The sequence below is a fragment of the Herbidospora mongoliensis genome (genome assembly GCF_001570545.1).
Lineage (GTDB): Bacteria > Actinomycetota > Actinomycetes > Streptosporangiales > Streptosporangiaceae > Herbidospora > Herbidospora mongoliensis.
In genome coordinates this window covers 302,222-359,892 of sequence record NZ_BBXD01000018.1, presented here as the reverse complement: position 1 = coordinate 359,892, position 57,671 = coordinate 302,222, and the positions used below count along the sequence as shown (strand labels likewise).

The following is a 57,671-nucleotide window of genomic DNA, read 5'->3' as shown; positions in this document are numbered from 1 at the left end:
TCAACCCGGCAGCTGCTGCGCGATGAACTGGCCACCGCCGCCCTGCGGGGCGGCCCGCGCCGGACCCGGCTGCTCCTGGCGCACGGCGCGGAGGTCGACGGCCTGGGCGCGCACCCGGCCTACGGCGGCCGCACCCCCTACGAGCTGGCCCTGCTCAACGGACACATCGAGGTCGCCGACCTGCTGGCCGCCGCCGGCGCCTCGGCGAACCTGAAGGACCTGGACGCCTTCACCGCCGCCTGCATGCGCGCCGACGCCGAAGCGGTCGCCGACCTCGGCCCGGCCCCGCTGGCGCGCGCTCTCGCCCACCATCCGGAGCTGATCAACCGCGCGGCCGGACAGGGCAAGACCGCGGCGGTGCGTCTCCTCGCCGGCCTGGGCTTCGACGTCGACCACCTGCACGGTTCCACCCCGCTCCACGACGCGGCCTGGAACGACGACGTGGAGACGGTCACCGCGCTGATCGATCTGGGCGCCGACCCGGCGGTCAGGGACACCCGCTTCGACGCGACCCCGCTCGGCTGGGCCGAACACGGTGGCAAACACCGCGTGGCGGTCTTCCTACGCGACCTGGGGACGCCTGGCTGAGGTGTCGCCGTCACGGCTCCGCCCGCCGGGCCTGGTTCCAGTCACGCTGGTGGCGGGTGATCTGCTGGAGGGTGTCCTTGAAGGCGGTGTAGCGGTCGGGGCCGAGGGCCTGTTCGTAGCGGTCTTCGATCGCGGCGAGGATGGCGCGGGCCTTGGCGACCTCGTCCAGGGCGCGGTCGGTGGGGACGATGAGCTTGGCGCGACGGTCGGCGGGGTCGGGCTGTCGGGTGACGTAGCCGAGGCGGACGAGCTCGTCGGTGATCGTGCCGACGATCTGCTTGTGCTGGCCGGACCGGGCCGACAGATCGGTCGCGCGGGTGCCGCCGGGTTCGAGGAAGGCCAGGACCGTTCCGTGCCGCGGGCTCACGTCGGGGTGCCCCTGCTCGGCCAGGGCGCGGAACAGCTCCTCCTGGATGGCCCGCATGAGCTGACCTGTGAGCATGCCCAGGTCTGGGCCTTTGCCGGTGATGCCCATGGACGTCCTCTCCGAATTTTTAATCACGATCATTGACGATCATTGATCGTGACTATATCGTATGTCTTAGTCGATCCCACCCCCTGACCCCAAGAGGCAGACCATGCGTAAGATCATCGCTTCGACGTACACGACGGTCGATGGTTTCATCGACAACCCGCACGAGTGGTCGATGAGTTACAACAGCGAGGACGCCATGGCCTACGCCTTCGCGTTGACCACCGGCTGTGACGCGTTACTGCTGGGCCGGGTCACGTATGAGGGCATGGCGCAGGCGTGGCCGCACATGGGCGGCAATCCCTACTCCGATCACGTCAACGCCATGACCAAGTACGTGGTGGCCTCCCAGCCGGTCGACACCACCGCGTGGAACCCCACGGTCGTCATCCCGGGCGACGACCTCACCGCTGAGATCACCAAGCTCAAGGAGCAGGACGGCGACGACATCCTCATCTGGGGCAACGGCCGCCTCACCGACCACCTGGCCACGACCGGCCTGCTGGACGAGTACAAGATCTGGATCTACCCCGTCCTCAAGGGCCGGGGCGAGCCGCTGTTCCGCCCCGAAAGCGTCACCGGCCTGAACCTCGCCGACACCACCACGTTCACCTCCGGCGTCACGGTCCTCACCTACCGCCCCGACCCCTCCGCCTAGGTCACCGGCGAACACCCCAAGGGAGCGGTCATCATGACCCCCGCACGCCGTCTGCTGCCCGGCTTCGCCGGCGCTGTGCACCTTCCCGGCGACGCCGGATACGAAGAACACCGGCGCCCGCTGTTCACCCCCATCGACCAGCGACCCGCCCTGGTGGCCGAGGCGACCAGCGCCCAAGACGTCCGGGCGGCGGTCGTGGCCGCCCGGGACGCCGGCCTGACCCTGGCCGTGCAGGCGACCGGGCACGGCACCCACGCGCCCTGCGACGGCGGCCTGCTGCTGAGGACCTCCCATATGGGCGGAGTACTCCTCGATCCGCGCCGGCGCGTCGCCCGCGTCGGCCCCGGCGCCCGATGGGGCCAGGTCATCACGGCCGCCGAACCGTTCGGGCTGGCCCCCGTGTCGGGCTCACACGCCGGCGTCGGCGTGACCGGGTACACCCTCGGCGGCGGCCTGGGCTGGCTCTCCCGCGCCTACGGCTTCGCCGCCGACAGCGTGCTGCGCGCCCAGGTCGTCACGGCCGACGGGCGGCTGGTGACCGCCGATCCCGGCAGCCATCCCGATCTGTACTGGGCGCTGCGCGGCGGAGGCGGCAACTTCGGCGTGGTCACCTCGCTGGAGTTCCGGCTGCACCCCGTCGCCCGGGTCTTCACCGGCGCCGCCTGTTTCCCGGTCGAACGCGCCGACGAGATGCTGGCCTTCTACCGGGACTGGATCACCGGCCTGCCCGACGAGCTCAGCACCGCACTGTCACTGACCTCGATGCCTGAGGATCCACAGGTGCCGCCACCCGTGCGCGGCCGCCGCGTCGTGCAGCTCAAAGTGCTGTACGCGGGGAGCGCCGACCAGGGCCGGCGGCTGCTGCGGCCGCTGTGGCGAGCCGCGGGCCCGGCGCTCACCGAGGACTTCCACACCCTGCCCTACGCCGGGGCCTCGATGGGCGGCATCGCCCCCGGCCAGGTCGAACTCCTGAGGGAACTGCCGGACTCGGCGATCGCGGCGATCACCGGCGTCGCCGGGCCGGACGACGGGCCGGCTGTGGAGATCCGGCACTGGGGCGGCGCCATGGGCCGCCCCAGCCCCGACGCCGGCCCGGCCGGCCACCGCACCACCCGCCTGTCGGTGATCGCCGACGCCGGCTCCGCGGTCCTGGCCGATGCCCTGCGCGCGCACACCAGCGGTGGGGCGTTCCTGAACTTCCTGCACGACCCGACCCGGACCGCACAGGCCTACACGGCCGCCGACCACCGGCGGCTGAGCGCCGTCAAGCGCCGCTACGACCCTGACAACACCTTCGGCGTCACGCACAACATCCCGCCGTCGTCGCGGGGCGAGGTGGCGCGGCCGGTTGGCGCCGGATACGGCGCGGCCGCGGGGCGGCGGGCGGCGCCGGGGCAGGCGCAGCCGTAACGGAAGAAGAGAAAGGACCTCAGCGCAGTGCGGCGCCGAGTGGAGTGTCCTCCGCCGGGTCCAGGCGCGGGTCCAGGACGACCGGGAGCTGGGACATGAACCTCGGCCGGGTGCCCTGGTGGGTCTGGGCGGCGTGCACGAGCAGCGGGTGGCAGATGTAGACGTCGCCCGGCTCGCCCGTCGCGTAGGCGACCTCCCGGTCGGCGCTGACCTCGGCGAGGCGCGCCCCATAAGCCATCAGGTCGACCTCCTCGTCGCCCAGCAGGCCCAGGACGTCACGCTGGGAGCCCACGCGGATGCGCGTGGGGGCGTCGTCGGGGCCGACCTCGGAGAACAGCGTCAGCAGCAGCAGACTCCGCGACCGGACGGCGATCTTCGACCATTCCTCGCCCGCGTTGAGGTCGATGTGCCAGCCGGTGTCCCCGGCGTCGGGCAGCTTGGGGAAGCGCACCGGGATGTTGCCCAGCGTCGTGCGCTTGTTCCACCGGCCGGCCCCGGCGATCTGGTCGAGACCGGCGGCCAGGCGGGGCGAGCCCATCATCTGCCCGAACGGCCCGAACCCGCCGGGATCGGCGGTCCACACGACCGTCTGGGTCCACCCGGCGGGGTCGTCGGGGGACAGGCCGATCATCTTCCACAGGATGCCCCGGGCGGCGTCGGCGACCTCGCGGGGGACGATGGCGGGCAGTTTCACGAACCCGTCGCGGGCGAACGCGTCGAGATCGGCGGCGGAGAAGGGCGCGGACATGGCCGCGACGGTATCCATGCCGAGGGGGAGCGGGCCATCGATTTATCCACGCCGTGTGTCACAGGGGTGCGGGCCGCCTCGTCTTAGGGGGTGACCGTCAACTCAGGGAGCCCATCATGGACGCGCGACTGAACTACCTCGGCAACCCCGCCGCCGTCAAAGTCCTGTCTCACTTCATGTCGGCGGGCAAGGCCGTCAAGGACCTGCCGCTGCCGGCCGCGACGCAGGAACTGGTGGCGCTGCGCGTCAGCCAGATCAACGGCTGCGCCGTCTGCCTCGACATGCACACCAAGGAGGCCGCGGCCGCCGGGGAGACGCCGGTGCGGCTGCACCTGATCGCGGCCTGGCGGGAGGCCACGGTCTTCACCGAGGCCGAGCGGGCCGCGCTGGAGCTGGCGGAGGAGGGCACCCGGGTCGCCGACGCAGGGCCGGGAGTCAGCGACGAGGTGTGGGCGCGGGCGGCCAAGCACTACGACGAGCAGCAACTGACCGCGCTGGTGATCCTGGTGTCCTTCATGAACACGGTGAACCGGCTGAACATCATCACCCGCCAGCCGGCCGGCGACTACGTGCCCGGCCAGTTCCACTGACCCGGGTCGGCCTCACGGGGGCGTCGTCCGGGGTCATGAGGCCGGCTCCGGTGGATTCAGGCCGTCTTCGGGGAGAGGATGCGGTGTGAGCAGGGTCGAGGAGTTCGAACAGCTGCGGCCGCTGCTGTTCTCGATCGCCTACCGCGTGCTGGGCAGCGTGGGGGAGGCCGAGGACGCGGTGCAGGAGACCTGGCTGCGCTTCGCCGCCCTGGGGCCCGCGCCCGACTCGGCCAAGGCCTTCCTGTCCACCACGGTCACCCGGATCTCCATCGACGTGCTGCGCTCGGCGCGGGTGCGGCGGGAGACCTACGCCGGGGCGTGGCTGCCCGAGCCGCTGCTGGAGGACCCGTATCAGGATCCGGCTCGGTCGGCGGAGCTGGCCGACTCGGTGTCGATGGCGGCGTTGCTGCTGCTGGAGCGGCTCAGCCCGCTGGAGCGGGCGGTGTTCGTCCTGCGGGAGGTGTTCGGCTTCGGGTTCGACGACATCGCCGAGGCCGTCGGCCGGTCGCAGGGGGCGTGCCGGCAGCTGGTCGTAAGAGCCCGGCGGCACATGGAGGCGGGCCGCCCCCGGTTCGCGGCCCTGCGTGAGGAGCGCGAGCACCTGGCGTCCCGGTTCTTCGCCGCCCTGCGCGAAGGCGACGTCGCCGCCCTGCGGGAACTGCTGGCCGCCGACGTCTCGATGGTCGGCGACGGCGGCGGCAAGGCCCCCCAGCTGGCCAGGACCCTCGTCGGCGCCGGGAACGTGGCCCGCCTGCTGGCCGCGGTCTTCCCGCCGATGACCCGGGCCGAGGTGACCTTCGAACCGCGCGAGGTGAACGGCCAGCCGGGCGCGATCTTCCACGACCGGGACGGCCGGATCCTCCACGTGCTGACCCTCGACATCTCGGAGGGACGGATCCAGACGATCCGCTCGGTCATCAACCCCGACAAGCTCGGGCACATGGGCCCGGTGGCCGACGCCTGGGCCATCGACCGCGAAGTGCGAGCAGCCCGCCAATTCAGACCAGGGTGAGTTGCCGGTCGGGGGAGCGGCGGCGTTTCCACTGCTTGGACGCCCGCCCGATCCCGTAGGTCGCCGCCAGCGACTCGACCTGGGACGCTATGCGGGCCCGGTAGTCGGCCGGGGTCAGCGGCCCCGTGCCGTACAGCTCCTCATAGCGCGGCACCAGACCCGGATGATCACGCGCCAGCCACGCCATGAACGCCTCGCGCGCCCCCGACGGCAGCCGCAGCACCCCCGGGGTCAGCGTGACGGCGCCCGCTTCGGCCGCGCGGCGGACGGTCGCCTGCAGGTGGTCGGCAGAGTCGGTGATCAGCGGCAGGATCGGCGCCATCAGCACCCCGCACGGCACCCCCGCCTCGTTGAGCGCCGCGCAGATCTCCAGCCGCCGCTGCGGCGAGACCGCGCCGGGCTCCAGGCCGCGCCGCAGCCGGTCGTCGACGAAACCGACCGACACCGCGACCGACACCCGGGTCACCTTGGCCGCCTCCCGTAACAGCGGCAGGTCGCGCAGGATGAGCGGGCTCTTGGTCAGGACCGTGAACGGGTTCGCCGCGTCGGCCAGCGCCTTGATGATCTTCGGCATGAGCTGGTAGACCTCTTCGGCCCCCTGGTAGCAGTCGCCGTTGAGGCCCACCGCGACCGCATCGCCCCGCCACTTGGCCGCGCCCAGTTCACGCCGCAGCCGGTCGGCCAGATCGGTCTTCACCACGATCTTCGTGTCGAAGTCGTCGCCGGTGTCGAGCCCGAGATAACGGTGGCCCTTGCGCGCGGCGCAGTAACGGCACCCCGTCTGGCAGCCCCGGTAGGGGCTGACCGCCCACGCGTAGGGCAGTTCGGCCGCGGCCGGGACGGCCTCGATCGCGGTGCGGGCGCTCACCTCGTAGCAGGTGATGTCACCGAACTCGCGGGTGATCGCCTGCCGTTCGACCCGGGGGCGCGCGGGCCCAGAGTCGTGCAGGGTGGGTGCGTCCCAACGCATGACAGCCAGTAGAACACGCATTCGACCCTCCTCGCCACCCGGACACGCGCCCCGATACCGTGTCACAAACCAGCAAGAATGTCGGAGGGAACGACCGTGGCGTGGATTTTCCTGGCGGGAGCCATCGTGTCCGAGGTGCTCGCCACGACCGCGCTGAAACTGAGCAACGGCTTCGCCCACAAGCTCTGGTCGGTCGTCGTGGTGGTCGGTTATGTCGCCTCCTTCGCCCTGCTGTCGCGGGCGCTGAAACTCCAGATGCCCGTCGGGGTCGCCTACGCCGTCTGGGCGGGCGTCGGCACGGCGGTGATCGCGACCATCGGCGCGCTGTTCCTGGGGGAGACGATGACGATGGTCAAGGCCGGCGGCATCGCGCTGATCATCGGCGGGGTCGTGCTGCTGAACCTGTCCGGAGGCCACTGACGTAGGGTCGAGGTGTGATCTTTCATCTCGCGCTGGCCTCAGACTGGGCGCACGCCCAGAAGGACGAGGAGTACCGGATCTCCACCCGGGGACGCACCCTGGACCAGGAGGGCTTCATCCACGCCGCCCGCGACCTGGCGCAGGCCCGCACGGTCGCGGCCCGCTTCTACGCCGACGTGACCGAACCGCTGCTGCTCCTGCACATCGACGAGACCCGCCTGGAGGTCCCGGTCGTCCTGGAGACCCCGCCCGACTCGGCGGAGCAGTTCCCGCACATCTACGGCCCGCTCCCGGTCCAGGCGGTCGCCGCGGTGACCCCGTTCAGCCTCCAAACCTGACTACTTCTTCTCCGTTACGGCTCCGCCCACCCGGCCCCGACCACCGCCCCGGGCCCGCGCCGCATCCGGCGCCCACCGGCCGCGCGTCACCCGCGGCCCGACGACTCATGCGTGGCCGTCGAACGCCCATGGTCAACCGGCCTCGCCGCCGAAGGTGACCGCCCCCGCCTCGTAGGCGACGATCGCCGCCTGCACCCGGTTGGCCACCCCCAACCGGGTCAGAATCGCGCTGACGTAGGTCTTCACGGTCCCCTCCGTCAGCCGCAACGACCGCGCGATCGCCTGATTGGACAGTCCCGCCCCCACCAGCTCCAGCACCTCACGCTCACGCGGCGTCAGCCCCGCCACCCGCCCGCGCGCCGCCGCCGCCCGCCCCGAATCCCGGTTGTTGAGCTCGGCGATGACCCGAGCGGCGACCTTCGGCGACAGATACGCCGCCCCGCCCGCCACCGCGTGGATCCCCGCCAGCAGCTCACGCGGATCGCCGGACTTCAGCAGGAACCCGCCCGCCCCGACCTTCAACGCCCGCGCGATGTACTCGTCCTCCCCGAACGTCGTCAGCATCACCACCCCGGCCGCCGGCGCGACCCGGCGGATCTCGGCGGCGGCCGCCAGCCCGTCCAGGACAGGCATGCGGATGTCCATCAGCACCACGTCGGGCCGGTGCGACAGCGTCCGCTCCACCGCCTCACGCCCGTTGGACGCCTCCGCCACCACGTCGATCCCGGGGTCGGCGTCCAGAATGGCCTTCACCCCGGCCCGGATCAGCATCTCGTCGTCGGCGAGCAGCACCCTGATCATGCCCGGGATCATGCCGGCGCCTCATCGGGGATCCCCGCGGTGATCTCGAACATGCCGCCCTCGGCGCGGGCCTGAAACGTGCCCCCGGCCAGGCGCACCCGCTCCGACAGCCCGACCAGCCCCGTCCCCGGCCGCGCCACCTCGCCCCCCGCCCCGACGTCGTTACGGACCGTCACCGTCATCCGTCCCTCCCGCCGGTCCAGCCGGACCACGACCGGCGCCCCCGGCGCGTGCTTGGCCGCGTTCGTCAACCCCTCCTGCACCACCCGGTAAGCCGCCCCCAGCGGATCGCCGCCGTCGGCGTCACCGTCCAACGCCACCGTCATGCCCGAGGCGCGGGCCCGCGCGACCAGGTCGGCGATCCCACCTGCCCGCGCGTGGGGGAGCAGGCTGGCCGGTTCGTCCTCGGTCCGCAGCATCCCGATCACCCGCCGCAACCGCTCGGTGGCATCCCCGGCGGCCTCGCGCAGTCCGGCGGCCGCCTCACGATGGCGGGACGGCAGGTCGGCGGCCACCTCCATCGCCCCGGCCCGCAACGCGATCAACGCCAGCTCATGCCCGAGGGAGTCGTGGACGTCCTGGGCGATCCGGGACCGCTCCCGCAACCTCGCCTGCTCCTCGACCATCTGCCGCTCCCGGACCCGCCCAAGCCGGCGATGCCGGACGCTTCGCCCCGCCGCCCACGGCAGCAGACTGCAGATCAGCACCCCCGACAGCCCCGACACCCACACGTTCGGCTCCAGCGACGGCGCCGGCCCCAGCGTCGACACCAGGACACAGACCCCGCCCACCACCACGATCAGCCCATACAGCCACATCGCGGGCCGGGTCCGCTCCATCCGCAATCCCGCCAGATAACTCAGCGTGATCACAGCGGGGGTGAAGCCGTTCAGCGGCCCGATCTTCGCCGAATGGTTCATCGGCCACAACTGCACCGTCGCCAGCGCCTCGCTGGACGCCCACGGCCCCATCACCAGCGCGACCATCAGCGCCACCAGCGGATGGGCCCGCGCGACCGCCACCGCACCCGCCAAGATCAGGCATCCGGCCGTGACGGCCACCACCAGCGTGTTCCCCGACTGCGGCTGCCAGTCGTAGGGGTTGACCGGCGCGAACACCACCGGCACACACAACACCAGCCACAACGACAGGTCCTTCAGACGGGGCACCCCAGCACGCTACCGCCGCCCGCACCACCCCGGCCTCATCCCCAGGTCGCACCCCACCCCTGCCGAAAGTCAGGCCCCCGGGGCGACCATCGCCGGGGGCGCCCCCACCGAGATCTTCCCTAGGGTCGGCTGCCATGACCGATGCCATCATGACCTTCCTGCACGATGTGATGACATCCCCATGGGTCTACGCCGCCCTGCTGGCCATCTCGGTGATCGACGCCTTCTTCCCCGTGGTGCCCAGCGAGACGGCCGTGATCACCGCCGGGGTGTTCGCCGCAGCCGAAGGCACACCCCACCTGGGCCTGGTGATCGCGGCCGCCGCGACGGGAGCGTTCATCGGGGACAACATCAGCTACCAGATCGGCCGCGCCGGCGGCGCCCGCATCCGGCACCGCACCGCCATCCGCTGGGCCCACGCCGCCTTCGAGGAACGCGGCGGCCTGCTCCTGGTCGTCGCCCGCTACATCCCCGGCGGCCGCACCGCCGTCACCCTGACCACCGGCGTCGTCCGCTACCCCCTGCACCGTTTCGCCTTCTTCGACGGCATCGCGGTCATCTCCTGGGCGGCCTACTCGGCCCTGATCGGCTACATCGGCGGCGCCGCCTTCGAGGACAACCCGTTCAAGGGCCTCCTGCTCGGCCTGGGCATCGCGCTGACCGTGACGGCGATCGTGGAGATCGTCCGGTACGTCTCGCGCCGCCGCTCCCAGCCCGCCGGACCCGACCGCGACGACCCCGCCGGCCACCCCCGCGAACTGACCAACTCCGACAGCTGAGCGTCACGCGGCGGTGGCACCACGCGCGTGTTCTCAGCCCAGACGGTCGGCCTGGTCGAGCAGATATCGCCGCTCGACCAGGTTGCCCGTCAGCTCGGCCGCTTCGCGATACAGCCTCACCGCGCCGGCCGCGTCGCCGGTCATCAGGAGCAGGTGGGCCCGCACCGCGCGTTCGCGCCGCCGGACCAGCGGATCGCGGCCAAGCTGAAAACGGCGGTCGAGGTCGTCGAGCAGGGCCAGCCCCCGAACCGGCCCGTACGCCTTGGCCACGGCCACCACCCGGCTCAGCCGTACCGACGGGATCGGGTTGAGCCGCTCGAGCCACACATACAGCGCCGCGATCTGCGGCCAGTCGGTCCGCCGCGGCGAGGCCGCCGCCGCGTGGACGGCCGCGATCGCCGCCTGCAGCTGATACGGGCCGACCTCGCGGCGGCCCCACACCCCGTCGATCAGCTCGGTGCCCTCGCGGATGAGGTCGCAGTCCCACCGCGTCCGGTCCTGCTCCTCCCAGGGCACCAGCTCCTCGTGGGCACCGGTGCGGGCGGGACGACGCGCCTCGGTGAGCAGCATCAGCGCGAGCAGCCCGGTGACCTCGACGTCGGCGGGCGCGCAGGCGTGGAGCATGCGGGTCAGGCGGATGGCCTCACCGGTCAGGCCGACGCGGGCGAGCCGGTCGCCGGCGGAGGCGGTGTACCCCTCGTTGAAGATCAGGTAGAGCACCTGGGCCGCGGCGGCCATCCGGCCGCCGCGGTCGGTGTCGGCCGGCGGGGTGAAGCGGGCGCCCGCGCGGGCCAGCCGCTGCTTGGCGCGGCTGATCCGGGTGCCCATCGTGTTCTCCGGAACCCCGTGGGCGTGCGCGATCTCGGCGGTCGTGAGCCCGCCCACCGCCCGCAACGTGAGCGCCACCTGGGAGGTGACGCTCAAGGCCGGGTGACAGCACAACAGCAGCAGGGCGAGGCTGTCGTCGGTCTGCCGCGCGACGCCCGGCCCGCGGCCCGGTTCCCCCATGGCCAGCTCGGCGACGCCGGCCTCCCGCTCACGCCGGCGCCGGGACTGGTCGGCGCGCAGCAGATCGACCATCCGCCGATAGCCGACGCGAATCAGCCAGCCGCGCGGGTCCTCCGGCACGCCGCCGGCCGGCCAGAGGCGGCTCGCGGTGAGCAACGCCTCCTGCACCGCGTCCTCGGCGACGTCGAAGCGGCCGAAACGCCGCACCAGCGCGCCGAGCACCTGCGGCGCCTCGACACGCAACAGGTGCTCGATGCCGGAGTCCATGCCCGCGCGCGTCTGGCCCTCCGTCTGGCCAACCGTCCTGCCGACCGCGCTAAAGGCCGCACTGACGGCCGCCGGTCCGGCGTGATCGGTCACGCCGTGAAGTCCTCGCCCATGATCGGCCGGATCTCGATCGGCTCGCCCAGCACCTCGACGATCCGCGAGACGATCTCCACGGCACGTTCCTGGCCCGCCACGTCGATGACGGCGAAGCTCGCCAGGACCTCCTTCAGCTCGGCGAACGGCCCGTCGGTCGCCACCACACCGCCTGCGGTCCTGCGGACCGTGGTGGCGACCGCGGGATGGCCGAGGCCCTCGCTGCCGACGAACTCGCCGGTGGCGATCAGTTCCTGCTCGAACTTCTGGTAGGCGGCGAACGCCGCCAGCGCCTCCTCCGACGGGGTGTCAGCGGTCGCGGCGTCCCAGGCCGCGGCCGGGGTGTAGCTGAGCAGCAGATACTTCACGGTGGACAACCTCTTTCGAACGTTCGAGAAAGCGTACGCGAGGTCAGGCGGCGCGACGCAGCATCAGAGACAGGGCCAGGACGGTCGTCCAGGTGAAGGCGACCACACCGTTGACGGCGATCTGGATGCTCATGTGATCGGGCGACATGGGCAGCAGCAGGACGAGCGCGGCGACGCCGCTGCCGATCGCCGCCGGCACGGCCCGACGGCGCGCGCACCGGACCGCCAGCACGATGGCGGCGATGGCCAGCGCGGTGAAGGAGACCGCGGCGGCGGCCGAGTGCGTGATGCCGTGCCAGGACATCTCCGCCACCGGCCCGTCGGGAGTCCCGATGGGAAAACCGTTCTCCGGGTCCATGACGAACACGCCCGCGGCGATCATCCCGGCCCCGAAGATTCCGACGAGAACGGGCAGCGCCCGCCGCCCGATCCCCTCGGTGACATCGCGCCTGACACCACCCGCCAGTGCCAGTGCGCCCAGACCGGCCAGGACGAACGTGGCGATCTGGATCCAGCCGAGGTCGCCGGTGGAGAGCTGGCTGATCGGATGGCGGGTGATGACGAAGCCCTCACGGGTGAGCATCTGGACGGCCGCCGAGGCGAGGAACACCGGCCCCGCCAGAGCTCCGGCGAGCAGCAGGTGGCGGGCGGCGGGGACGCCGATGGTGGCCGGGGCGGTGGCTGAGGTGGTGGCCATGACTTCCTCCTTGAGGGGTGGATTCCCGCCGGTACCTCGGAGCCGGATCCGGGCTCTCGACACGTCCGCGATGTGATCTGAATCACGCCCCGATCGTGTCGAAGCTCCTCAGCGGACTCCGAGGTACCGGCGAGCAGTCACCGAAACCCCAAGGAGAACCAGATGACGCAGACCTACCAGCCGAGCGCCGACATGAAGGCCCTGGATCGCCTGGTCGGCACCTGGGCGATCACCGGCGGCGCCGCCGGAACCGTGCGGTACGAGTGGATGCCCGGCGGCTTCTTCCTGCTCCAGCACGTCGACCTCACCCAGTTCGGCCAGCCTGTCACCGGCCTGGAAGTGATCGGCAACCTGCGCCCCTTCGGCGAGCCGACCGGCACCGACGTGGTGTCACGCTTCTACGACTCGACCGGAAACACCCTCGACTACGTGTACGAACTGACCGGCGACACGTTGACCATCTGGGGCGGCGCGAAGGGCGGCCCCGCCTACTACGAAGGCACGTTCAGCGCCGACGGCACCACCGTCACCGGCGCCTGGGTCTACCCCGGCGGAGGCGGCTACGAATCCACCATGACCCGGATCTGACCCCGGCTCACACCGCCGCCCTGACCGGCCGAAACGAACCGGCAGCGCCCGGCCGGTGGTTCGGGGCACGGGCTCCGAACCACCGGCCGACGGCCAGGTGAAAACGGAGAAGTCACTCCGGTGCGCCGCCGTTCACGCCACGAGCGCCGTCAACCGCGCGAAAGTGATCTGGTACCGCCGTCTCGCCAGGTGGTGAGACGGCGGTCGGGGGAGGGGAGAGACTCCCGGCGTAGCGGGGCGATCCGGGCACGGCCGGTAGGTGCCGGTCACGGGGCGGAGCGGAGACAGCGGGCGGGGCCTGCCACGCGAAGCCGTAACGGAGCAAAAGACCACGAACGGCGCGCAACACAGGAGCGCCGTTCCGCGAGGCACGTTGCCTGGCCCGGCGCACTCAGCCGCCACAAGGGGCGCGCCCTTTCGCGCTCTGGGGTGGCCGGAATCAGCAGATGAATGAAGTCGGCAAACGTCGCCACCATGATCATGAAGGCGAGCCGGACCACCATTGTCGGCAGTCCGGCGTGCACCCGCTCAGTCGAATTCGCGCAGGAAGTCCGGGGGATTGTCGCGCCACTCGGGGATGTCGAGCCGGTTGAGCGCCGCGACGATCGTCCGCTCCTCATACGCGAAATGCGAGGTCACGATCGCCGTGAGCCCGGCCACCTCCCCGGCGAACCGTTCGTCACCCGCGCTGTCGCCGGTCTGTCCGGCCAGGCCCGCCAGGCGGGACAGGATGCCGGAGATCATGTCATGGTCGCGCCGGAGCAACTCCAGCGTCGGACCCAGTTCGGGGAAGTCGTTCTCGAGGGCGGGGAACCCGAGGGTGTCCTCGCCGACGTGGTGGCGCTCCAGCGCCGTGCAGAAGGCCAGGCAGTGGGCCCGCAGGTCACGACCCGCGGTGTCGTCTCCCTCAGCCAGCCGATCGAGCTCGTCGCGCAACCACATGTGCACCTCGACGAGCTGATTCCCGAATGCCGCCAATCGCCCAACAGGGCCAGAATCAGATGAGTACATACGGCGACCCACTGTAGAGCCGCCCGGCACCAAAGTCGCGCCCACCCCCGGACACCACCCGACCAAAGTCACCCCGCACCAGCCTCACGCCCGATCCGCCCGCCACCACCCCGCTCATACGGTGCTCGGCATGACCCGGATCACCCTGGCCGTCGGGCTGTTCTTCCTGGCCCCGCTGATGGGGGAGTACCTCATCGGCAACGTCCCCACCTCCCAGCTGCCCGGCATCCTCATCCTGGCCCCCATGTACGGCGGCGCGGCCCTGCTCATCCGCGAGGTCACCCGCAGCACCGGCCGGGGCTGGCCGACGATGCTGACCCTGGCCGCCGCCTACGGACTGCTCCAGCCCGCCATCATCGACCAGTCCCTGTTCAACCCTGCCTTCGACGGCCACGACTTCACCGCCGCCCCCACCTACCTGCCGGCCCTGGGCCTGGACCCGGGGCTGCTGATCACCTTCACCGCCGGGCACACCATCACCAGCCTCGCCGTCCCGATCGCCCTCATGGAGGCCCTGGCCCGCCGCCGCGCCACCACCCCGTGGCTGCGCACCCCCGGCCTGATCGTGACGATCACGCTGTTCGCGGCCGGCACCTGGCTCATCTACGACGAGCACCAGCGATCCTTCCAGGCCACACCCCTCCAGCTGGGGATCTCCGCCGTGGTCGTCCTGCTGCTGGCCGCGGCCGCGTTCCGGTTCCCGCGCACCCCCCACGCGGTGGCCCTCGTCTCAGGAGACGGCTCCCACAACGCGACGTCAGCCGCGACGAACAGGGCCGCGAGCCGCCCGGCATCTCTCGCACACCGCCCGCGCCCGTGGCAGGCCGGTCTCGCCGCCGCCCTGGCCGTGACGCTCTACACGCTCCGCCCCGAAACGTGGCCCGGCCTGATCCTCGGCGTGCTCCTGCTGACCGCCGCCGCGACCCTCATCGCCCACTGGTCGCACCACCCCGGCTGGTCGCGCCGGCACATCACCTGCCTGGCCGCCGGAGCCGCCGTCACCCCGCTGTGGACGGGGTTCGTCCTGCTCGACATCACCGGCCAGGCCACCCCGCCCCACCTCATCGGCCAGGCCGCCGTCGTCACCGTCGTCATCGCCGTGCTGACCGCCGCCGTCCGGGCGGCCCGCTAGACCAGCAGCAGCTTCTCGATCCGCCGCGACGCCACCCACAACCCGCACACCGCCATCACCACCAGATAGGCCGCGTGGACGAGCAGCGTCCACCCCAGCGGCCCGACCGCCAGCCCCCGCACCAGCTCCACCGCGTGATACAGCGGCGTCAACGTCACGATCACCTCGAACACCACCGGATAGTCCTGCACCGGCGAGAACGTCCCCGAGAACAGGAACAGCGTGAACTGACCTGTCGTCAGCAGATCGAAATCCTGCCAGCCGCGCAGGAACGTCGAGATCGCCATCCCGGTCGCACCGAACGCCACCCCCACCAGCGCCGTGGCAGGAAAGGCCGCCAGCGCCCCGCCGGCCGACGTCAGCCCGAGCACGACCATCACCACCAGGAACATCACCGTGTAGAACAGGCAACGCACCAGCGCCCACGTCAGCTCACCCAGCGCGATCTCCACCGGCCGGACCGGCGTGGCCAGCACCGCGTCATACGTCTTGGCGTACTTGAACTTCCAGAACACGTTGAACGTCGTCTCGGCCAGCGCCCCCGACATCGCCGACACCGCCAGCATCGCCGGCGCGACGAACACCGCGTAGTCGACCATCCGCCCGCCGACCGGAACCATGCCGACCAGCGCCCCCACGCCGACGCCGATCGACAGCAGATACAGCAGCGGCTCGAAGAACCCCGACAGCAACACCAGCCAATAGGCCGGCCCCGACCGCAGCGCCCCCACGTTGCGGTTCACCACCGCACCCACCCGGCCCGCCGAGATCCCGCGCCGGACCGCCCGCCCGGCCACCATCACCGTCATCATCGGCCCTACACCGCCAACCGGCGGGCGAACCCGCGCATCGCGAACCAGGCGCCCCCGGCCGACCACGCCAGCAGGCACAGCACATGCGCCCAGATCGGCCACGGCGGCGCGACCCCGAGCGTCGCGGCCCGGCACAACTCCACGCCATGCCACAGCGGCGACACCCACGCCACCACCTGAGCCGCCACCGGCATCTGCGCCACCGGGAAGAACACCCCCGCGAACAACGTCATCGGGATCATCACGAACCGGAACAGCAACGCGAAATAGCCGTCGTTGTCGATCCGCGCCGCATACCCCATCACCGGCAACGCCGAGGCGACCACCACCGCCGCGCACACCAGCGGCGTCACCACCGACCACCACGACCGCAACCCGCCGAACAGCAGCACGACCAGCAGGAACACCACCGTCTGCGGCAGCACCCGCACCATCAGGAACAGCACCTGACCGGCGATCATGTCACCGATCCGCACCGGCGTGGCCCGCATCGCGTGATAGCCGCGCGTCCACTTGAAGTCACCCAGCACCGGAAAGGTCGTCTCACCCAGCGCCATCTGGAACGCCGTCGACGCCATCACCCCCGGCACGATCCACTGCAGGTAGCTCACCCCGTCGAGGTCGCCGACATAACCGCCGACACCCAGCCCGATGCTGACCAGGAACAGCACCGGCAGCACGAACGAGGACAACGCCGACGCCCAGAACAACCGCCGGTAGAGCGTCAGATGCCGCTCCAGCACCGCCACCGTCGACATCACCGCCGTGGACGCCATCACTCCACCAGCGTCCGGCCCGTGAGATGCAGGAACACATCCTCCAGCGTGGATCGCCGCACCAGCACACTGGACGGCGCCAGCCCCCGCCGATGCACCTCCGCCACCGCCGCGTCACCATCACGCGCATACACCAGCAGCCGGTCGGGCAACGGATCGACCCGCTCACCCACCCCATCGAGCTTCGCCGCCACATCCACCCCGTCGGCGAACCGCAACTCCACCACCTCAGGCGTCGAATACCGCGAGATCAGCTCACGCGGCGACCCCTCCGCCACGATCCGCCCGCCATCCATCACCACCAGCCGGTCACACAACTGCTCGGCCTCATCCATGTAGTGCGTCGTCAACACCAACGTCACACCCCGCTGCTTCAGCTGGTAGAGCCGCTCCCACAACAGATGCCGCGCCTGCGGGTCGAGCCCCGTCGTCGGCTCGTCGAGCAGCATGATCTCCGGATCGTTCACCATCGCCCGCGCGATCGTCAGCCGCCGCTTCATCCCGCCCGACAACGGCTCGACCTTCCCCGCGGACCGATCGGCCAGCTGCACGAACTCCAGCAGCTCACCCGCCCGCCGCCGCGCCTCCGCCCGCGACAACCCGAAATACCGCGCATACGTCGTCAGATTCTCAAACACCGACAGATCCGCGTCGAGATTGTCGAGCTGCGGGCACACCCCCAGCCGCCCCCGGATCGCCACCCCGTCACGCACCGGATCCATCCCCAGGATCCGCAGCTCACCGGCCGTCGGCGCCGACACACAACTGATCATCCGCATCGTCGAGGACTTCCCCGCCCCATTGGGGCCCAGGAACCCGAACGCCTCACCCCGCTCCACCGCGACGTCGATCCCGTCGACCGCCGTGAACTCACCGAAGCGCTTGACCAGCCCACGGGCGTAAATCAACGGTTCCTCAGCCACGAGACCCGACCCTAGCCCCGCCCACCGACAATTCCGCAACACGTTTTCCCGGCCGCGTCTTCGTCACCTGTACGCCTTGACAACCACCCCCGAACCAGTCAGAAGCCACACCCGACCGCCCTCACCTGCGCACTCTTCACCACCCCACCCGCACCGGAAACCCCAGAACACGGCCATACCGAGAACGCCCCTGACTGTTCACCCTCCCGTTGATCGTCTTACATTGCACTTGACCGCATCCGAAAGTGATCCTTCCGGGTGACCGTTCACGCTCCCCAAGGAGGCCCTGTGCACCCCCCGCATCGCCCCCCGCTCGCCTGGTCGGCCCGCCTCACCCTCATCCTGGCCACCCTGGTGTCCCTGATCGCCGTGGCCGCCCCCGCCCCGGCCCAGGCCGCCGTCTACAGCAGCTGCACCCAGACCCGCTGCGCCGACGCCCGCTCCGCCAACACCACCTGGCGCGGCAAGGGCTACCCGACCACCGCCGGCTGGTACACCTGGACCGGCGGCAAGTACAACTACACCGGCGGCCGCCACTACAACCGCGAAGGCCAGCTCCCCACCAACGCCACCTATTACGAATACGACGTCTACCCGCGCAACCGCGGCGCCGCCCGCGACGCCTACCGCATCGTGGTCAACAAGAGCACCGGCGCGACCTGGTTCACACCCGACCACTACGCCAACTTCTACCGCCTCTAGACCACCCGGACAGGACGCCACCATGACCGCCGCCCGCCCCCTGCCGCCCTGGCTCACGGTCTCCACCGGCCCGGCCCCGGCGGTCATCGACGGACGCGCCTGCCGCACCCGCGCCGCCCTCTTCGACGAGACGGCGCGGGTCCTGCGCTTCCCCGACTACTTCGGCCGCAACTGGGACGCCTTCGCCGACTCCCTCGGCGACGCCACCCGCGCCGGCGCCATCGCACTCATCGTCGTCAACGCCGAAGACCTCCTCAGCGCCGAACCCCCCGAGCAGTACGCCACCCTCCTCGACATCCTCGCCGTCGCCTCCCGCGCCGGACTCACCCTCACCCTCCACACCGACCCGGCCGAGGAACCCCAGCTCCGCACCCGCACCGCCGACGCCCTCTAAGCCTTCGCCGCCAGCCGCGCCAACCGCTCCAGCGACACCCTCAACGCCGCCGCGAACACCGGACGCACCACCAGCCACCCCACCCGCCCCACCACACCCAACGGCAACTCCAGGTCCTCCACCCACTCCACCCGGCTACGCCCACCGGCCAGCGGCTCCACCCGGAAGACCCCGCTGCCGCGCACCAGCGCCCCCGTGTGACGGACCTCCACCATCGACCCCGGCCGGAACGCCGTGACCTCCATCGTGTCGGTGAACCCCACAGGTCCGACCCCGGTGAACGCCGCCAGCCGCGTCCCCACCCCGAGCCCGTCACCCCCGACCACCTTCGCATCGGTCAAAAGCATCCACTCCCGATGCCGCGGCCAATCGGTCATCACCGCGAACAACCGCTCCGCCGGTACCTCGGCCTCCGCCGACACCGTCAACCGCACCGCCACGACGCTCTCCCTCCCTCTCCTCCGACAGGCACATCCCTACCCAAACCTGACAACGCCTGGCAGGAACCCCCGCCAGGCTTCACCCATGCACGCGACCGGAACCTTCGACATCACCACCTGGACCACCCTCGCCACCGACGAACACCCCGGCGCCACCATCGCCCGCCACCAGCTCACCAAACACTTCATCGGCGACCTCACCGGAACGTCCACCACCGAGATCCTCACCGTCGCCACCCCAGACGGACCCGCCGCCTACACCGGCATCGAACACGTCGACGTCACCCTCCACGGGCGAAAAGGAACCTTCGTCCTGGCCCACAGCGCAGGCGGGGGAGCGGACGGCACCCCCTGGATGCGCTGGGAGATCGTCGCCACTTCCGGAACCGGCGACCTGACCGGCATCACCGGCAACGGGCAGATCATCAACGACGACGGCCACCACTACACCCTCGACTACCAACTGCCCTGACACCGGCCGTGGACCCGGCGGGGGAGAGGACCCCATCCGCCGTTGATCGGCGGAACGTGCGTTGCCGAGGATCAGCATCGCCCGGGGGAGACCCGCAGACCGGCGCGGGAAGGGGCCCCTTCCCGTACAGAACAAGAAAGAGGCCCCCCACACGCACCGGCACCGGCAGACGACGGGGACAGGCCAGGCACAGGATCACCGCCGTAACCCGCCCGGCCACGCCCACCGCGGCGACCCCGGCGCCACTCAGGCGACCGGCACCGCCGCGCCCAGCCGCCCGCACACCGAAGCCACCCGATCCCGCCAACACGTCACGCCCGCCGTACCGGACGAACCGCGATGCTCCGCGACCACCCCCACACCGGTCAACTCCGAGACCCGCTCGCAACCGCACCGCCACCCGCACCCACCAGCACACCCACACCCGAACACGGCGCCCGCCACACTGAACCTTTCACCTCAGCCAGGCAACTTGACATAATGTTCATTATCAAGCAGGCAAAGCCACCGTAAGATCACAGCCATGGGCAGCGTCGGACCAACCGAACTCGTCATCCTGCTGATCATCCTCGGCGCCATCGCCGGGATCATCTTCCTGGCCGTCCGAGCCGCCGGCGGACGCCCGCGCGCACAAGTCGCCTACTGGGCGCCCGGCGTCATCCCGCAGATCGCCGAACCCGTCAGGGAACGCGTGCGCGAACTCGGCGCCGAGAACCGGCTCATCGAGGCGATCAAGGTCGTCCGCCAGGAGACCGGCCTGGGCCTGCGCGACGCCAAGTTCGTCACCGAATCGATCATCGCGGGCCGCTACCTGCCCACCAGCACCGAACGCGCCCTTCAGACCGGCCCCGACCTGGCCTCCCGCGTCCGCGAGCTCAAAGAGGCCGGGCGGACCGAACAGGCGATCTTCCTGGTGCGCGGCGAGACCGGCATGAACCGGCAACAGGCCGAGGCGTTCGTCGGCCTCATCTAAGCGATCAAAAGGGCAAAAACTGGCTATACCCGACAGAAGGTGGATTCTGTTTGGTATCGCATTTACCTCTCTTCGACCTCCACATGGTCGAATCCGCCGCTCAGCGCACCTCCACCCGCCCGGCCGAGCACCCGCGACACCGATTTCCCTTCGGCGAATCGCCCCCAGGGTCGCGCGTGCTATGCGGTCGCTTGTGTCCGTTTGGTGCTTTCCGCGCCGTTCGTAGACTTTTAGGTCCCGTTACGGCTTCGCCTGGCCGGCGCCGCCCGCCGCCTCCGCACCGCGCCGCACCCGGCGGCAACCGGCCGCTCCCAGCTCGCCCGGCGACGAGTATCCGGCCGTGAGCGGCGAATCGAGCACCGGAGTCGACAGGACGGCGGTTCATCCCCGTGGCCGCATCCCAGCCGGTCGGGCAGCTACAGCAGTGGCCGCGCGATGACGCGGGAGCGGTTGCCGGACTTCATCGCGCGGGGGTGGTCAGGTGGTGCAGGAGCTTGCGCGCCAGGGCGTCGAGGGTGGTCAGTTCTCGGGGTGTGAGGCCGGCCAGCAGGGTGGTGACGTTGGCGGTGTGCCGTGTCATGGCGGCGTCGACGGTGGCGTAGCCCTGGTCGGTGAGGCGGATCTGGAAGCTGCGCCGGTCGGCGCGGTCCAGGGAGCGTTCGATCATTCCGGCGGACTCCAGCCGGTCGAGGCGGTTGGTCATCCCCGCGCGGGAGAGCATCAGCAGGTCGGACAGGTGTGATGGGCTGAGGGTGTAGGGGGCGCCTGAGCGGCGCAGTGCCGCCAGGACGTCGAATTCGCCGCGTTGCAGGCCGAACTCGGTGAACACCTGTTCTTGGGCGGGGCCGAGGAGCAGGTTCACGCGGCCCAGGCGGCCGACTGCCGCGATGGCGGTGAGGTCGAGGTCGGGGCGTTCCCGGCGCCAGGCGGCGACCACGGCGTCGACGGCGTCGGGGGTGGTGGTCGGGTTGTCGTCGTGGGTGTGCGCGGCGCTCATGTCCTCAGTGTAGTTCGAGGTCGAATACAAGCACCATCAAATAGTTTGACGCCGTACTATTCGACGTGTAATCATCTCCGGCATGAGCGAGACACGCTTCAGTCCCCTGGTGATACCCGCCCAGGACGCCGAGTTCCTCGGCGCCGGGCCGGACACCATCGCGCTGCTGGCCGACGCGTCGGCCACCGGTGGCCTGCTGGGAGTCAGCCGCACGACGTTGGGGCGCGGCAGGGGCGGCGCGACGCCGCACTATCACCGAGGCTCGGCCGAGTTGTTCTTCGTTTTGGACGGGCGGCTGCAGGTCCTGGCGGGCGAGGAGGTGGTGGAGGTCGAGGCAGGCGGCACCGTCGTGGTTCCGCCGCACGCCGTCCACGCTTTCGCGGCCGCTCCCGGGTCGGGTGCCGACGCGCTGATCGTGATCACCCCGGGTGTGGAGCGGTTCGCCTACTTCCGCCTGCTGGAGCGCGTCCGTGACGGCCGTGCCGATCCCCAGGATCTGCTGGCGGTCCAGGACCGTTTCGACACCCATTTCGTCGACAGCACCCCGTGGCGGCGGACTCGCTCGGCCGCCTGACCATCACTCGTACCCGCACACTTTCAGGGAGACATCATGCGTAAGATCATCGCTTCCACTTACACGACCGTCGACGGTTTCATCGACAACCCGCACGAGTGGTCCATGAGCTACAACAGCGAGGACGCCATGGCCTACGCCTTCGCGTTGACCACCGGCTGCGACGCGTTACTGCTGGGCCGCGTCACCTATGAGGGCATGGCCCAGGCGTGGCCGCACATGGGCGGCAATCCCTACTCCGATCACGTCAACGCCATGACCAAGTACGTGGTGGCCTCCCAGCCGGTCGACACCACCGCGTGGAACCCCACGGTCGTCATCCCGGGCGACGACCTCACCGCTGAGGTCACCAAGCTCAAGGAGCAGGACGGCGGCGACATCCTCATCTGGGGCAACGGCCGCCTCACCGACCACCTGGCCACGACCGTCCTGCTGGACGAGTACAAGATCTGGATCTACCCCGTGCTGAAGGGCCGGGGGGAGCCGCTGTTCCGCCCCGGCAGCGTGACAGGCCTGGAGTTCGCCGACACCACCACGTTCACCTCCGGCGTCACGGTCCTCACCTACCGGCCGACCGCCGGTTGAGTGCCGCGGTACGGCAGACGGCTCGGCGATCCCCCGACTTCGGGATGTCCGGCCGTCGCGGGCAGCTCCCGGGTCGGGTGCCGACGCGCTGATCGTGATCACCCAGGATGTGGAGTCCGCACGCGGTGCGGCCGTCTCCCCTGTGCCGGCGACACTTCTCATCAGCCCAGAAGGTGTCGTGCCGGACGAAGTGCTTCTGGTCGGTGCGCCCCGATGCCGCCCATTCCGGCCGTCTCCCCCGTGCCGGTGTTACTTCTCGTCGACCCAGAAGGTGTCGTGCCGGATGAAGAACTCCTGGTCGGTGCGTCCGGATGCCGCCCATTCCGCGATGCCCTCGAAGTAGCCCTCGCGTGGCGCCCCCGGCGAGAAGATCAGCAGGAGGCTGGCGGGTTCGCCTGATTCGTTGCGGAATCCGTGGACGCCGCCTTCGGGGACGTGGACGAAGTCGCCGGGCACGGTCGTGATCCATTCGCGGCCGTTGTAGATGCGGACGGTGCCGGTCAGCATGAAGAACGATTCGGTGAGGCTGCGGTGGAAGTGGGGGGCGGGGCCGCTGGGCTGGGGGCCCATGTCCCAGCGGTAGAGACCGAACTTGCCGTCGGTGGTGGCGCCGGTGGCCAGGTAGGTGCAGCTGCCGCCGTTGGCGTAGGTGATGTCGGGCGGGGCGCCTACGGGGAGGTAGGTGGCGTTGATGTCCCCGGTGTCCCCCAGGTAGCGCGGTTCCGGATATGTCATGTATTCGATCATGCCACTGAGCTGTGGGATTGTCGGTGGGCGGGGTTAGGGTCTGGGGTCATGCGTCCCGCGGAGCTGAATCGGTTGTCGGTGGAAGAGGCGGCGGATCGTTATGTGGAGTTGGTCCGCGCGAAGGTGGTGACGGGGGGTCTGTCGAGCGCGACCGCTGAGATCTATGCGCGTGATGTGCAGACCTTCGTCCGGCTGACGGGCGTGTGCCGTCTGTCGACGGTTCTCGACGATCTGGCGGGTGAGGATGTCGACGCCGTTCTGCTGGCTTTCGCCCGTAAGCCGGATGAGCGTCGCCGGGAGCCGGCCGATGGCGCGGAGTTGCAGTCGGCGGCGTCGCAGGCGCGGTTCCGGCGGTCGGTGTCGGCGTTGTTCAAGCATGCGGCGCTGGCGGGCTGGGTGCAGCTGAATCCGATGTCGTCGGCGACGGTGGTCGCCAAGGAGCGGGGCGGTCTGCGGGCCGAGCGGCGGGCGCTGACGCGGGAGCAGGCGCAGGGCCTGATCGGCGCGGCCGCCGCCCCCGCGCCCGTCGCCGAGGAGGGGCGGGGGCGGCGGGATCAGCGGATGGAGGCACGTGACGCGTTGATCGTGCTGCTGCTGACGATGGTCGGGCCGCGGGTGTCGGAGCTGGTGCGGGCGAATGTCGAGGATTTCTACACCAATGACGGTGATCGTTATTGGCGGATCTTCGGTAAGGGCGGCAAGACGCGGGATGTGCCGCTCCCCCGGCTGGCGGCCGATGTCCTGGCCGTCTATCTGGAGGTGCGGCAGAGCGATGACAAGGCGTTGCTGCTGTCGTGGCGGGGGCGCCGGCTGGCGCGGGGTGACGTGCAGGGGGTGATCGATCGTGTCCAGGCGCGGGTCGATCCGGAGCGGCGGCGGTCGGTGACGCCTCATGGGTTGCGGCATACGACGGCGACGCATCTGCTGGCGGGCGGGACCGACATGGACGCGGTGCGGCGGGTGCTGGGTCACAGTGACCTGACGACGCTGGGCCGCTATCGCGATGAGCTGCCCGGTGAGCTGGAGGCGGCGATGCGGGCGCATCCGCTTGCCCACGATACGGGTGTCTAGAGCTGGGCGTAGACGGCCGTATAAGGGGGTTGACTCTCACGTTGGGTGAGGCCGCAGGCTGGGCCGGGTCAGGAGAGGAGGGGGAATCGTGGCGGGTTTCTCGGTGGGTCAGGTGGCGGCGTTCGCGGGTGTGACGGTGCGCACGCTGCACCACTACGACGAGATCGGCCTGTTGTCGCCGACGGAGCGCACCGCGGCGGGTTACCGGCGCTACGCGGAGCCGGATCTGGACCGTCTGCAGCAGGTGCTGTTCTACCGGGAGCTGGGTTTCCCCCTCGAGGAGATCACCACGATCCTCGATGATCCGGGTGTGGACGCGGCGACGCATCTGCGGCGTCAGCATGAGCTGCTGCGGCGGCGGATCACCCGGCTGGAGGCATTGGTGGTGGCGGTGGAGGTCGCGATGGAAGCGGCCAGGATGGGGATCGCGTTGACGCCACAGGAGCGTTACGAGGTGTTCGGTGAGTTCCGGCCGGAAGACCACGCCGAGGAGGCCGAGCAGCGGTGGGGCGGCACGCCGGCGTGGGAGGAGAGCCGCCGTCGCACGTCGTCCTATGGGAAGGCCGACTGGGAGGGCATCAAGGCGGAAGCCGGGGAACTGGTGGAGGCATGGGCGTCCCTGTTCGCGCGGGGTGTCCCGGCGGAGTCCGCCGAGGCGACGGCGGTGGCGGAGCGGCACCGGGGGCACATCAGCCGGTGGTTCTACGAGTGCACGTATGAGATCCATGCGGGTCTCGGGGAGATGTACGTGGCCGATGAGCGGTTCGCGCGCAACTATGAGGGGGTGGCCGAGGGGCTGGCGGTGTACATCCGCGATGCGATCGCGGCCAACGCCGGAGCCGCCCGCTGAGCGGTGATGGTCTCCCCCGGTTTTGAGCGGGTGGACGTGGCGGAATTCCGCGGTCCGCCCAGGTCGGCGGAATCGCTGTCGCCCCGGTCGATCGCGATCTGACCTTCGGCGACCTGGCGGCCCTCGTCGGCGACGGGCGAGTGCCCCGAACGGCGAGAGTGTCGCCGCGTTCCACGGTCAAGGCGCGAGGATGCGGTTCACCGTGGCGGCGCATGCCGGGGGGTGTCGCCACATTTTGTCGGGTTGGCCCTTTTTCTCGGTTTCCCGGCGGCGTTGTGTGATCTTTGTCATGATGGGCGTGACTGGTTGTGGGTAAGGCCAGTTTCCCCTTTCACATCGTGGAAACGCCGCTGTAATAGGGGTTCCGGAGGATGGGCGGCATGATCAGGGCCATTCTCTTCGACCTGGACGAGACGCTGTTCGATCATCGTCTGGCGGTGGCGCACGCGGTGACGGCGTGGACGGCCGACCGGTCTCCGTTCCATCCGCTGCTGGCCGAGGGGCCGGCCCTGTGGTTACGGCTGGAAGACGTCCACCTGCCGGCCTGGCATCGGGGTGACTGCTCCTTCGGTGAGCAGCGCCGCCGCCGGCTGCGCGACTACTGCCGGCACCTGGGCCTGGCGGTCCCGGCCGACCTCGACGCCGCGTACGCGGAGTTCCTCGATCTGTACGAGCAGGCGTGGACGGCCTTCCCCGACGCCACCACGGTGGTGAACCAGCTGGCGGGAACCGGTGTGACGCTGGGCGTGCTGACCAACGGCCAGCCCGTGCAGCAGGAGGCCAAGCTGCGGCGGCTGGGCCTGCTCGACCGGCTCGACCCGGTGCTGACCCCCGACGCGCTGGGCGGCAACTTCAAACCGTCGGCCGAGGTGTACACGGCGGCCGCGGAGAAGCTGGGCCTCAACCCCGCCGAGGTGGTCCTGGTGGGCGACAACCTGAACCTCGACGCCATCGGCCCGACCCGGGCGGGCATGCACGGCGTCTGGCTCGACCGCTACGGCTCGGTCCCCGCCCCTGCGGGTGTCCAGGCGATCCGCACCCTCCTGGAGCTAGCGGCCCTGCTACCGAAGCTGGCGTCGGTGCGCCCGCTCGCGCTGGTCTGAGCCCTGTCTGCCGGGCGCGATTCACATCGGGCCCGGTTCACGAGTGCCGCACCCACCTTGATCGAGCGCTCGACCGCAGACTCCCCTGGCCGGCAGGTCACACAGCATCGCCGGGCACGGCTGTCGATGCGGACGAGTAGGCCGAGCGAGGATCGCCGGGCAGGAGTCACCGGGTGTGCTGGCCCTTCAACTGATGAGCCGGTCGCCCGAGTCGGGCGTGCTCGATCTCCGCGTCGTACTCCGATCCGCGGATCGGCCGCCCGTTGAGGAGCGTCGCCCTCCGGTGCCGCATCGTCTCAGCGGACCGCTGCGGCGACGTTGCGGGCTCGTCTGGGGTGGGTGAGGGCGTCGGTGTTGTCGGCGACCTGGTCGACGGTGCCGACGAGGTCCAGGCGGGCGATGGCGGGGTCGGTGACGGCGTCCATGAGGGCGCGGGCGAAGCGGTGGCCGCCGATGACCTGGAAGGGGCGGTCGTGGTAGGGGCGGACGCAGGGTTCGATCGGTTCGGTGAGGGCCAGGCGGTTGTGGAGTGAGGCGACGCGCAGGTAGGCGGTCGACAGGTGGCGTTCGCGGCCCTGCCAGGTCCGCTCGCGCAGGGCGCCGGTGAGGGCGTCGCCGAGTTCGGCCGAGCCGGACAGGCGGTTGAAGGCGCTGCCGAGCCATTTGGTGTACGGCGGGTAGCGGCGGCGCATGAGCAGGGTCAGGCGCATCAGGTCGCGGGCGATGCGGCCGGTGGCCAGGACGGAGCCCAGGTCGTCGCCGACCTCTCCGGCGCGGCCGGGGAAGCTCTCCTCCTGGGCGATGCGCGTCCATTGGCAGGCCAGGACGTAGCGCCACACGTCGGCCGGGTACCAGCGCAGGTGCCTGCGGGCGGGTTCGAGTTCGCCCAGGCCGTCGTGGAAGACGTCGCCGCCGGTGAATTCGGCCAGGCGCTGCCAGGGGACGGAGAGCCAGTCGTCCACGCTGATGGGGCCCTGTGGGTCGAAGCCGAGCTGGTCTTTGGCCCAGGGGGTGAATTCGGTGATGGTCACGCCGGGGCGGGCGGGGTGGAGGTCTGATCCGAACGCGGTCGCGAAGCCGCCGTATTCGGCGGGCAGCCGGTTCCACACGCGGTCGCGGATCTCCTCGGCGCGTCCGGCGGGCACGAACACCAGCGCGCGGGGGCCCCAGTCGTGGTCGGCGGAGCGGGCGGTGTCGAAGCCGAGGACCTCCGAGCCGGGGCCGATGAGGGCGGAGCTATGGGGGACGTCGTCCAGGAGCGGCCGCAGCACCTCGTGGTAGTAGGCGCGGGACAACTCCAGGCCGGGAACAAAAGCGGACATCATTCCTTCACTGTGCATGGTGTGGCCGCGCCGCTCACCTGGTTTTATGCGTCCTGTATTCTTGTCGCCGCCACCGGCCGCCGCGTGTAGCCCAGCCGCCGGTAAACGGCTAGCGCGGCGGTGTTGAGGTCGTCCACCATGAGCGAGACGCGGCCGTGCCGGTCGAGCAGCGTCGCGGTGAGGAACCGGCAGATCGCCCCGGCCAGCCCGCTCCCCCGCGCCTGCGGCAGCGTCGCGACGCCGCCGATGAACCCCACGGTGGGGGCCGACCAGGCGTCGGCGCCGACGGTGACCAGGCGGCCGTGGTCGTCGCGGATCCCGGCCCAGCGGGTGACGCCGGGCATGCCGGGGCGGGCGTAGGCGTCGGGGTTGGCGACGGCCAGCACCCCGGCGACCTCCGTCTGGGCGCCGGGCGCCAGCCACCGGACCGCAGGCTCCACCAGCACGGACGGTGACCGGTGGGAACCGCGGCCGGACCCGGATGCGTCGGCTGTGGCGTGGAACTCAGAGCGGATCTCAGAGTGGATCTCAGAGTGGATCTCAGAGCGGTCGCCCGCACTGCCCTCAAGCCGGGCGGTGCCCGGGTCGACGGTCATCCACGTGAAGTTCCCGGCGGGCCCGAGTTCGGCCGGCATCTGTTCCACCAGCCGGTGGACGACCTCGCGATCCCCGAACGGCCGGTAGCCGCTCCCCATCTCGCGCCAGGCCTGCCGGACGAGCGGCGCCAGGCCGGCAGGCTCACCCCACACGGCCAGGCGGTCGTGTTTGGACACCGCCGGGCACGCCACCACCACGGCGTCCCCGCACGCCCAGGCCCGCGCTCCCCCTCCGGGCAGGCGCTGGGCCGTCCAGAGGAGGAGGTCGTCTCCCCCGGTGGCGGAGACGACCTCGTCCAGGTGGCGCAGTTCTCTCACAGGATGGCGCCCGGCGCGTACCCGGCCGCGTCCGGGTAGCGGGCGGTGATCTCCCCCACCCGGGTGACGACGGCGGCGACCTGGTCGGCGGCGGCGCCGGTGAAGGACACCCGGTCGGCCAGCAGAGCGTCGAGGTCGGTGCGGGACAGCGGGAAGCGGGGGTCGGCGCCGAGCCGCTCCAGCAGGGTGTTGCCGCCGCCGTCCTGCCGCATCGCCAAAGCGGCGGCCACGGCGTGTTCCTTGATGAGCTCGTGCCCGGCCTCGCGGCCCAGGCCGGCCTTGACGGCGGCCATGAGCATCTTGGTCGTGCCGAGGAAGGGCAGGTAGCGGTCGAGTTCGGCCTCGATGACGGCGGGGAAGGCGCCGAACTCGTCCAGGACCGTCAGCATGGTCTCGACCAGGCCGTCGAAGGCGAAGAACGCGTCGGGCAGGGCGACGCGGCGCACCACCGAGCAGGACACGTCGCCTTCGTTCCACTGATCGCCGGCCAGTTCGCCGGCCATGGAGGCGTAGCCGCGCAGGATGACGGTCAGGCCGTTGACGCGCTCGCACGAGCGGGTGTTCATCTTGTGCGGCATGGCCGACGACCCGACCTGGCCCTCCTGGAAGCCTTCGGTGACCAGTTCGTGGCCGGCCATCAGGCGGATCGTCTTGGCCAGCGACGACGGCGCGGCCGCGAGCTGGACCAGCGTGGTGAGGACGTCGTAGTCGAGGGAGCGCGGGTAGACCTGGCCGACGCTGGTGAAGCGGCGGGAGAAGCCCAGGTGGGCGGCGACCCGGTCCTCCAGGTCGGCGAGGCGGCCGGCGCCCAGCAGGTCGAGCATGTCCTGGGCGGTCCCGACCGGGCCCTTGATGCCGCGCAGCGGATAGCGCGCGATCAGGTCCTCGAGGCGCTCGAACGCGACGGTGAGCTCGTCGGCGACGGTCGCGAAGCGTTTGCCGAGGGTGGTGGCCTGGGCGGCGACGTTGTGGGAGCGGCCGGCCATGACGGTGCCGGAGTACTCCCCCGCCAGGCGGGCCAGACGGGCGAGCAGGGCGACGACGCGGTCGCGGACCAGCAGGAGGCTGTCGCGGACCTGGAGCTGCTCGACGTTCTCCGTCAGGTCGCGCGACGTCATGCCCTTGTGGACGTGTTCGTGGCCGGCCAGCGCGTTGAACTCCTCGATGCGCGCCTTCACGTCGTGGCGGGTGACGCGTTCACGCGCCGCGATCGACGGCAGGTCGACGGTGTCGGCAGCCTTCTCGTACGCGGTGACCACGTCGGCGGGGACCGGGATCCCCAGATCGGCCTGGGCCTTGAGCACGGCCACCCACAGCCGCCGCTCCAGAACCACCTTGTGGTCGGGAGACCACAGGCGGGCCAGGGCGGGCGAGGCGTAGCGGGTGGCCAGGACGTTGGGGATGCGCGGCTTGTCGGTCACGTTCCCCGACTTTATCGAAGCCGCGCATCCCCCCATGTCACCCGGGTCAGCGGGTCGGGGCGAGTGCTTCCTCGTCGTACACCTCAAGCTGGCGTTCGTGCTTGGGGGTGCGGGTGAAGCGCTCCTTGGCCCGCTCGACCATCACATACAGCGTCGGCACCAGGACCAGCGTCAGCAGCGTCGAGGACACCAGGCCGCCGATCACCACGATCGCCAGCGCCTGGGAGATGAACCCGCCCGAGCCGGTCAGCCCGACCGCCATCGGCGTCAGCGCGCCGATGGTGGCCAGCGCCGTCATCAGGATGGGCCGCACCCGGCGCCGGCCCCCTTCCAGGACCGCCTCCACGACGCCCATGCCCTGCTCGCGGTACTGGTTGATCAGGTCGATCAGCACGATCGCGTTCGTCACCACGATCCCGATCAACATCAGCATGCCGATCAGCGCGGGCACGCCCAGCGCCGTGTCGGTGATCAGCAGCAGGCCGACGGCGCCGGTCGCCGCGAACGGGATCGACACCAGCAGGATCAGCGGCTGGATGAAGCTGGAGAACGTCGCCACCATGATCATGAAGACGATCGCGATGGCCAGCAGCATCGCCAGCCCCAGGTCGGCGAACGCGTCGGCCTGGTCGGCCGAGGCGCCGCCCACCGTCGCGGTCACCCCGGCCGGCAGGGCCAGCCCGTCGAGCTTGGCGGTGACCTCGGTCGTGATCGCGCCCAGGTTCGAGGTGTCGGCGTCACCCGAGACGGTCGCGGTGCGCTCACCGTCCAGACGGCTGATCTGGGTCGGCCCGGCCTCCTTGACGACCTCGGCGACCTGCGACAGCTTCACCGGTCCTGTCGCGGTCGGCAGTTCCAGATCCCGGACCGCAGTCAGGTCCTCAGGGGCGTCGCCCGTGCGCAGGATGATGTCGGCGCTGCGGCCGTCGATGTCGATCGACCCCACCGGCGCGCCGCGGAAGGCCTGGGCGACCTGCTGGCCGATCCCGGCCTCGGTCAGGCCACGCTCGGCGGCCTCCTGCCGGTCGACGTGGACCTCGATCCGCTCGCCGCTGTCGGCCAGGTTGGAGGTCACGTCACGCAGGCCCGCCACCCCGGCCAGCGCCTGGCTGACCGTGGCCGACGCCGCGCGCAGCTGGTCGACGTCGGGGCCCTGGAGCTGCACCTGCAGCTGGTTGGACGACAGCCCTCCCCCGCCGCCACCGCCACCGACGGTGATCTCGCCCACGGCCGGGCCGAGCGCGGTCAGCTTGGCCCGCAGGCCGTCCTGCAGCGCGGTCGCGTCGACGTCCTCATCCAGCGTCACCGAGAACGCGGCGCGGTCGGCGCTGCCGCCGGCGCCGCCCATGAACTGGTTGCCGCCACCGACGGTCACCTGGTAGGAGGCGACGCCGGGCTCGGCGGCCAGGACAGCCTCGACCTTGCGGGACGCGGCGTCGGTGACCTCCAGGTTCGTGCCCACGGGCATCTTCTGGGTGACGTTGATGCTGTTCATGCCGGCCGAGTCGAGGAAGTTGGTCTTCAGGTTCGGCACCAGCGCCATCGTCCCGGCGAAGATCACCAAACCGATCGCCAGGGTGATCCAGCGGCGCTGGGTCGCGAACCGCAGCACCGGCAGATAGGCGCGCTGGAGCGGGGAGCGCAGCTCCTTGGCCTCGGCCTCCTCACGGACGCGCAGCGCCTCCTGCGCCGACAGCACCGGCGCCTTCAGGAACCAGTACGCCAACACGGGGATCACCGTCAGCGACACCAGCAGCGAGGCCAGCAGCGCCACCGTGACCGTCACCGCGAACGGCGAGAACAGCTGGCCCACCATGCCGCCGACGAACGCGATCGGCAGGAACACCGCCACCGTCGTCAGCGTCGAGGCCGTCACCGCGCCCGACACCTCGCGGACGGCGTTCAGGATCGCCGCCCGCTTCGGCTCGCCGTAGCCGAGATGACGCTTGATGTTCTCCAGCACCACAATCGAGTCGTCGACCACCCGGCCCACCGCGATCGTCATCGCGCCCAGCGTCAGGATGTTCAGCGAGTAGTCGCCCACCCACAGCGCGATCAGCGCGATCACCACCGACAGCGGGATCGACACCGCCGTCACCACCGTCGACCGGATCGACAGCAGGAAGATCAGAATGATGATCACGGCGAACGTCAGGCCCAGCAGGCCCTCGGTCGTCAGGTCGTGGATCGACCGCTCGACGAACGGCGCCTGGTCGAACACCACCGTCAGCGCCGAGCCCGCGCCCAGCGCGGTCGTCAGCTCCGGCGTCAGGTCGCGGACGGCGTGGGAGATCGCCACCGCGTTCCCGTCGGGCTTCATCGTGATCGACACGCCCAGGCTCGGCTTGCCGTCGGTGCGGGTCAGCGTCGAGGCGCTGGCGTCGATCACCTCGATGTCGGCCACCGAACCCAGCGTCACCGGCTTGGGCGGCGCCGGCGGGCGCACCGCCGCGACCGGGCGGCCCGGGATCTGCGGCTGCTGTGCCTGCGGCTGCGCCGCGGGGGCGGCGGGCGGCGTCAGGTAGAGGTTCTTCAGGTCCTCCACCGTCGCGACCCGGTCACCGATCTGGACGGTCAGGTTCACCCCGCCCTCGACCACCGACCCGGCCGGGATGGCCACGCCGTTGGCGCGCAGCACCTCGGGGATCGCCGCCGGCGACAACCCCTTCTTCACCAGTTCCTCAAGGTCGGGGGTGATCGTCACCTGCTTGCCGCGGGCGCCGGTGACCTCCGCCTCCCGCACCCCCTCGATCCCCTGCAGCTGCGGCACCGCCGCCTGCTCCAGCCGGTCGAGCAGCGTCGCCTCATCACCGCCCGTGGCGGCCAGCACCACCACCGGGATGTCGTCGGTGCTACCCGCGATCACCTGCGGGTCGACCGTGGCCGGCAGCTGCGCGTCGATCCGCGAGATCGCCTGCTGCATCTGGCCGATGGCCTCGTCGATGTCGGTGCCGAACTCGAACGCCACCTGGATCGAGGCCAGGCCCTCCCGGGACGTCGAGCTGACCTGCGTCACCCCGGCGATACCCTGGAAGCTGCTCTCGATCGGCTTGACGACCTGGTCTTCCACGATGTCGGGCGACGCACCGGCATACGGCGCCACGACGAACGCCCCCGGGAACTCCAGCGACGGGAACAGCTGCTGCTTCAGCGAGGGGATGGCGAAGGCGCCGAAGGCGCTGGCCACCACCGCAATCATGATCACAAGAGTGCGGTTGGCGAGGCTCAGCCTGGCCAGGAAGGTCATGACGCGAGGGCTCCTTGACAGATGAGGGCCGGAAGATTAATGCGGCTCACCCTAACACTTCGCCTCGCACGAATATTTAACGTGGCATGCCATTCCTGATAACCTTCTCAGGTTTGCGACAGCAGGCCGACAGCCCCAGTGAACTCAACAGGTGAACGACAGCTTGAACGATGACGAGCGCGAGCAGCTGATCGACCAGATCGCCGACACACAGCGCGGCCTCGGCCGCCTGTTCGCCCGCGACCGCTCCCTCCCCCTGCTCGCCACCACCCTCACCATGCAGCAACTCAAAGTCATCGTCGCCCTGTCCTTCCACGAATCAGCACCCGGCCAGGAACTCGCCCGCGAACTCGGCATCGGCCTGGGCACCCTCACCGGCATCGTCGACCGCCTCGTCGCCCACGGCCTGGTCACCCGCCGCGAAGACCCCGCCGACCGCCGCGTCCGCCGCCTCACCCTCACCCAGCAGGGCCGCACCCTCACCGACGAGATGCTCGACGCCGGCACCGCCAACTGGCGCCACATGCTCACCCGCCTCGACACCGACACCCTGCGCGACCTCCAGCGCGTCATGACACGGATCAGTGACATCATCACCGAGGAAATCGGATCATCCGACGATAGGGTGGATGACCATGAGCGACGCGGCGGCCCCCTACCTCACTGACCTGTTCGGCCTCCACGGCCGCACCGCCCTCATCACCGGCGGCAGCAGCGGCATCGGCCACGCCATCGCCCAGGCCCTCGGCCGCGCCGGCGCCCACATCACCATCGCCGCCCGCCGCCAATACGACCTCGACCAGGCCCTCACCCGCCTGCGCGGCCACGGCGTCAACGCCACGGCCGTCAGCGCCGACATGGCCGACCCCGACGACGTCACCCGCCTGTGCGCCACCGTCCCCGACGTCGACATCCTGGTCACCAGCGCCGCCAACAACATCCGCCACCCCATGGGCGACCTCACCGAAGCCGACTACGACCAGACCATGGCCGTCAACCTCACCGCCCCCTACCGCCTCGGCCAGCACCACGCCCCCCGCATGGCCCACCGCGGCTGGGGCCGCATCATCAACATCGGCTCCCAGCAGACTCACCGCGCCTTCGGCGACAGCGGCGCCTACGGCGTCAGCAAAGCCGCCATCGGCGGCCTGTCCCGCTCCCAGGCCGAAGCCTGGAGCCGACGCGGCGTCACCGCCAACACGATCATCCCCGGCTTCGTCCTGACCCCCCTCACCCAAGCCGCCCAATCGATCCCCGGCCGCGTCGAAGCCCTCGCCGCCCGCACCGCCGTCGGCCGCAACGGCCACCCCGAAGACTTCGCCGGCATCGCCGTCTACCTGGCATCCAACGCGGCGGCCTACGTGACCGGCCAGACCATCTGCGTCGACGGCGGCTTCTCCATCAGCTGAACCCGCCCAACATTGATCGACGAACCGATGATCAATGCGTCGATCTCAGGGCAGGACCGAAGATCTCGCCGCCCCAGCAGGGGCCGCGTTCCTGTACGGAGGACTTCTGATGGCCGTGTTCGAGCTGCTGTGCTACCTGATCGCGTTCGTTCTGTTCATCCTGGCCGCGCTCAACATCGGCGCCCGCTTCAACCTCGTGGCGGCCGGACTCGCGGCAGCGGTCCTGCCGACCCTCGTCGCCGCGTTCAACTCCCTGGGCTGAGCCACCCGTACCCATCGGCCGCCCGCCAGAGGGGAAGAAGAACGGGCGGCCGATGGGGCCCTAACGACGACGGACCACACTCACCCCGCGGCCCGGCGCCCAGCTCTCGATCACCAGCATCGCCTCTTCCACCCGCGTGATCACCACACCCGCGATGTCCACCCGGAACAGATGCGAATCGCCCGGCTCCGCGCCCACCACCGCCTTCACCACCAGCGGATCGGTCACCTCCACCGCGCGCCCCGACAGCTTCGCCTCACCCGGCCACGTGCCGGCGCCCTCCTCGCCCGGATCGGTCGAAGGGCCGTGGACCGCCACCCGGCCATCACGCAGCAGATCGGCCGCCTTCACCGCGCCGCCCATCGAACCCAGCCACAGCTCCCCCTGCTTGAACTGGGTCTCGGTGCCGCTGATCCGCGGTGAGCCGTCTCGGCGCAGCGTCGCCATCGTCTTGTGCTTGCCCCCGTCGAACAGCCGCAGAAAGCGCGCTGCGAACTCCGGGGCGTCGTTCTCGATCTCCTGCCACGAGGCCATGCCCGCCATAGTGCACCCCGCCACCGACAAAATCCGCTTCCCCATCGGGGATGGGGTCTAAAAAGCGCGTCAGGGTGCGCCACCGACCCGACGCCTTTACAAAGTAGATTTATTAGCGGGGTGACAGACTCGGACGATCGTCATCGCCACCAAGTTCGGCATCCAGCGCGCCGCCGACGGCACCCGCCTGGGCGTCAACGGCCGGCCCGACTACGTCCGCCGATCCGCCGACGCCTCCCCGGCCCGGCTCGGCGTCGACCACATCGACCTCTACTACCAGCACCGCATCGACCGGACGTCCCGTCGAGGACACCTGGGGCGCGATGAAGGAACTGGTCGACGCCGGGAAGGTCCGCTTCCTTGGCATCTCCGAGGCGGCGCCGGACACTGTCCGGCGCACCCCACGACGCCACCGCCGCCCAGATCGCCCTGGCCTGGGTCCTGGCCCAGGGCGAGGACGTCGTGCCCATCCCCGGCACCCGCCGCGCCGCCCGGGTCCAGGAGAACGCCCAGGCGGCCTGGCATCGCGTTGCCGGCCCAGGAGCTGGTCGCCCTCAACGGCCCGGCCGACCACGTCAGAGGCGAGCGCCACAACACCGCGGGCAGGTCGAGCGTCGACCTCCAACCGCTACTCGAAGAGGGAACCGAGCCATGCCCGCACCGCCGCCGCGGTCGTCGCGCCGTCCTCCAGCATCAGCGTGAAGTGGTTGCCGGGCACGTCGACGGCCGAGTGCGGCAGGCTCCAGGTGGCCCGCCAGTCGTCGTCACGGGTCCACGCCCCGATCGGTTCTGAAGCGCGGACCACCAGGGTCGGCGCGGTGATCTCCTTCGCCCTGAAGTCGAGGTACATCCGGCCGTACCACGCCTGGGCGGTCAGGCGGGTGTCGGTCATCGGGACGGCCAGGTGCTCGCGGCCGAAGGTGCCCTCGGTCAGCTCGGGCATCCACTCCTGGTGCATCGGACGGTCCATCGGATAGGTGTCCACCAGCACCACGCCGGAGGCGGGCACCCCCAGCTGGTCGAGCCGCCAGGCCAGCTCGTGCGCGAGGATGCCGCCGCCCGAGTGGCCCAGGACGACGAACGGCGCGTCGCCCGCGATCTCGATGAGCTCCCTGGCCTGCCAGTCGAGCGACACCTCCTTGGTCGTCGGCAGCGCCTCGCCGTCGCGGTAGCCGGGCAGGGGCAGCGCGATGACGTCGTGGGTGCCGCGGAAGGAGGCGGCGAAGCGGGCGAACTCGTGCACGCCGCCGAGCGCCGACATCCCCGTGTGGCAGACGATCCTCGGGCGCTGCGGCCCCCGGGACAGGAAGACCGGGGCGGCCGTGCCGGTGGGCGGGTCGTCCGCGTCGAACATCGGGCGGAAACCGGCCGCGTCGGACAGGAACTCCATGAACTTGAACATCCGGTCGCCCTGGCGCATGACCTCGTTGTAGAGGGTGCGCATCAGGCCGCTCTGTCCCGGCGGCTCGGCCGCGGCCTCGTCCACGCCGAACAGCGCCTCCTGCAGGTGGCGCGCGAGGGCGGCCGGGGTGGCGCTGTCGAACACGACCGTGCTGGCCAGGGTGGCGCCGGTGGCCGACTGAAGCCGGTCGCGCAACTCGATCGCGGTGAGGGAGTTGACGCCCAGCTCCAGGAACTGCTGGTCGGCCGCGATGCCGTCGACGTCCTCGTATCCGAGGACCGCCGCCGCGTGCGCGCGCACCAGGTCCAGGACGGCCGGGTGACGCTGCGCACCGGGCAGGGCCGCCAGCCGCTCGCGCAGCGCGGCCGCGTCCGGCTGGGCGCCGCGGGCGGCGGTGCCGTCGCGGCGGGCTCCGGGGAGTTCGTCCAGGAGGCGGCGGGGGCGGGCCAGCGTGTACGACTCGGCGAAGCGGGCCCAGTCGACGTCGGCGACGGTGACGCACGCCTCCCCGCGTCCCGGCAGCCGGGCGAGCAGGTCGAGCGCGTGGTCGGGCGACAGGGCCCGCAGTCCGGCGCGGGCCAGCCGCTCGGCCGCGTCGCCGGTGAGGCCGTCCTCATCGGCCCACGGTCCCCAGGCGATCGAGACGGCGGCGTGACCGCCGGCCCGGCGCGCGCAGGCCAGGGCGTCGAGGTAGGCGTTGGCCGCGGCCCGTGCGGGCTGCGCGCCGCCCCAGACACCGGCGACGGAGGAGAAGAGCACGAACGCGGACAGGTCGTGGTCGAGTGTCAGTTCGTGCAGGTGGCGGGCGCCGTCCACGGTGGGGCGCAGCACCTCGGCGACGCGTTCGGGGGTGAGCGCGGCCAGCGGGGTGTCGTCGGCGACCGCCGCCGCGTGCACGACCCCGGTCAGCGGACGGCTCGCCGGGATCGCGGCGAGCAGCGCGGCCACCGCGTCCCGGTCGGCGACGTCGCAGGCCGCGACCGTCACCTCGGTGCCGCCATCGCGCAGGTCGGCGACGAGCTCGGCCACTCCCGGGCTGTCGTGGCCGCGGCGGCCGGCCAGCAGCAGATGGGGCACGCCACGTCCGGCCAGCCAGCGGGCCACCCGGCGGCCGAGCGCGCCGGTGCCGCCGGTGATCAGGACGGTGCCCGTCGCCGCCCAGGTCAGCCGCTCCCCGACGGCCACCGACAGTTCCGGTGTCAGCCGCCGCGTGTGGCGGATGCCGTCGCGGATCGCCGCTTCGGGTTCGGCGCCGTCGGCCAGGAGGGTGACGAAGCGGTCCCAGGAGCCGGTGTCCAGGCGGGCGGGCAGGTCGACGATGCCGCCCCACCGTTCGGGCCGGGCCAGGTCGACGCCCCGGCCGAGCCCCCACAGGGTCGCCTGTTCCGGGTGCTTCGGCGGATCGGCCGGTCCGGTCGAGACGGCCTGGTGGGTGACGACCCACAGCGGCGCGCCGAGGTTGGTCTCGTCGAGCGCCTGGACGAGCGTCACGGTCGCGGGCACGCGGTCCTCCCCGTGGGCGAGCATGGACAGCACGCCCGTCACCTCGCCCGCCTGGCCGCACACCTGCCTGATCCGCGCGGCCAGCGCGGCGGGGTCGCCGCCGTCACCGTCGGCAGACAGCCGCACGACCTTGGCGCCCGCCGCGACCAGCACGAGCTCCGCCTCGGCGGCCAGGTCGTCGGCGGCCGGGGCGACCAGCAGCCAGACGCCGTCCAGGACGTCGGGGCCGGCGGCGCGGCTCTCCGGGCGCCACACGACGCGGTAGCGCCAGGAGTCGGCGAGCGACTCCTGCCGCCGGCGGCGACGCCAGGACGTCAGCGCGGGCAGCACCGTCTCCACGGTCTCCGGCCGGGTGTCGAGCGTGTCGGCGAGCCGGCCGAGGTCCTCGCCCTCGACCGCCGCCCAGAACAGCTCCTCGGCCGGGTCGGCCACCCCCGCCGCCAGCGCCTTCGGCCAGTAGCGTTCACGCTGGAAGGCGTAGGTCGGCAGGTCCACCTTCCGCCCGCCCGACAGCAGCACCGGCCAGTCGACGTGGACGCCGGCCGTCCACAGACGTCCCAGCGCGGTCTGGACGTGGTCGCGGCCCTCGCGCAGCAACGGCGCGGACACCGCACCGGTGATGATCTTGCCTGCCATGGCGCTCAGCACGCCGTCGGGCCCGAGCTCGACGAAACGGGTCACGCCCTGCTCCCCCAGGTAGGTGACGCCGTCGGCGAACCGGACCGTCTCGCGCACCTGCCGGATCCAGTAGCCCGGCTCGCCGATCCGGCCGGGACGTCCGGTCAGGTTGGAGATCACCGGGATGCGCGGCTCGGCGTAGGTCAGCGTCGCCAGGACCTTGGCGAACTCGGCGAGCATCGGTTCCATGAGCCGGGAGTGGAAGGCGTGGGAGACCTTCAGCCGGTTGTGCTTGAAGCCCCGGGAGGCCCATTCCTCGATGACGCCGGCGGGGCCGGAGATCACCACCGAGTCGGGGTTGACGGCCGCGATGTCCACCCGGTCGTCGGTGATCTCCTCTTCGGCGGTCTGGAGGGCGAGCATCGCTCCCCCGGCCGGGAGAGCCTGCATCAGGCGGCCTCGCGCGGCGACCAACGTACAGGCGTCTTCGAGAGAGAAGACCCCGGCGCAGTGCGCGGCCGCGATCTCACCGATCGAGTGCCCCAGCAGGAAGTCCGGAACCACCCCGAACGACTCCAGCAGCCGGAACAGCGCCACCTCGACCGCGAACAGGCCGGCCTGCGCGTAGACGGTCTGGTCGAGGTCCGGGCCGTCGGCGATCACGGTGGCGATCGGCCGGTCCAGGTGACGGTCGAACTCCGCGCAGACCGCGTCGAAGGCGGCGGCGAACTCCGGGTAGCGGGGGCGGAGGTCCAGACCCATGCCGAGGCGCTGGGCGCCCTGGCCGGTGAACAGGAAGGCGGTGCGGCCCTCGTCGGCCACGCCGGTCACCACGGAGGCGTTCGGCAGACCCGCGGCGACCGCCGCCAGCGCCCGCGCCAGGTCCTCGCGGTCGGCGCCCAGCACGACCGCGCGATGCTTCAGCGCCGCCCTGGCGGTGGCCAGGGACCAGCCGACGTCGCGGGGGCCGGGGGCATTCGCGGTGAAACGGCGCAGCCGGTCGGCCTGGCCGCGCAATCCGTCGGCGGTCCGCGCCGACACGATCCACGGGACCGGGCCCGACTTCTCCTCCCGATCGGGCGCGGGCCCGGCCGGGGCGGGCTGCTCCAGGATCACGTGGGCGTTGGTGCCGCTGATCCCGAACGAGGACACCCCGGCCCGGCGCGGCCGATCGGTCTCGAACCACGGCCTGGCCTCGGTCAGCAGCTCGACTGAGCCGGTCGACCAGTCGACGTGCGGTGAGGGCTCGTCCACGTGCAGCGTCGCGGGCAGCACGCCGTGCCGCATCGCCTCGATCATCTTGATCACGCCCGCCACCCCGGCGGCGGCCTGCGTGTGGCCGATGTTCGACTTCACCGAGCCCAGCCACAGGGGGCGCTCTCGTTCCTGCCCGTACGTCGCCAGCAGGGCCTGCGCCTCGATCGGGTCACCCAGCGTGGTGCCGGTGCCGTGCGCCTCCACGACGTCCACCTCCGACGGCGCGAGACGGGCGTTGGCCAGCGCCTGGCGGATCACCCGCTCCTGCGAAGGCCCGTTGGGGGCGGTCAGGCCGTTGGACGCGCCGTCCTGGTTGACGGCGCTGCCGCGCAGCACCGCGAGCACGGCGTGCCCATTGCGCTCGGCGTCCGACAGCCGCTCCAGCACCAGCAGGCCGACTCCCTCCGACCAGCCCGTGCCATCCGCCGAGGCGGCGAACGCCTTGCAGCGCCCGTCGGCGGCCAGGCCGCCCTGCCGGTCGAACTCGGCGAAACTCGCGGGCGTCGCCATCACCGTCACGCCACCGGCCAGCACCAGATCGCACTCGCCCCGCTGGAGCGCCTGCGCGGCCAGGTGCATCGCCACCAGCGACGAGGAACACGCCGTGTCCACGGTCAGCGCCGGGCCCTCCAGCCCGAACGAGTACGCCACCCGGCCCGACAGCATGCTGGTCACGCTGCCGGTCATCAGGTGCCCGTCCGCGCCCGAGGCCAGGTCGGTGCCGACGCCGTAGAGCGAGGAGGACGCGCCGATGATCACACCGGTCGGCGTGCGCTTCAGCGACAGCGGGTCGATGCCCGCCTGCTCGAACGCCTCCCAGGCCGCCTCCAGCAGGATGCGCTGCTGCGGATCCATCGCCAGCGCCTCACGCGGCGAGATGCCGAACAGGCCGGCGTCGAACTCGGTCACCGCCTCGACGAACCCGCCCCTGCGGGCGTAGGTGGCGGCGGCGTCCACCGACCAGCCCCGGTCGGCCGGGAAGGACGACACGCCGTCGCCGCCCTCCGACACCAGCCGCCACAGCTCCGCCGGGGTGCCGACGCCGCCGGGGAACCGGCAGCTCATCCCGACGATCACGACCGGCTCGTCCGGCTCGGCCACGGCGGTCACCGTGGCGTCGGCGGCATCCTGGCCGAACAGTTCCGCCTCCAGGAAGGCGGCCAGCGCCTCGGGGGTCGGGCGGTCGAACACCATCGTGACCGGGAGTTTCAGCCCGGTCCGCCCGGCCACCACGTTGCGGAGCTCCACCGCCATCAGGGAGTTGAATCCCAGGTCGCGGAAGGCCTGGCCGGCGCCCACCGCGTGCGGCGAGTCGTGGCCCAGCACCGCCGCCGCCCAGGACCGGACCGCGTCCAGCAGCATCCCCCGGCGCCGGACTCGCGGCATCGCCGCCAGGTCGGCCCGGAACGCCTGCGCGGGGTCGGCTCCCCCGGCCGGGGCCGCCGACGCGGCCTCGGGCAGGTCGCGGACGAGAGGGCCGGTCAGGCTCGCGCCGAACACCGGCCAGTCGATGTCGGCGATCACCACGTTGTCCGGTTCGCCGCCGATCGCCTGGGCCAGCGCCGCGACGGCCAGGTCCGGGTCCATCGGCGGAAGTCCGCCCCGGCGCATCCGCTCGATCAGCGTCCGGTCGTCTGCGGCCATGCCGCTCTGCGCCCACGGACCCCACGCCACCGACACGCCCGGCAGTCCCCGGTCGCGGCGGCGGCGCATCCACGCGTCGAGGAACGCGTTGGCCGCCGCGTAGTTGCCCTGACCGGCGCTGCCGACGGTGCCGGCCAGCGACGAGAACGCGACGAAGAAGTCGAGGTCGTGGTCGCGGGTCAGGTCGTCCAGGACGGTCAGTCCCTGCGTCTTGGGGCCGAGGACGCGCTCGAACCGGTCGGGGGTCAGCGAGTCGATCGTGCCGTCGTCCAGCGTGCCCGCCGCGTGGACCACACCGGTCAGGGGGAGGTCGGCCGGGATCCCGGCCAGCACCGCCGCGACCGCGTCCGGGTCGGCCACGTCGCAGGCCGCGACCGTGACACGGGTGCCCAGGGCCGACAGTTCGGCGACCAGGTCGTCCACGCCCGGGGCCGCGTTCCCCCGGCGGCTCGTCAGCACGAGGTGCGGCGCACCGCGCCCGGCCAGCCACCGGGCCACCACCGCGCCCAGCGCGCCGGTGCCACCGGTCACCAGGACCGTCCCGGAGGGGGTGATCTCGGCGGGCCTCCCGGCCTGGGCGCGGACCAGACGACGGCCGAACACGCCGGAGGCGCGGATCGCGACCTGGTCCTCATCGCCGGTCAGGACCGTGATCAGGCGCTGTCCGGCGCGCTCGTCGAGCACCGAAGGGAGGTCGATGAGGCCGCCCCAGCGGTCGGGATACTCCAGGGCCGCCACCCTCCCGAGTCCCCAGATCTGGGCCTGTACGGGATTCGCCAGCGGGTCCGACCTGCCGATCGAGACCGCGCCGACGGTCGCCGCCCACAGCGGGGCCTGGACACCGGCGTCGCCCAGCGCCTGGAGCAGGGTGACCGTCGTGACCAGGTCGGTCAGCGCGACCACACCGGCCACGTCTTCGAGCCGCTCTGCCAGAGATTCACGGTCGGGGTCGGTCAGGACCAGGCGGACCACTTCCGCACCGGCCGAGGCGAGTGCCGCTTCGACCTGCTGGACGAGCGGGTGCTCCTCGGGCACGACGAGCAGCCAGCGGCCGGTCAGGGACGCCGCTTTCTCGCCGGTCAGCGGCTTCCACGTCACCTGGTAGCGCCACGACTCCACCGCCGAGTCCTGGCGGCGGCGCTTGTGCCACGACGACAACGCCGGCAGCAGCGTCTCCACGTTCTCAGGCTGCGTGTCGAGGGTGTGGGCGAGTTCGCCGAGGTCCTCGCGTTCGACGGCGTCCCAGAAGCGGGACTCCACCACGTCACCGGACAGGACCGCTCGCGCGGCCACCGGCTCCGGCCAGAAGCGCTCCCGCTGGAAGGCGTAGGTCGGCAGGTCGACCCTGCGACCTGCCGTCAGCACCGTCGACCAGTCGAGGTCGGCACCAGAGGTCCACAGGTGGGCGAGCGCGGTCAGCGTCGTCTCGTGCTCGTCGCGGTCGCGGCGCATCAGCGGGGCGAACACGCCCTCGACGGACTGCTGGGCGAGACCGGACAGGACCCCGTCCGGGCCCAGCTCGACGAACCGGGTCACGCCCTGCTCACCCAGGTGCGTGACGCCATCGGCGAAGCGGACCGTCTCCCGGACCTGGCGGACCCAGTAGCCGGGCGTGGTCATCTCGCCGGACACGATGGGGATCTGCGGTTCGGCGAAACTCAGCGTCTCCAGGACCTGCGAGAACTCGGCGAGCATCGGTTCCATGAGCCGGGAGTGGAAGGCGTGCGAGACCTTCAGCCGGTTGTGCTTGAAGCCTCGGGTGGTCCATTCCTCGATGACGTCGGCGGGGCCGGAGATCACCACGGAGTCGGGGCCGTTCACGGCGGCGATGTCGATACGGTCGTCGACGATCTGGTCTTCGGTGGCCTGAAGGGCGAGCATCGCGCCGCCCGCCGGGAGCGCCTGCATCAGCCTGCCTCGCGCCGCGACCAGCGTGCACGCGTCTTCCAGCGAGAGGATGCCCGCGCAGTGCGCTGCGGTGACCTCGCCGATCGAGTGGCCCAGCAGATAGTCCGGGACCACCCCGAGCGACTCCAGCAGCCGGAACGACGCCACTTCCACCGCGAACAGACCTGCCTGCGTGTAGACGGTCTGATCCAGATCCGTGCCGTCGAGGATGACGTCCCGGATCGGCCGGTCCAGGAGAAGGTCGAGTTCGGCGCAGACCGCGTCGAACGCCTCGGCGAACACCGGGAAGGCCTCATAGAGGCCGCTTCCCATCCCGGGACGCTGGGCTCCCTGGCCGGTGAACAGGAACGCGGTCCTGCCTTCGCCCGCGACGCCGGAGATCACGCCCGCTGCGGGCTCACCGGAGGCGAGGGCGGTCAGGAGGGCGTCCCGATCGGGGCCCAGCACCACCGCGCGGTGCGACAGCGCCGCCCGGCCCAGCAGCGACCGGGCCACGTCCACCGGGGCCAGTTCCGCGACCGGCCCGCGCAACCGCTGCGCCTGTGCGGCCAAGGCCTCCGCCGAGCGGCCGGAGATCAGCCACGGCACGGGGCCATCGGCCGTTGCCTGGGCAGGCTCGTCGGCGGCCGGTGCGGCCTCGATGATCACGTGGGCGTTGGTGCCGCTGATCCCGAACGAGGAGACACCGGCCCGGCGCGGTCTGTCGGTCGAGGGCCAGGGCCGGGCCTCGGTCAGCAGCTCGACCGCACCCGTCGACCAGTCGACCTGCGGGGTCGGCTCGTCGACGTGCAGAGTCGCGGGCAGCACGCCGTGCCGCAGCGCCTGAACCATCTTGATCACACCGGCCACGCCGGCGGCGGCCTGGGTGTGGCCGATGTTCGACTTGATCGAGCCGAGCCACAGGGGGCGCTCCCGGGTCTGTCCGTACGTCGCCAGCAACGCCTGCGCCTCGATCGGGTCGCCCAAGGTCGTGCCGGTGCCGTGCGCCTCCACGACGTCCACGTCGGAGGCTTCCAGGCTGGCGTTGGCCAGCGCCTGGCGGATCACCCGCTCCTGCGAAGGCCCGTTCGGGGCGGTCAGGCCGTTGGAGGCGCCGTCCTGGTTGACGGCGCTCCCCCGGACGACCGCCAGGATCGTGTGCCCGTTGCGCCGGGCGTCCGACAGCCGCTCCAGGACCAGGACGCCGACGCCCTCGCCCCAGCCGGTGCCGTCGGCGGCGCCCGCGAAGGACTTGCACCGGCCGTCCGAGGCCAGGCCGCCCTGCCGGTTGAACTCACCGAACGCGCCCGGGTTCACCATCACCGCGACGCCGCCCGCCAGCGCCATGTCACACTCGCCGACGCGGAGCGCCTGCGCCGCCAGGTGCAGCGCCACCAGCGACGACGAACACGCCGTGTCCACCGTCACCGCCGGGCCTTCCAGCCCGAAGGTGTAGGCGACCCGGCCCGAGATCACGCTGTTGGCCGTACCGGAGAGCAGGTGACCCTCGACGCCTTCCAGCACCTGGCCGTAACCGTAGGCCGAGGACGAAGCGCCCGCGAAGACGCCCGTCAGGGTGCCGCGCATCGAGTGGGGGTCGATGCCGGCGCTCTCGAAGGCTTCCCACGCGCTCTCCAGGACGAGCCGCTGCTGCGGATCCATCGCGAGCGCCTCGCGGGGGGAGATGCCGAACAGGGCGGCGTCGAACGTGGTCGCGTCGTGGACGAAACCGCCCACCCCCGCGTCCGCGCCGGGGATCTGGTCGGGCCAGCCCCGGTCGGCGGGGAAGGGCGACAGGGTGTCGGTTCCGGCGGCGACGACGTCCCAGAGCTGGGCAGGGTTACGGATCTCGCCGGGGAAGCGGCAGCTCATGCCGATGATCGCGATCGGCTCGTCGAGGGCCGTCGCCTCTGCCGCGTGGGCGGGGGTGGACGATGCCGGTTCGCCGAGGCCGAGTTCGCCGTACAGGTAGGCCACGAGGGCGGTCGGGGTCGGGTGGTCGAAGACCATCGTGGCGGGCAGCCGCAGCCCGGTCTCCCGGTTGAGGCGGTTGCGCAGTTCGACGGCGGTCAGCGACTCGAAGCCGAGGTCCTTGAAGGTCCGCGTCGCCGCGATCGCCTGCGTGTCGGGAAGCTTGAGGACCGAGGCGACTTCGCCGCGGATCAGGTCGAGGAGGATCTGACGGCGCTGAGAGGTCGGCAGCGGGGTGAGACGGCGCGCCAGCGCCGAACCGTCCTCATGGTCGGAGGCGGCCGTCTGGTTCTGCCGCGCCTCGGGGAGTTCGGCGAGGAGGGGGCTGACGCGGGTGGCGGTGAAGGTGTCGGTGAAGCGGGGCCAGTCGATGTCGGCGACGGTCACGCAGTCGTCACCGGCGTCCACCGCGTGGGCGAGCGCCTGGATCGCCAGGTCGGGGTCCATCGGGATCATGCCGCGTTCGCGCAGGTAGTCGCGGGCGGCCTCCTGCGCGACCATCCCGCTTTCCCCCCAGGCGCCCCACGAGATAGAGGTGCCGGCGAGTCCCTGGGCGCGGCGCTGGGTGACCAGCGCGTCGAGGTAGGCGTTGGCCGCACCGTAGGCGGCCTGGCCGCCACTCCCCCAGACACCCGCGCCGGAGGCGAACACGACGAACAGGTCGAGGTCCCGGGTGAGTTCGTGCAGGTTCACCGCACCGGCGACCTTGCCGCCGAGCACGTGCGCGAGTTCGGCGGGACCGGTCTGGTCCAGCATCGTGGACTGCCCGACACCGGCCGCGTGCACCACTCCTGTGAGGTCGGGAACGGTGGCGAGCAGGTCGGCTAGCGCCGAACGGTCGGCCACGTCACAGGCGGCGACCGTCACTCGGGTGCCCAGCTCCGTCAGTTCCGCGACCAGGGCGTCCACACCAGGGGTGGCCGCGCCTCGACGTCCGGTCAGGATCAGGTGGGGCACGCCGCGTCCGGCCAGCCAGCGGGCCACGACCGCGCCGAGCGCGCCCGTGCCGCCGGTCACCAGCACCGAACCGTCCAAGCGCGCGCTCGTCGCGCCGGAGGTGCGGGGCGCGCGCACCAGTCGCCGGGCGAACACACCCGACGCGCGGACCGCGAGCTGATCCTCGTCCCCGGCTCCACCGCTGAGGATCGCCACCAACCGGGTGCTCGCACGGGCGTCGAGCGTGGCCGGGACGTCGATCAGACCACCCCACCGCCCGGGGTATTCCAAGGCCGCCACCCTGCCCAGGCCCCATGTCTGAGCCTGAACGGGACTGGTCAGCGGGTCTGAGCGGCCGATCGAGACCGCGCCGCCGGTCAGCGCCCACATCGGGGCCGCGATACCGGCGTCGCCCAGGGCCTGGATCAAAGCGACCGTCGCGGCCAAACCCTCGCCGAGGAGGGAGACCACTCCGGCGATCGGCCCGACCTCACGGAGAAGCTCGGCCGTCGCCTCGCGATCGGACACGGCCACCGTGATCACGTCCGCGCCCGCCGACCGCAGGACAGCCGCCACCTCGTCGCCGCCGTCCGTGGTCACCAGCAGCCACGATCCACTCAACATGGGCTGAGCAGGAAGGTCCGACACCGGCTTCCACACGATGCGGTAGCGCCAGGAGTCGATCACCGCATCACGGCGACGACTGCGACGCCAGGCCGACAGCGCGGGCAGCACCTCGCCGAGAAGTTCCGGGGCCTGCTCCAACTGCAAAGTGCCGGCCAGTGCTTCCAGGTCCTCGCGTTCCACCGCGTCCCAGAACTTGCCCTCGACCGGGTCCGCGTGCGCGGGCGTCTCGGTCACGGCGGGCAGGGGCATCGGCCAGTAGCGCTGCCGCTGGAACGCATAGGTCGGCAGTCCGATGCGGCGGCCGCCGTCCACGAATCCGGTGAAGTCGACGTCGACGCCCGCGCACCACACCTCGGCCAGCGAGGCCAGGAACCTGTCCGGGCCGCCGTCGTCCCGGCGCAGGGTGCCGACCGTGACGGCCTCGTCTTCGGCGGTCTCCTGTACGCCGAACGTCAGCACCGGATGCGGGCTGCACTCCACGAACAGCGATCGGCCATCGGCCAGCAGCGCCCTGGTGGCCTGCTCGAACTGCACCGGGGAGCGCAGGTTCTGGTACCAGTAGGCGGCGTCCATGACGGTGGTGTCGATGGAAGCGCCCGTCACGGTCGAGTACAGCGCGATGTCGGAGCTGCCCGGGGTGATCGAGGCCAGGTCTGCGAGGATCTTCGCCCGGATCCGCTCGACCTGGGGTGAGTGCGAGGCGTAGTCGACCGGAATCCGGCGAGCCCGGATCCCCCGGGCTTCACACTCGGCCAGCAGCTCGTCGAGTGCCTGCGGTTCGCCGGCGACCACGGTCGATGAAGGCCCGTTGAAGGCCGCGACCCCGTTGGGGAACAGGGCCTCCACCTGCTCATATCCAGCCGCGACGGAGACCATCCCACCGCCACCGGCCAGGGCGATCAGCGCTTTGCTGCGCAGTGCGACCACCCGAGCGCCATCGCTCAAAGACAGCGCACCGGCCACCACAGCGGCCGCGATCTCACCCTGCGAATGCCCGATAACCGCTGAGGGGTGGACGCCATGCGCCCGCCACGTCGCGGCCAGCGAGACCATCACCGCCCACAACGAGGGTTGGACCACGTCCACGCGGTCCAACCCGGTGCCCTCGCGGAGCACGTCGGTCAGCGACCAGTCCACGAATTCCGAGAGAGCCGCTTCGCACTCGGCCAGCCGCTCCCGGAACACCGGGGAGGAGTCGAGAAGGCCCTGCGCCATCCCGACCCACTGCGACCCCTGGCCGGGGAAGACGAAGACGACACCGCCACCTGCGTCAGTGCCCCGCACCACGTTGGCCGCGGACACATCACCGGCCAACGCGTCCAGACCGGTCAGCAACTCCTCACGCTCGGACCCGAGCACCACCGCGCGATGCGGCAACGCCGCCCGCGACAGCAGGGAGCGAGCCACATCCACACTGTCCGCGTCGTCCGAGGTCACGAACTCGCGCAGCCGGGCCGCCTGACCCTTGAGCCCTTCCGCCGTCTTCGCCGCCAGCACCCACGGCACCGGACCAGCCTGGGGAGCCGCCGGAACCTCCGCCTCGACCGGGGCCTGCTCCAAGATGACGTGCGCGTTCGTCCCGCTCATCCCGAACGACGACACGGCCGCACGGCGGGGCCGGTCGGTCTCGGGCCACTCTCGCGGTTCGGTCAGCAGCCGGACGGTGCCGGGCGACCAGTCCACCTGGGGAGAGGGCTGGTCGGCGTGCAACGTGCGAGGCATCAGGCCGTGCCGCATCGCCTGCACCATCTTGATCACGCCGGCCACACCCGCAGCAGACTGCGAATGCCCGATGTTCGACTTGATCGACCCCAGCCACAACGGCTGGTCGACGGTACGCCCCCGCCCATAGGTCGCGAGCAGGGCCTGCGCCTCGATCGGGTCACCCAGCCGGGTCCCGGTGCCGTGCGCCTCCACCACGTCCACGTCCTCGGCGGACAGCCGCGCACCCGCGAGCGCCTGGCGGATCACCCGCTCCTGCGCCGGACCATTGGGCGCGGTCAACCCGTTCGACGCGCCGTCCTGGTTGATCGAACTGCCCCGCACCACCGCGAGCACCTCGTGCCCCCGACGCCGGGCATCCGACAGCCGCTCCACCAGCAGCAGGCCCACGCCCTCCGACCAGCCCGCGCCGTCCGCGTCGGCCGAGAACGACTTGCACCGGCCGTCGGAGGACAGGCCGCCCTGCCGGCCGAACTCCACGATCTGCATCGGCGAGGTCATGACCGTCACGCCGCCCGCCAGGGCGAGATCGCAGCCGCCCTCCCGCAGCGACTGGATCGCCATGTGCAGCGCCACCAGCGACGACGAGCACGCCGTGTCCACCGTCACCGCCGGGCCTTCGAGCCCGAAGGAGTACGCCACCCGGCCGGACGCGATACTGGCCGCGGTGCCGATCATCAGGTGGCCCGCGACCTCTTCCGGCAGGTCCTTGCCCGAGCCGTAGCTGACGGCGGTGACGCCGACGAAGACGCCGGTGCGGGAGCCCTTCAGCGCGTGCGGGTCGATGCCGGCCTCTTCGAAGGTCTTCCACGCCGTCTCCAGCAGCAGCCGCTGCTGGGGCTCCATGCCGAGCGCCTCGCGGGGCGAGATGCCGAACAGGTCGGCGTCGAAGTCGGCGGCGTCGCCGATGAAGCCGCCCGCCCAGGACGGGTCGTCTCCGGACATGTCCCAGCCTCGGTCGGCGGGGAGCGGGGTGATGGCGTCCTGGCCGGTGGTGACCAGCCGCCACAGGTCGGCCGGGGACCGCACGTCGCCGGGGAAGCGGCAGGCCATCGAGACGATGGCGATCGGTTCGTCGGCCGCCGCCTCCACCTCACGGACCCGCTGGCGGGTCTGGTGGAGTTCGGCGATGACCCGGCTCAGATATTCGCGAAGCTTCTGCTCATTCGTCATTGGAACGTCGCCTTCCCGGCTCACAACAGGCCCAGGTCCCGATCGACCAGGTCGAAAAGTTCTTCGTTGGTGGCTGTGCTGAGTCGTTCCCGCAGGTCGTCGCCGTCGGCTCCGGCGCTTTCCGTACGCTGGCGGGCCAGCAGCGCCTCCAGGCGCAGGACGACGCGGACGCGGTCGATGTCGTCGTCAGGACGGCCGAGCAGCGTCTGCTCGAGCAGGTCCAGTTCGGCGGCGGAGGGCAGCTCGGCGTGCCCGCCTTCGGGCAGGACCGCTTCGCGCAGGTAGTCGGCGAGCAGGACCGGCGTCGGGTGGTCGAAGACCATGGTGGCCGGCAGGGGCAGGCCGATGGTGTCGCCGAGCCGGTTGCGCAGTTCCACGGCGGTCAGCGAATCGAACCCGCACTCGCGGAACGACCGGCCGTTCTCGATCGCGTGGGGGGTGTCGTGCCCGAGGACCGCCGCCGCGTGGCCCCGCACCAGGTCGAGGAGGTGCAGGTCCCGGTCGGCGGAGGGCAGGGCGGTGAGGCGTTGCCGCAGGGCGGCGAGCCGGTCGGTGTCCGGGCCGGTGTCGGGCGATCCCGCCAGGAGTTGGCGCACCTCGGGGATCTCGTCGAAGAGACGGCTGGGCCGCAGGGCGGTGAAGGCAGGCACGAACCGGTCCCAGGCGATGTCGGCGACGGTGACCGTCCCGGTGTCCTGGTCCATCGCCTGCTGGAAGGCGCGCATCGCCGGGTCGGGCGCCATGACGGAGATGCCGCGGCGGCGCATCGGTTCCTTGGCGGCCTGGTCGACCAGGCCGCCGCCGTCCCAGGGCCCCCAGGCGACCGAGATCGTCCTGACGCCTTCCGCGCCGCGGCGCTGGGCGAGCGCGTCGAGGTAGGCGTTGGCCGCCGCGTAACCAGCCTGTTCGCCCACGCCCCACACGCCGGCGATGGAGGAGAAGTAGACGACCGCGTCCATGGCGCGGCGGTCGAGCAGTTCGTCCAGGTGCCGGGCGCCGGAGATCTTGGCGGCGGCGGTGCGGCCGAGTTCGGCCAGGGTGGTGTCGGTCAGCGGAGCGGAGTTCCCGACGCCCGCGGCGTGCACGACCGCGCGGAGCGGGGGTTCGGCCGTGCCGATCTGGTCGATCAGCCGGGCGACGTCGGCCCGGTCGGCCATGTCGCAGGCGGCCACGGTGACCTTCGCGCCAAGGGCGGCCAGGTCGGCTTCCAGCTCGGCCAGTCCGGTCGCCGCGCGTCCGGCGCGGCTGACCAGCACCACGTGTTCGGCGCCTTCGCGGGCGAGCCACCGTGCGACGTTCGCGCCCAGCGCGCCCGTGCCGCCGGTCACCAGGACGGTGTCGCGCGGTCGCCAGCGCGGGGCGCCGGAGTCCGTCGGCGCGCGCAGGAGCCGGCGTGCGAAGACGCCGTCGGAGCGGATCGCCAGCTGGTCTTCTCCGTCGGCCGAGCCGAGCAGGCCGATCAGGCGGTCGATCGCCGCCATGTCGATCGCCTCAATGTCGATCGCCGGGATGCCGGGATCGGCGGGCAGGTCGACGAGGCCGCCCCACAGGTGCGGATGTTCCAGGGCGACGACGCGGCCCAGGCCCCAGACCGCCGCCTGTGCCGGGCTCGCCGGCGGTTCGTGGTCGAGGGTCGACACCGCGCCGCGCGTCACGCACCACACCGGGGCGCTCAGGCCCACCTGTACGGCGGCCTGCGCGAGCAGCAGCGTCGTCGCCGTCCCCGCGGGCACCTCCAGGAGGGCAGGGTGCGGGTTCTCGTCCAGGGCGAGGAGGGAGAGCAGTCCGGCCGGCGCTCCGTTCCGGGTGGCCACCAGCAGGAGGGCGGCCAGGTCCGTCTCGTCGGTCACGTCGGCGGGAACGGTCACCTCGGTCACATCGGCGCCGTGGCTGAACAGGCCGTCGCGGCAGGAGCGGGCGATCGCGCCGTCGGCGAGGGCCTCCGGGACCAGCAGCAGCCAGACGCCCGAGACGTGCGGGGCGGGCACGTCGGGCACCGGCTCCCAGCCGACGCGGTAGCGCCATCGGGCGACCTCGGCCTGTTCCCGGCTCCGGCGGTGCCAGGAGGCCAGCAGGGGCAGGGCCTGTCGCAGGGAGGCGCGTTCGTCGTGGTCGCTCACGCCGATGTGGTCGGCGATGGTGTCGGCGTCCGCGCCGGCGACCGACTCCAGCCAGCCGGTCTCGCCGGTGGGCTCGGCCGGGTAGAGCCAGAACCGTTCGTGCTGGAACGGGTAGATGGGCAGCTCCACCCGCTTGCCGTGACCGGCGAAGAGGTTCGCCCAGTTCACCGCGACGCCACGGGTCCAGAGTTCGGCGAGGGCGGTGACGAAGGCGTCGTCGCGGTCGTGGCGCATGATCGGCGCGAACACGCCGTCGGCGGACTGCTGGGCCAGCCCGCACAGCACGCCGTCGGGGCCCAGCTCCACGAACCGGGACACGCCCTGGTCGCGGAGGTAGGTGACGCCGTCGGCGAAGCGGACCGTATCGCGCACCTGGCGCACCCAGTAGCCCGGGGTGGTCATCTCGCCGCCCACGATGGGGATCTGCGGTTCGGCGAAGGTCAATGTGGCCAGGACCTGCGCGAAGTCGTCCAGCATCGGTTCCATGAGCCGGGAGTGGAAGGCGTGCGAGACCTTCAGCCGGTTGTGCTTGAGGCCCCGCGCGGCCCATTCCTCGATGACGTCGGCGTCGCCGGAGATCACGATCGCCGAAGGGCCGTTGACGGCGGCGATGTCGACCCGGTCGTCGTCGATCTGGTCTTCGGTGATCTGGAGGGCGAGCATCGCGCCCCCGGCCGGGAGTGCCTGCATCAGGCGGCCGCGCGCGGCGACCAACGTACAGGCGTCTTCGAGGGACAGGATCCCGGCGCAGTGCGCGGCCGCGACCTCACCGATGGAGTGCCCGAGCAGGAAGTCGGGCACCACGCCGACGGACTCCAGCAGCCGGAAGGAAGCCACCTCCACGGCGAACAGGGCGGCCTGCGCGTGCACCGTCTGGTCCAGATCGACGCCGTCGAAGTCCAGGTCCAGCAGGGCGCACGCGGCGTCGAAGGTCTGGGCGAACACCGGGAACCGGGCATGCAGCTCGCGTCCCATTCCGGCGCGCTGCGAGCCCTGGCCGGTGAACAGGAACGCGGTCCGGCCCTCGCCGACCACGCCCGAGACGACACGGCTGCTCGGCCGGCCCTCCGCGAGCGCGGCCAGGCCCTCTCCCCCGCTGTCCAGCACCACGGCGCGGTGCTCCAGGGCGGCACGCGCCAGCAGGGACCGGCCGACGTCCACCGGGTCCGGTGCTTGTGGCCCGGTCACGAGGTCGTGGAGGCGGGCGGCGTGGGCGCGGAGCGCGTCGGCGGTGCGGGCGGCCAGCGGCCAGGGCACCACGCCGGGCATCGGGCCCGCCGGGACCTCCTCGGTGTCCGAGGGGGCCTGTTCGACGATGACGTGGGCGTTGGTGCCGCTGATCCCGAACGACGACACGCCCGCCCGCCGGGGCCGATCCGTCGAGGGCCACGCGCGGGCCTCGGTCAGCAGTTCGACCGCGCCGGCCGTCCAGTCGACCTGGGGAGAGGGCTGGTCGGCGTGCAGGGTGGGCGGCAGCACGCCGTGGCGCATCGCCTCCACCATCTTGATCACCCCGGCCACCCCGGCGGCGGCCTGGGTGTGGCCGATGTTCGACTTCACCGACCCCAGCCAGAGGGGTTCCTCCCGGTCCTGTCCGTAGGTCGCCAGCAGCGCCTGCGCCTCGATCGGGTCGCCCAGCCGGGTGCCGGTGCCGTGTCCCTCCACCGCGTCGACGTCGGACGGCGACAGCCGCGCGCTCGCCAGCGCGTCGGTGATCACCCGCTGCTGCGAGGGGCCGTTGGGGGCGGTGAGACCGCTCGACGCGCCGTCCTGGTTGACCGCGCTCCCCCGGATCACCGCGAGGACCTGGTGCCCGTTGCGCTGGGCGTCCGACAGGCGTTCCAGCAGGAGCATGCCGACGCCCTCGGCCCAGCCGGTGCCGTCGGCCGAGGCGCCGAAGGACTTGCACCGGCCGTCGGAGGCCAGGCCGCCCTGCCGGTCGAAGCCGACGAAGGTGTCCGGGGAGACCATGACGGTCGCGCCGCCGGCGAAGGCCAGCGACGACTCGCCCGAGCGCAGCGACCGGCAGGCCAGGTGCAGCGCCACCAGCGACGACGAGCACGCCGTGTCGACCGTCACCGCGGGGCCCTCCAGCCCGAAGGCGTAGGAGATGCGGCCGGAGGCGATGCTGCCCATGCTGCCGACTCCCAGGTAGGCGTCCACCCCCTCGGGGACGTCGATCATGCGGGCGCTGTAGTCGTGGTACATCAGCCCGGCGAAGACCCCGGTACGGCTGCCGCGCAGCGACAGCGGATCGACGCCGCCCCGCTCGCACGCCTCCCAGCACGCCTCCAAAAGCAGCCGGTGCTGCGGGTCCATGGCCGTCGCCTCACGCGGCGAGATGCCGAACAGCCCCGGGTCGAACACGTCGGCGTCGTAGAGGAAGCCGCCGGTCCGCGCGAACGAGGCCCGCTCGTCGACGCGCCAGCCCCGGTCGTCGGGGAAGGCGGAGATCGCGTCCACGCCTTCCGAAGTCAGCCGCCACAGCGCCGCGGGGCTGTCCACGCCGCCGGGCAGCCGGCAGGCCATGCCGACGATCGCGATCGGCTGCCGGTCCGCCGACTCGGCGGCGTGCAGGCGTTGCCGGGTCTGGTGCAGCTCGGCCGTGACCCGCTTGAGGTAGTCGCGCAGTTTCCGCTCGTCCGCCATCTAGGCCTCACATGGTCTGGGAGTGGGCTTGGAGAGGGAGGTCATGAGGCGCCCAGCTCCTTGTCGATGAAGTCGAAGATCTCGTCATCGGTGGCCGTGCCGAGGGCGTCCACGACGGCTGAGCCGCCCGTCTCGGCGCCGTCGTCGTCGTAGCGGGCGAGCATCGCCTGCAGCCGCCGGATGAGCGTCCTGCGGTCGGCCTCCTCGGTGGCGGCCAGCCCGTTCTCGATCTGGTCCACCTGGTCGGCGAGCACGGCGGCGGCCGCCGCGCTCTGGGTGGGGGCGATCTTTTCGGCCAGGTGCCCGGCGAGCTGGGCCGCCGAGGGGTGGTCGAACACCAGCGTCGCGGGTAGCCGCAGGCCGGTGCGGGCGCCGAGCCGGTTGCGCAGCTCGACGGCGGTGAGGGAGTCGAACCCGAGGTCGCCGAAGCTCCGCTCGGGCGTGACGGCCTCGACGCCGGCGTGCCCGAGAACCTGCGCGACCTCGGCCCTGACCGCGTCCAGGAGGAGCCGGGAGCGCTCGACGGGCGGCTGTCCGGCCAGTTGCCGCAGCAGCTGTGGCCCCTCCGCCCGTGCGCTCGCGCGCCTCGGGACGCCGGTCAGCAGCCCGCGCAGCATCGGCGGCACGGCGGCGAGGTCACCGGAGCGGCCCGACGGCAGGTCGAGCCTGATGGGCACGACGTGCGCGTGCTCCCCGGCGACCGCCGCGTCGTAGAGCGCCAGCCCCTGTTCGGCGGTGAGCGCGCCGCCGAGGCGGGCCGCCCGGTCGCCGAGGTGTCCGGTCATGGCGCTGGCCTGCTCCCAGCGGCCCCACGCGAGCGACACTCCGGGGAGACCCCCGGAGCGGCGGTGGACCGCCAGTGCGTCGAGGAAGGCGTTCGCCGCCGCGTAGTTGGCCTGTCCCGCGTTGCCGAGCGTGCCGGCCGCCGAGGAGAAGAGGGCGAACAGGGTCAGATCGAGGTCTTCGGTCAGTTCGTGCAGGTGGAGTGCGGCGTCGACCTTGGCGCGCAGGACGGTCGCCAGCCGCTCGGGGGTGAGCGACTCGACCACGCCGTCGTCCAGGACGCCCGCCGCGTGCACCACACCGGTCAGCCCGGGGCCGAAGCGGCCGATCACCCCGGCCAGGGCCCCGCGATCGGCCGCGTCGCAGGCCACCACTTCGCCGATCGCGCCCAGGTCGGCCAGGTCGGCCACCAGCTCGGTCGCCCCCGCGCTGTCCGGTCCCTGTCTGCTGAGCAGCAGCAGGTGCCGCACGCCGTGGGCGGTGACCAGGTGGCGGGCCAGCAGGCCGCCGAGGGTGCCGGTGCCGCCGGTGATCAGGACGGTGCCCGCCTGCGGGACCGTCTCCTGGGGTCCGGTGGGCACGCGGGCCAGGCGTGGCGCCCAGGCCTGGCCGTCCCTGACCGCCAGCTGCGGTTCAGAACTGGTCACGAACTCCCGCCAGCCGTCGGTTTCCGCGTCGACCAGAAGGAACCTGTCGGGGTGTTCCGACTGCACCGATCGCAGCAGGCCCCAGACGGCGGCGGCCGCCAGGTCGCGCACCCCGCCGTCGGGGTCCATCGCGCCGGAGGTCAGCAGGACCAGGCGGGAGTCGTCGAAGCGCGGGTCGCCGAGCCAGAGCTGCACGGCGCGCAGCGCCTCGGAGGTCAATCGGAGCACTTCGGCGGCGACGTCGGCGTCCCCACCGGTCAGCGGCAGGACCACGACCGGCGGCACCGCCGCCCCGTCGTCGAGCGCGGCGAGCAGGACGTCGACGGAGGAGACCACGGGCCACGCGGAGGTGCCGGTGGCGGGCGGCGCGGTCGTCCGCGTCCAGTCCACGACGTAGAGCGGCTCGTCGGCGCGGGCCGCCAGCTGGTCGGCCGCGATCTCCCGCAGCACCAGCGACTCCACGGACGCGACCGGCGCGCCCGTCGCGTCGGCGGTCTGGATCCTGACCCCGTCACCGGCCGGGGTGACGGCCACCCGCAGCATCGAGGCCCCGGTGGCGTGGAGGCGCACTCCCGTCCACGCGAACGGCAGCCGGGTTCCCTCCCCGCCGGTGGCGAGCCCGCTGACGTGCAGGGCCGCGTCCAGCAGGGCCGGGTGGATCCCGAACCCGCCGGCTTCCGTCTCCTCGGGGAGCGTCACTTCGGCGTACACGCGTTCGTCGTCGCGCCAGGCCGCGCGCAGGCCACGGAACACCGGGCCGTAGCCGTAGCCGCCCTCTTCGAGGGCGTCGTAGAACCCGTCCAGGGCGATCGCCGTCGCGCCCTGCGGCGGCCAGGCGGTCAGATCCCACGTCTTGTGTACGTCATCAGCGCCCAGCGCCCCGGTCGCATGGCAGACCCACTCGTCCGTGCCCTCGGGCCGGGCGTACACCGCGACGGAACGCTCACCTTCGTCGGCCACGCCCACGCTCACCTGCACCTGGACCCCGCCGGAGGCCGGGAGCAGCAGCGGCGTCCGCACCACGAGCTCCCGCAGCGTCAGGCAGCCGACCTCTTCCCCGGCCCGCAGCGCCATCTCCACGAACG

46 protein-coding genes and 1 pseudogene (2 of these 47 running past the window's edge) are annotated in these 57,671 nt (G+C 71.7%); 24 read left to right on the top strand and 23 right to left on the bottom strand.

Annotated features, from left to right (window positions below; translation table 11 throughout):
• Positions 1-588: the 3' end of an ankyrin repeat domain-containing protein gene (locus tag AW272_RS27595; RefSeq protein ID WP_066371036.1), read on the top strand. 861 nt of this gene lie to the left of the window's left edge; the window shows 588 of its 1,449 coding nt (coding positions 862-1,449); its start codon lies off the left edge, out of view; it ends in the stop codon at positions 586-588.
• A gap of 10 nt (positions 589-598) precedes the next feature.
• Here the strand turns inward: AW272_RS27595 and AW272_RS27590 are convergent, their stop codons facing one another.
• Positions 599-1,063 carry a MarR family winged helix-turn-helix transcriptional regulator gene (locus AW272_RS27590; RefSeq protein WP_066371035.1) on the bottom strand — a complete coding sequence of 155 codons (465 nt, stop codon included), beginning with the start codon at positions 1,061-1,063 and terminating at the stop codon, positions 599-601.
• 103 nt (positions 1,064-1,166) lie between these two features.
• On the opposite strand from AW272_RS27590, the gene AW272_RS27585 reads away from it, so the two are divergent.
• Positions 1,167-1,718: a dihydrofolate reductase family protein gene (locus AW272_RS27585; protein ID WP_066371029.1), complete on the top strand. Its 552-nt coding sequence runs from the start codon at positions 1,167-1,169 to the stop codon at positions 1,716-1,718.
• A gap of 33 nt (positions 1,719-1,751) precedes the next feature.
• Entirely contained in the window at positions 1,752-3,128 is a 1,377-nt protein-coding gene (locus AW272_RS27580) for an FAD-binding oxidoreductase (protein ID WP_066371028.1), read from the top strand.
• Positions 3,129-3,147: 19 nt separating this feature from the next.
• On the opposite strand, the gene AW272_RS27575 is transcribed toward AW272_RS27580, so the two are convergent.
• The gene (locus AW272_RS27575; RefSeq protein ID WP_066371176.1) at positions 3,148-3,876 is read right to left on the bottom strand and encodes a phytanoyl-CoA dioxygenase family protein; all 729 of its coding nucleotides are present in this window, start codon (positions 3,874-3,876) and stop codon (positions 3,148-3,150) included.
• Positions 3,877-3,992: 116 nt separating this feature from the next.
• On the opposite strand from AW272_RS27575, the gene AW272_RS27570 reads away from it, so the two are divergent.
• Positions 3,993-4,466: a carboxymuconolactone decarboxylase family protein gene (locus AW272_RS27570; protein ID WP_066371023.1), complete on the top strand. Its 474-nt coding sequence runs from the start codon at positions 3,993-3,995 to the stop codon at positions 4,464-4,466.
• A gap of 85 nt (positions 4,467-4,551) precedes the next feature.
• Positions 4,552-5,478: an RNA polymerase sigma-70 factor gene (locus AW272_RS27565; RefSeq protein ID WP_066371021.1), complete on the top strand. Its 927-nt coding sequence runs from the start codon at positions 4,552-4,554 to the stop codon at positions 5,476-5,478.
• Here AW272_RS27565 and AW272_RS27560 read toward each other — a convergent pair.
• Positions 5,465-6,448: a radical SAM protein gene (locus tag AW272_RS27560; protein WP_066371019.1), complete on the bottom strand. Its 984-nt coding sequence runs from the start codon at positions 6,446-6,448 to the stop codon at positions 5,465-5,467. The genes AW272_RS27565 and AW272_RS27560 overlap by 14 nt on opposite strands.
• A gap of 96 nt (positions 6,449-6,544) precedes the next feature.
• Here AW272_RS27560 and AW272_RS27555 point away from each other — a divergent pair, with 96 nt between their 5' ends.
• A complete protein-coding gene (locus AW272_RS27555; RefSeq protein WP_083958737.1) occupies positions 6,545-6,868 on the top strand; it encodes a DMT family transporter in 324 nt (107 codons plus the stop codon).
• 14 nt (positions 6,869-6,882) lie between these two features.
• Positions 6,883-7,206: a DUF952 domain-containing protein gene (locus AW272_RS27550; protein ID WP_066371014.1), complete on the top strand. Its 324-nt coding sequence runs from the start codon at positions 6,883-6,885 to the stop codon at positions 7,204-7,206.
• 132 nt (positions 7,207-7,338) lie between these two features.
• Here the strand turns inward: AW272_RS27550 and AW272_RS27545 are convergent, their stop codons facing one another.
• Together AW272_RS27545 and AW272_RS27540 are read right to left on the bottom strand one after the other, a co-directional pair.
• Entirely contained in the window at positions 7,339-8,007 is a 669-nt protein-coding gene (locus tag AW272_RS27545; RefSeq protein ID WP_066371173.1) for a response regulator, read from the bottom strand.
• Positions 8,008-8,015: 8 nt separating this feature from the next.
• Entirely contained in the window at positions 8,016-9,176 is a 1,161-nt protein-coding gene (locus tag AW272_RS27540) for a sensor histidine kinase (RefSeq protein WP_066371011.1), read from the bottom strand.
• A 134-nt stretch (positions 9,177-9,310) separates the two neighbouring features.
• Between AW272_RS27540 and AW272_RS27535 the strand changes: the two genes are divergently transcribed.
• Entirely contained in the window at positions 9,311-9,955 is a 645-nt protein-coding gene (locus AW272_RS27535) for a DedA family protein (RefSeq protein ID WP_066371004.1), read from the top strand.
• Between the two features lie 33 nt (positions 9,956-9,988).
• On the opposite strand, the gene AW272_RS27530 is transcribed toward AW272_RS27535, so the two are convergent.
• The 3 genes from AW272_RS27530 to AW272_RS27520 are packed head-to-tail and all read right to left on the bottom strand — an operon-like array spanning position 9,989 to position 12,388.
• Positions 9,989-11,323, bottom strand: coding sequence for an RNA polymerase sigma factor (locus AW272_RS27530; RefSeq protein WP_066371001.1), 1,335 nt, complete (start codon positions 11,321-11,323; stop codon positions 9,989-9,991).
• Complete coding sequence (locus AW272_RS27525; RefSeq protein ID WP_066371169.1) at positions 11,320-11,691, bottom strand: YciI family protein; 372 nt, start codon at positions 11,689-11,691, stop codon at positions 11,320-11,322. The genes AW272_RS27530 and AW272_RS27525 overlap by 4 nt, the downstream gene beginning before the upstream one ends.
• 43 nt (positions 11,692-11,734) lie before the next feature.
• Positions 11,735-12,388 carry a DUF998 domain-containing protein gene (locus tag AW272_RS27520; RefSeq protein ID WP_066370999.1) on the bottom strand — a complete coding sequence of 218 codons (654 nt, stop codon included), beginning with the start codon at positions 12,386-12,388 and terminating at the stop codon, positions 11,735-11,737.
• A gap of 162 nt (positions 12,389-12,550) precedes the next feature.
• Here AW272_RS27520 and AW272_RS27515 point away from each other — a divergent pair, with 162 nt between their 5' ends.
• Complete coding sequence (locus AW272_RS27515) at positions 12,551-12,976, top strand: hypothetical protein (RefSeq protein ID WP_066370997.1); 426 nt, start codon at positions 12,551-12,553, stop codon at positions 12,974-12,976.
• Between the two features lie 528 nt (positions 12,977-13,504).
• Here AW272_RS27515 and AW272_RS27510 read toward each other — a convergent pair.
• Positions 13,505-13,924: a hemerythrin domain-containing protein gene (locus AW272_RS27510; protein ID WP_218011094.1), complete on the bottom strand. Its 420-nt coding sequence runs from the start codon at positions 13,922-13,924 to the stop codon at positions 13,505-13,507.
• 193 nt (positions 13,925-14,117) lie between these two features.
• Between AW272_RS27510 and AW272_RS27505 the strand changes: the two genes are divergently transcribed.
• Positions 14,118-15,119 (top strand): AF_0692 family protein, encoded by a 1,002-nt coding sequence (locus tag AW272_RS27505; protein ID WP_157518819.1) that lies wholly within the window; start codon positions 14,118-14,120, stop codon positions 15,117-15,119.
• Here AW272_RS27505 and AW272_RS27500 read toward each other — a convergent pair.
• From AW272_RS27500 to AW272_RS27490, 3 genes are read right to left on the bottom strand one after another with little or no spacing between them, the layout of a single operon-like run.
• Positions 15,116-15,931 (bottom strand): ABC transporter permease, encoded by an 816-nt coding sequence (locus tag AW272_RS27500; RefSeq protein WP_218011093.1) that lies wholly within the window; start codon positions 15,929-15,931, stop codon positions 15,116-15,118. The two genes, AW272_RS27505 and AW272_RS27500, sit on opposite strands and share 4 nt — an antisense overlap.
• A 5-nt stretch (positions 15,932-15,936) precedes the next feature.
• On the bottom strand, positions 15,937-16,707 hold the full coding sequence (locus AW272_RS27495) for an ABC transporter permease (RefSeq protein WP_066370991.1): 771 nt from the start codon (positions 16,705-16,707) through the stop codon (positions 15,937-15,939).
• Positions 16,707-17,630 carry an ABC transporter ATP-binding protein gene (locus AW272_RS27490; protein ID WP_066370988.1) on the bottom strand — a complete coding sequence of 308 codons (924 nt, stop codon included), beginning with the start codon at positions 17,628-17,630 and terminating at the stop codon, positions 16,707-16,709. Before AW272_RS27490 ends, AW272_RS27495 begins: the two co-directional genes overlap by 1 nt.
• A gap of 288 nt (positions 17,631-17,918) precedes the next feature.
• Between AW272_RS27490 and AW272_RS45735 the strand changes: the two genes are divergently transcribed.
• Positions 17,919-18,332 (top strand): ribonuclease domain-containing protein, encoded by a 414-nt coding sequence (locus AW272_RS45735; protein ID WP_066370985.1) that lies wholly within the window; start codon positions 17,919-17,921, stop codon positions 18,330-18,332.
• A gap of 22 nt (positions 18,333-18,354) precedes the next feature.
• Positions 18,355-18,726, top strand: coding sequence for a barstar family protein (locus tag AW272_RS27480; protein WP_083958721.1), 372 nt, complete (start codon positions 18,355-18,357; stop codon positions 18,724-18,726).
• Here the strand turns inward: AW272_RS27480 and AW272_RS27475 are convergent.
• A complete protein-coding gene (locus AW272_RS27475; protein ID WP_245657744.1) occupies positions 18,723-19,166 on the bottom strand; it encodes an SRPBCC family protein in 444 nt (147 codons plus the stop codon). The genes AW272_RS27480 and AW272_RS27475 overlap by 4 nt on opposite strands.
• Positions 19,167-19,251: 85 nt before the next feature.
• On the opposite strand from AW272_RS27475, the gene AW272_RS27470 reads away from it, so the two are divergent.
• Together AW272_RS27470 and AW272_RS27465 are read left to right on the top strand one after the other, a co-directional pair.
• Positions 19,252-19,638: a DUF3224 domain-containing protein gene (locus AW272_RS27470; protein WP_066370983.1), complete on the top strand. Its 387-nt coding sequence runs from the start codon at positions 19,252-19,254 to the stop codon at positions 19,636-19,638.
• Positions 19,639-20,161: 523 nt separating this feature from the next.
• On the top strand, positions 20,162-20,611 hold the full coding sequence (locus tag AW272_RS27465) for a hypothetical protein (protein ID WP_066370981.1): 450 nt from the start codon (positions 20,162-20,164) through the stop codon (positions 20,609-20,611).
• 460 nt (positions 20,612-21,071) lie between these two features.
• Here the strand turns inward: AW272_RS27465 and AW272_RS27460 are convergent, their stop codons facing one another.
• Complete coding sequence (locus AW272_RS27460) at positions 21,072-21,608, bottom strand: MarR family winged helix-turn-helix transcriptional regulator (protein ID WP_066370979.1); 537 nt, start codon at positions 21,606-21,608, stop codon at positions 21,072-21,074.
• An 82-nt stretch (positions 21,609-21,690) separates the two neighbouring features.
• Between AW272_RS27460 and AW272_RS27455 the strand changes: the two genes are divergently transcribed.
• Together AW272_RS27455 and AW272_RS27450 are read left to right on the top strand one after the other, a co-directional pair.
• On the top strand, positions 21,691-22,182 hold the full coding sequence (locus AW272_RS27455; RefSeq protein WP_066370977.1) for a cupin domain-containing protein: 492 nt from the start codon (positions 21,691-21,693) through the stop codon (positions 22,180-22,182).
• A 36-nt stretch (positions 22,183-22,218) separates the two neighbouring features.
• Positions 22,219-22,767 (top strand): dihydrofolate reductase family protein, encoded by a 549-nt coding sequence (locus tag AW272_RS27450; protein ID WP_066370975.1) that lies wholly within the window; start codon positions 22,219-22,221, stop codon positions 22,765-22,767.
• 249 nt (positions 22,768-23,016) lie between these two features.
• Here the strand turns inward: AW272_RS27450 and AW272_RS27445 are convergent, their stop codons facing one another.
• Complete coding sequence (locus AW272_RS27445) at positions 23,017-23,502, bottom strand: cupin domain-containing protein (RefSeq protein ID WP_066371162.1); 486 nt, start codon at positions 23,500-23,502, stop codon at positions 23,017-23,019.
• Between the two features lie 60 nt (positions 23,503-23,562).
• Between AW272_RS27445 and AW272_RS27440 the strand changes: the two genes are divergently transcribed.
• The 3 genes from AW272_RS27440 (at position 23,563) to AW272_RS27430 (ending at position 26,538) form a co-directional block, all read left to right on the top strand.
• The gene (locus AW272_RS27440; RefSeq protein ID WP_066370973.1) at positions 23,563-24,585 is read left to right on the top strand and encodes a tyrosine-type recombinase/integrase; all 1,023 of its coding nucleotides are present in this window, start codon (positions 23,563-23,565) and stop codon (positions 24,583-24,585) included.
• Positions 24,586-24,673: 88 nt separating this feature from the next.
• The gene (locus tag AW272_RS27435; RefSeq protein WP_066370970.1) at positions 24,674-25,435 is read left to right on the top strand and encodes a MerR family transcriptional regulator; all 762 of its coding nucleotides are present in this window, start codon (positions 24,674-24,676) and stop codon (positions 25,433-25,435) included.
• Positions 25,436-25,815: 380 nt separating this feature from the next.
• Complete coding sequence (locus AW272_RS27430; RefSeq protein WP_066370968.1) at positions 25,816-26,538, top strand: HAD family hydrolase; 723 nt, start codon at positions 25,816-25,818, stop codon at positions 26,536-26,538.
• Positions 26,539-26,834: 296 nt separating this feature from the next.
• On the opposite strand, the gene AW272_RS27425 is transcribed toward AW272_RS27430, so the two are convergent.
• From AW272_RS27425 to AW272_RS27410, 4 genes are read right to left on the bottom strand one after another with little or no spacing between them, the layout of a single operon-like run.
• The gene (locus tag AW272_RS27425; RefSeq protein WP_218011092.1) at positions 26,835-27,863 is read right to left on the bottom strand and encodes a DUF4037 domain-containing protein; all 1,029 of its coding nucleotides are present in this window, start codon (positions 27,861-27,863) and stop codon (positions 26,835-26,837) included.
• A gap of 41 nt (positions 27,864-27,904) precedes the next feature.
• Positions 27,905-28,774, bottom strand: coding sequence for a GNAT family N-acetyltransferase (locus tag AW272_RS27420; RefSeq protein WP_066370967.1), 870 nt, complete (start codon positions 28,772-28,774; stop codon positions 27,905-27,907).
• Positions 28,771-30,195 (bottom strand): adenylosuccinate lyase, encoded by a 1,425-nt coding sequence (purB, locus tag AW272_RS27415; protein WP_066370961.1) that lies wholly within the window; start codon positions 30,193-30,195, stop codon positions 28,771-28,773. Before purB ends, AW272_RS27420 begins: the two co-directional genes overlap by 4 nt.
• A gap of 46 nt (positions 30,196-30,241) precedes the next feature.
• Positions 30,242-33,442, bottom strand: a complete 3,201-nt coding sequence (locus AW272_RS27410; RefSeq protein ID WP_066370959.1) for an efflux RND transporter permease subunit — start codon at positions 33,440-33,442, stop codon at positions 30,242-30,244.
• Between the two features lie 163 nt (positions 33,443-33,605).
• Between AW272_RS27410 and AW272_RS27405 the strand changes: the two genes are divergently transcribed.
• The 3 genes from AW272_RS27405 to AW272_RS42535 all read left to right on the top strand — a co-directional run bounded on the left by AW272_RS27405 (position 33,606) and on the right by AW272_RS42535 (position 35,113).
• Positions 33,606-34,109 carry a MarR family winged helix-turn-helix transcriptional regulator gene (locus AW272_RS27405; RefSeq protein ID WP_066370958.1) on the top strand — a complete coding sequence of 168 codons (504 nt, stop codon included), beginning with the start codon at positions 33,606-33,608 and terminating at the stop codon, positions 34,107-34,109.
• Positions 34,072-34,851 carry an SDR family NAD(P)-dependent oxidoreductase gene (locus AW272_RS27400; RefSeq protein ID WP_066370956.1) on the top strand — a complete coding sequence of 260 codons (780 nt, stop codon included), beginning with the start codon at positions 34,072-34,074 and terminating at the stop codon, positions 34,849-34,851. The genes AW272_RS27405 and AW272_RS27400 overlap by 38 nt, the downstream gene beginning before the upstream one ends.
• 109 nt (positions 34,852-34,960) lie before the next feature.
• A complete protein-coding gene (locus tag AW272_RS42535) occupies positions 34,961-35,113 on the top strand; it encodes a hypothetical protein (protein ID WP_157518817.1) in 153 nt (50 codons plus the stop codon).
• Positions 35,114-35,173: 60 nt separating this feature from the next.
• Here the strand turns inward: AW272_RS42535 and AW272_RS27395 are convergent, their stop codons facing one another.
• Positions 35,174-35,647, bottom strand: coding sequence for a pyridoxamine 5'-phosphate oxidase family protein (locus AW272_RS27395; protein ID WP_066371155.1), 474 nt, complete (start codon positions 35,645-35,647; stop codon positions 35,174-35,176).
• Positions 35,648-35,783: 136 nt separating this feature from the next.
• Between AW272_RS27395 and AW272_RS46110 the strand changes: the two are divergent.
• Both AW272_RS46110 and AW272_RS46105 read left to right on the top strand, forming a co-directional pair.
• Positions 35,784-35,888, top strand: a pseudogene (locus AW272_RS46110) (aldo/keto reductase); the annotation flags it as partial.
• 119 nt (positions 35,889-36,007) lie between these two features.
• Positions 36,008-36,349, top strand: coding sequence for an aldo/keto reductase (locus AW272_RS46105; protein WP_218011091.1), 342 nt, complete (start codon positions 36,008-36,010; stop codon positions 36,347-36,349).
• On the opposite strand, the gene AW272_RS45290 is transcribed toward AW272_RS46105, so the two are convergent.
• The 3 genes in view from AW272_RS45290 to AW272_RS44470 are tightly spaced (at most 41 nt apart) and all read right to left on the bottom strand, a layout consistent with a single transcriptional unit that may run on beyond the window.
• Positions 36,276-50,387: a type I polyketide synthase gene (locus tag AW272_RS45290; protein ID WP_066370954.1), complete on the bottom strand. Its 14,112-nt coding sequence runs from the start codon at positions 50,385-50,387 to the stop codon at positions 36,276-36,278. The two genes, AW272_RS46105 and AW272_RS45290, sit on opposite strands and share 74 nt — an antisense overlap.
• A 20-nt stretch (positions 50,388-50,407) precedes the next feature.
• A complete protein-coding gene (locus AW272_RS45730) occupies positions 50,408-55,156 on the bottom strand; it encodes a type I polyketide synthase (RefSeq protein ID WP_066370951.1) in 4,749 nt (1,582 codons plus the stop codon).
• Between the two features lie 41 nt (positions 55,157-55,197).
• Positions 55,198-57,671, bottom strand: partial view of a type I polyketide synthase gene (locus AW272_RS44470; protein WP_066370950.1) — the final stretch only. The gene runs 21,298 nt beyond the window's last position; the window shows 2,474 of its 23,772 coding nt (coding positions 21,299-23,772); its start codon lies beyond the right edge, outside the window; its stop codon occupies positions 55,198-55,200.

Coding starts and splice junctions, on each gene's coding strand:
- AW272_RS27590 (WP_066371035.1), bottom strand. CDS start 1,063: ATGGGCATCACCGGCAAAGGCCCAGACCTGGGCATGCTCACAGGTCAG.
- AW272_RS27585 (WP_066371029.1), top strand. CDS start 1,167: ATGCGTAAGATCATCGCTTCGACGTACACGACGGTCGATGGTTTCATC.
- AW272_RS27580 (WP_066371028.1), top strand. CDS start 1,752: ATGACCCCCGCACGCCGTCTGCTGCCCGGCTTCGCCGGCGCTGTGCAC.
- AW272_RS27575 (WP_066371176.1), bottom strand. CDS start 3,876: ATGTCCGCGCCCTTCTCCGCCGCCGATCTCGACGCGTTCGCCCGCGAC.
- AW272_RS27570 (WP_066371023.1), top strand. CDS start 3,993: ATGGACGCGCGACTGAACTACCTCGGCAACCCCGCCGCCGTCAAAGTC.
- AW272_RS27560 (WP_066371019.1), bottom strand. CDS start 6,448: ATGCGTTGGGACGCACCCACCCTGCACGACTCTGGGCCCGCGCGCCCC.
- AW272_RS27545 (WP_066371173.1), bottom strand. CDS start 8,007: ATGATCAGGGTGCTGCTCGCCGACGACGAGATGCTGATCCGGGCCGGG.
- AW272_RS27535 (WP_066371004.1), top strand. CDS start 9,311: ATGACCGATGCCATCATGACCTTCCTGCACGATGTGATGACATCCCCA.
- AW272_RS27520 (WP_066370999.1), bottom strand. CDS start 12,388: ATGGCCACCACCTCAGCCACCGCCCCGGCCACCATCGGCGTCCCCGCC.
- AW272_RS27515 (WP_066370997.1), top strand. CDS start 12,551: ATGACGCAGACCTACCAGCCGAGCGCCGACATGAAGGCCCTGGATCGC.
- AW272_RS27505 (WP_157518819.1), top strand. CDS start 14,118: ATGACCCGGATCACCCTGGCCGTCGGGCTGTTCTTCCTGGCCCCGCTG.
- AW272_RS27500 (WP_218011093.1), bottom strand. CDS start 15,931: ATGATGACGGTGATGGTGGCCGGGCGGGCGGTCCGGCGCGGGATCTCG.
- AW272_RS27495 (WP_066370991.1), bottom strand. CDS start 16,707: ATGGCGTCCACGGCGGTGATGTCGACGGTGGCGGTGCTGGAGCGGCAT.
- AW272_RS27480 (WP_083958721.1), top strand. CDS start 18,355: ATGACCGCCGCCCGCCCCCTGCCGCCCTGGCTCACGGTCTCCACCGGC.
- AW272_RS27470 (WP_066370983.1), top strand. CDS start 19,252: ATGCACGCGACCGGAACCTTCGACATCACCACCTGGACCACCCTCGCC.
- AW272_RS27465 (WP_066370981.1), top strand. CDS start 20,162: ATGGGCAGCGTCGGACCAACCGAACTCGTCATCCTGCTGATCATCCTC.
- AW272_RS27460 (WP_066370979.1), bottom strand. CDS start 21,608: ATGAGCGCCGCGCACACCCACGACGACAACCCGACCACCACCCCCGAC.
- AW272_RS27455 (WP_066370977.1), top strand. CDS start 21,691: ATGAGCGAGACACGCTTCAGTCCCCTGGTGATACCCGCCCAGGACGCC.
- AW272_RS27450 (WP_066370975.1), top strand. CDS start 22,219: ATGCGTAAGATCATCGCTTCCACTTACACGACCGTCGACGGTTTCATC.
- AW272_RS27445 (WP_066371162.1), bottom strand. CDS start 23,502: ATGACATATCCGGAACCGCGCTACCTGGGGGACACCGGGGACATCAAC.
- AW272_RS27440 (WP_066370973.1), top strand. CDS start 23,563: ATGCGTCCCGCGGAGCTGAATCGGTTGTCGGTGGAAGAGGCGGCGGAT.
- AW272_RS27430 (WP_066370968.1), top strand. CDS start 25,816: ATGATCAGGGCCATTCTCTTCGACCTGGACGAGACGCTGTTCGATCAT.
- AW272_RS27425 (WP_218011092.1), bottom strand. CDS start 27,863: ATGATGTCCGCTTTTGTTCCCGGCCTGGAGTTGTCCCGCGCCTACTAC.
- AW272_RS27410 (WP_066370959.1), bottom strand. CDS start 33,442: ATGACCTTCCTGGCCAGGCTGAGCCTCGCCAACCGCACTCTTGTGATC.
- AW272_RS27400 (WP_066370956.1), top strand. CDS start 34,072: ATGACCATGAGCGACGCGGCGGCCCCCTACCTCACTGACCTGTTCGGC.
- AW272_RS42535 (WP_157518817.1), top strand. CDS start 34,961: ATGGCCGTGTTCGAGCTGCTGTGCTACCTGATCGCGTTCGTTCTGTTC.
- AW272_RS27395 (WP_066371155.1), bottom strand. CDS start 35,647: ATGGCCTCGTGGCAGGAGATCGAGAACGACGCCCCGGAGTTCGCAGCG.
- AW272_RS45290 (WP_066370954.1), bottom strand. CDS start 50,387: ATGACGAATGAGCAGAAGCTTCGCGAATATCTGAGCCGGGTCATCGCC.
- AW272_RS45730 (WP_066370951.1), bottom strand. CDS start 55,156: ATGGCGGACGAGCGGAAACTGCGCGACTACCTCAAGCGGGTCACGGCC.